The organism is Arthrobacter sp. Soil761 (genome assembly GCF_001428325.1).
Lineage (GTDB): Bacteria > Actinomycetota > Actinomycetes > Actinomycetales > Micrococcaceae > Arthrobacter.
This window is the reverse complement of sequence record NZ_LMSF01000010.1, coordinates 1-56,681: the sequence shown is the minus strand read 5'-3', so window position 1 is coordinate 56,681 and position 56,681 is coordinate 1. Positions and strand designations below refer to the sequence as shown.

The 56,681-nt window shown below is 66.9% G+C and carries 55 protein-coding genes and 2 pseudogenes; 40 read left to right on the top strand and 17 right to left on the bottom strand.

Features of this window, described 5'->3' with window-relative positions; genetic code table 11:
* Positions 1-159 precede the first annotated feature (159 nt).
* The 4 genes from ASG79_RS07890 to ASG79_RS07875 form a co-directional block, all read right to left on the bottom strand.
* Positions 160-780, bottom strand: coding sequence for a hypothetical protein (locus ASG79_RS07890; RefSeq protein WP_196804799.1), 621 nt, complete (start codon positions 778-780; stop codon positions 160-162).
* A gap of 2 nt (positions 781-782) precedes the next feature.
* Entirely contained in the window at positions 783-1,187 is a 405-nt protein-coding gene (locus ASG79_RS07885; protein ID WP_056389952.1) for a DUF4383 domain-containing protein, read from the bottom strand.
* 170 nt (positions 1,188-1,357) lie between these two features.
* Positions 1,358-1,903, bottom strand: coding sequence for a hypothetical protein (locus tag ASG79_RS07880; RefSeq protein WP_018771666.1), 546 nt, complete (start codon positions 1,901-1,903; stop codon positions 1,358-1,360).
* Positions 1,904-2,048: 145 nt separating this feature from the next.
* Positions 2,049-2,522, bottom strand: a complete 474-nt coding sequence (locus tag ASG79_RS07875; RefSeq protein WP_018771667.1) for an Lrp/AsnC family transcriptional regulator — start codon at positions 2,520-2,522, stop codon at positions 2,049-2,051.
* Between the two features lie 192 nt (positions 2,523-2,714).
* On the opposite strand from ASG79_RS07875, the gene pdhA reads away from it, so the two are divergent.
* From pdhA to ASG79_RS07860, 3 genes are read left to right on the top strand one after another with little or no spacing between them, the layout of a single operon-like run.
* Positions 2,715-3,884, top strand: a complete 1,170-nt coding sequence (gene pdhA, locus ASG79_RS07870) for a pyruvate dehydrogenase (acetyl-transferring) E1 component subunit alpha (protein WP_056389949.1) — start codon at positions 2,715-2,717, stop codon at positions 3,882-3,884.
* Positions 3,884-4,894, top strand: coding sequence for an alpha-ketoacid dehydrogenase subunit beta (locus tag ASG79_RS07865; RefSeq protein ID WP_056389946.1), 1,011 nt, complete (start codon positions 3,884-3,886; stop codon positions 4,892-4,894). The genes pdhA and ASG79_RS07865 overlap by 1 nt, the downstream gene beginning before the upstream one ends.
* The gene (locus tag ASG79_RS07860; RefSeq protein WP_056389943.1) at positions 4,891-6,312 is read left to right on the top strand and encodes a dihydrolipoamide acetyltransferase family protein; all 1,422 of its coding nucleotides are present in this window, start codon (positions 4,891-4,893) and stop codon (positions 6,310-6,312) included. Before ASG79_RS07865 ends, ASG79_RS07860 begins: the two co-directional genes overlap by 4 nt.
* 8 nt (positions 6,313-6,320) lie before the next feature.
* On the opposite strand, the gene ASG79_RS07855 is transcribed toward ASG79_RS07860, so the two are convergent.
* Complete coding sequence (locus ASG79_RS07855) at positions 6,321-7,001, bottom strand: TetR/AcrR family transcriptional regulator (RefSeq protein WP_082581696.1); 681 nt, start codon at positions 6,999-7,001, stop codon at positions 6,321-6,323.
* A gap of 144 nt (positions 7,002-7,145) precedes the next feature.
* Here ASG79_RS07855 and ASG79_RS07850 point away from each other — a divergent pair, with 144 nt between their 5' ends.
* From ASG79_RS07850 to ASG79_RS07820, 7 genes are read left to right on the top strand one after another with little or no spacing between them, the layout of a single operon-like run.
* A complete protein-coding gene (locus ASG79_RS07850) occupies positions 7,146-8,753 on the top strand; it encodes a carboxyl transferase domain-containing protein (RefSeq protein ID WP_056389937.1) in 1,608 nt (535 codons plus the stop codon).
* A gap of 7 nt (positions 8,754-8,760) precedes the next feature.
* Positions 8,761-10,986 carry an acetyl/propionyl/methylcrotonyl-CoA carboxylase subunit alpha gene (locus ASG79_RS07845; protein ID WP_056389934.1) on the top strand — a complete coding sequence of 742 codons (2,226 nt, stop codon included), beginning with the start codon at positions 8,761-8,763 and terminating at the stop codon, positions 10,984-10,986.
* A gap of 2 nt (positions 10,987-10,988) precedes the next feature.
* Positions 10,989-12,152 (top strand): acyl-CoA dehydrogenase family protein, encoded by a 1,164-nt coding sequence (locus ASG79_RS07840; RefSeq protein ID WP_018771673.1) that lies wholly within the window; start codon positions 10,989-10,991, stop codon positions 12,150-12,152.
* 35 nt (positions 12,153-12,187) lie between these two features.
* Positions 12,188-12,991 (top strand): CoA transferase subunit A, encoded by an 804-nt coding sequence (locus ASG79_RS07835; RefSeq protein ID WP_018771674.1) that lies wholly within the window; start codon positions 12,188-12,190, stop codon positions 12,989-12,991.
* Positions 12,988-13,770 carry a CoA transferase subunit B gene (locus ASG79_RS07830; protein WP_056389931.1) on the top strand — a complete coding sequence of 261 codons (783 nt, stop codon included), beginning with the start codon at positions 12,988-12,990 and terminating at the stop codon, positions 13,768-13,770. Before ASG79_RS07835 ends, ASG79_RS07830 begins: the two co-directional genes overlap by 4 nt.
* Positions 13,767-14,324, top strand: coding sequence for a MaoC family dehydratase (locus tag ASG79_RS07825; RefSeq protein WP_056389925.1), 558 nt, complete (start codon positions 13,767-13,769; stop codon positions 14,322-14,324). Before ASG79_RS07830 ends, ASG79_RS07825 begins: the two co-directional genes overlap by 4 nt.
* Complete coding sequence (locus tag ASG79_RS07820; protein ID WP_018771677.1) at positions 14,321-15,154, top strand: HpcH/HpaI aldolase/citrate lyase family protein; 834 nt, start codon at positions 14,321-14,323, stop codon at positions 15,152-15,154. The genes ASG79_RS07825 and ASG79_RS07820 overlap by 4 nt, the downstream gene beginning before the upstream one ends.
* An 18-nt stretch (positions 15,155-15,172) precedes the next feature.
* Here the strand turns inward: ASG79_RS07820 and ASG79_RS07815 are convergent, their stop codons facing one another.
* A complete protein-coding gene (locus ASG79_RS07815; RefSeq protein ID WP_056389921.1) occupies positions 15,173-16,642 on the bottom strand; it encodes a lipase maturation factor family protein in 1,470 nt (489 codons plus the stop codon).
* Between the two features lie 102 nt (positions 16,643-16,744).
* Here ASG79_RS07815 and dxr point away from each other — a divergent pair, with 102 nt between their 5' ends.
* The 9 genes from dxr to ASG79_RS07775 all read left to right on the top strand — a co-directional run bounded on the left by dxr (position 16,745) and on the right by ASG79_RS07775 (position 24,060).
* Positions 16,745-17,929 (top strand): 1-deoxy-D-xylulose-5-phosphate reductoisomerase, encoded by a 1,185-nt coding sequence (gene dxr / locus ASG79_RS07810; protein ID WP_056389919.1) that lies wholly within the window; start codon positions 16,745-16,747, stop codon positions 17,927-17,929.
* 17 nt (positions 17,930-17,946) lie between these two features.
* Complete coding sequence (locus tag ASG79_RS07805; protein ID WP_056389916.1) at positions 17,947-19,278, top strand: M50 family metallopeptidase; 1,332 nt, start codon at positions 17,947-17,949, stop codon at positions 19,276-19,278.
* 77 nt (positions 19,279-19,355) lie between these two features.
* The gene (locus ASG79_RS07800) at positions 19,356-20,060 is read left to right on the top strand and encodes a hypothetical protein (RefSeq protein WP_056389912.1); all 705 of its coding nucleotides are present in this window, start codon (positions 19,356-19,358) and stop codon (positions 20,058-20,060) included.
* Positions 20,061-20,123: 63 nt separating this feature from the next.
* Positions 20,124-20,723 carry a hypothetical protein gene (locus tag ASG79_RS07795; protein WP_056389909.1) on the top strand — a complete coding sequence of 200 codons (600 nt, stop codon included), beginning with the start codon at positions 20,124-20,126 and terminating at the stop codon, positions 20,721-20,723.
* A gap of 173 nt (positions 20,724-20,896) precedes the next feature.
* Positions 20,897-21,190: a YciI family protein gene (locus ASG79_RS07790; RefSeq protein ID WP_018771944.1), complete on the top strand. Its 294-nt coding sequence runs from the start codon at positions 20,897-20,899 to the stop codon at positions 21,188-21,190.
* Positions 21,191-21,225: 35 nt separating this feature from the next.
* A complete protein-coding gene (gene ispG / locus ASG79_RS07785; RefSeq protein ID WP_018771945.1) occupies positions 21,226-22,392 on the top strand; it encodes a flavodoxin-dependent (E)-4-hydroxy-3-methylbut-2-enyl-diphosphate synthase in 1,167 nt (388 codons plus the stop codon).
* Positions 22,355-23,245 carry a GNAT family N-acetyltransferase gene (locus ASG79_RS07780; RefSeq protein ID WP_056389905.1) on the top strand — a complete coding sequence of 297 codons (891 nt, stop codon included), beginning with the start codon at positions 22,355-22,357 and terminating at the stop codon, positions 23,243-23,245. The genes ispG and ASG79_RS07780 overlap by 38 nt, the downstream gene beginning before the upstream one ends.
* Positions 23,246-23,348: 103 nt before the next feature.
* The gene (locus ASG79_RS24075; protein WP_156400186.1) at positions 23,349-23,489 is read left to right on the top strand and encodes a hypothetical protein; all 141 of its coding nucleotides are present in this window, start codon (positions 23,349-23,351) and stop codon (positions 23,487-23,489) included.
* Between the two features lie 4 nt (positions 23,490-23,493).
* A complete protein-coding gene (locus ASG79_RS07775) occupies positions 23,494-24,060 on the top strand; it encodes a hypothetical protein (protein ID WP_082581695.1) in 567 nt (188 codons plus the stop codon).
* Between the two features lie 33 nt (positions 24,061-24,093).
* Here ASG79_RS07775 and ASG79_RS07770 read toward each other — a convergent pair whose 3' ends face one another.
* The 3 genes from ASG79_RS07770 to ASG79_RS07760 form a co-directional block, all read right to left on the bottom strand.
* On the bottom strand, positions 24,094-24,636 hold the full coding sequence (locus ASG79_RS07770; RefSeq protein WP_377204786.1) for a TetR family transcriptional regulator: 543 nt from the start codon (positions 24,634-24,636) through the stop codon (positions 24,094-24,096).
* Positions 24,637-24,728: 92 nt separating this feature from the next.
* Positions 24,729-25,472: an ABC transporter permease gene (locus tag ASG79_RS07765; protein ID WP_082581698.1), complete on the bottom strand. Its 744-nt coding sequence runs from the start codon at positions 25,470-25,472 to the stop codon at positions 24,729-24,731.
* Positions 25,473-25,483: 11 nt separating this feature from the next.
* A complete protein-coding gene (locus tag ASG79_RS07760; RefSeq protein ID WP_056389894.1) occupies positions 25,484-26,317 on the bottom strand; it encodes an ABC transporter ATP-binding protein in 834 nt (277 codons plus the stop codon).
* Positions 26,318-26,716: 399 nt separating this feature from the next.
* Between ASG79_RS07760 and ASG79_RS07755 the strand changes: the two genes are divergently transcribed.
* The 3 genes from ASG79_RS07755 to ASG79_RS07745 are packed head-to-tail and all read left to right on the top strand — an operon-like array spanning position 26,717 to position 30,767.
* Positions 26,717-28,528 carry a proline--tRNA ligase gene (locus ASG79_RS07755; protein ID WP_056389891.1) on the top strand — a complete coding sequence of 604 codons (1,812 nt, stop codon included), beginning with the start codon at positions 26,717-26,719 and terminating at the stop codon, positions 28,526-28,528.
* Positions 28,525-29,319, top strand: a complete 795-nt coding sequence (locus ASG79_RS07750) for a sulfite exporter TauE/SafE family protein (protein WP_056389888.1) — start codon at positions 28,525-28,527, stop codon at positions 29,317-29,319. The genes ASG79_RS07755 and ASG79_RS07750 overlap by 4 nt, the downstream gene beginning before the upstream one ends.
* A gap of 56 nt (positions 29,320-29,375) precedes the next feature.
* Positions 29,376-30,767, top strand: a complete 1,392-nt coding sequence (locus ASG79_RS07745; protein WP_056389885.1) for a pyridoxal phosphate-dependent decarboxylase family protein — start codon at positions 29,376-29,378, stop codon at positions 30,765-30,767.
* A gap of 57 nt (positions 30,768-30,824) precedes the next feature.
* Here ASG79_RS07745 and ASG79_RS07740 read toward each other — a convergent pair whose 3' ends face one another.
* The 3 genes from ASG79_RS07740 to ASG79_RS07730 all read right to left on the bottom strand — a co-directional run bounded on the left by ASG79_RS07740 (position 30,825) and on the right by ASG79_RS07730 (position 34,017).
* On the bottom strand, positions 30,825-31,865 hold the full coding sequence (locus tag ASG79_RS07740) for an aminoglycoside phosphotransferase family protein (protein ID WP_056389958.1): 1,041 nt from the start codon (positions 31,863-31,865) through the stop codon (positions 30,825-30,827).
* A gap of 67 nt (positions 31,866-31,932) precedes the next feature.
* A complete protein-coding gene (locus ASG79_RS07735; RefSeq protein ID WP_018771956.1) occupies positions 31,933-32,700 on the bottom strand; it encodes a VIT family protein in 768 nt (255 codons plus the stop codon).
* A 99-nt stretch (positions 32,701-32,799) separates the two neighbouring features.
* Complete coding sequence (locus tag ASG79_RS07730; protein WP_235509760.1) at positions 32,800-34,017, bottom strand: DUF4439 domain-containing protein; 1,218 nt, start codon at positions 34,015-34,017, stop codon at positions 32,800-32,802.
* A gap of 104 nt (positions 34,018-34,121) precedes the next feature.
* Here ASG79_RS07730 and rimP point away from each other — a divergent pair, with 104 nt between their 5' ends.
* The 5 genes from rimP to rbfA all read left to right on the top strand — a co-directional run bounded on the left by rimP (position 34,122) and on the right by rbfA (position 40,122).
* On the top strand, positions 34,122-34,733 hold the full coding sequence (gene rimP / locus ASG79_RS07725) for a ribosome maturation factor RimP (RefSeq protein ID WP_056389881.1): 612 nt from the start codon (positions 34,122-34,124) through the stop codon (positions 34,731-34,733).
* Positions 34,733-35,713, top strand: a complete 981-nt coding sequence (gene nusA / locus ASG79_RS07720; RefSeq protein WP_018771959.1) for a transcription termination factor NusA — start codon at positions 34,733-34,735, stop codon at positions 35,711-35,713. Before rimP ends, nusA begins: the two co-directional genes overlap by 1 nt.
* Before the next feature lie 164 nt (positions 35,714-35,877).
* Positions 35,878-36,240, top strand: coding sequence for a YlxR family protein (locus ASG79_RS07715; RefSeq protein ID WP_166673076.1), 363 nt, complete (start codon positions 35,878-35,880; stop codon positions 36,238-36,240).
* 152 nt (positions 36,241-36,392) lie between these two features.
* Positions 36,393-39,308 (top strand): translation initiation factor IF-2, encoded by a 2,916-nt coding sequence (gene infB, locus ASG79_RS07710; RefSeq protein WP_056389874.1) that lies wholly within the window; start codon positions 36,393-36,395, stop codon positions 39,306-39,308.
* 304 nt (positions 39,309-39,612) lie between these two features.
* On the top strand, positions 39,613-40,122 hold the full coding sequence (gene rbfA, locus ASG79_RS07705) for a 30S ribosome-binding factor RbfA (protein ID WP_018771961.1): 510 nt from the start codon (positions 39,613-39,615) through the stop codon (positions 40,120-40,122).
* 74 nt (positions 40,123-40,196) lie between these two features.
* On the opposite strand, the gene ASG79_RS07700 is transcribed toward rbfA, so the two are convergent.
* Positions 40,197-41,342 (bottom strand): ScyD/ScyE family protein, encoded by a 1,146-nt coding sequence (locus tag ASG79_RS07700; protein ID WP_056389871.1) that lies wholly within the window; start codon positions 41,340-41,342, stop codon positions 40,197-40,199.
* Between the two features lie 174 nt (positions 41,343-41,516).
* Here ASG79_RS07700 and ASG79_RS07695 point away from each other — a divergent pair, with 174 nt between their 5' ends.
* Complete coding sequence (locus tag ASG79_RS07695; protein ID WP_056389869.1) at positions 41,517-42,020, top strand: nucleoside deaminase; 504 nt, start codon at positions 41,517-41,519, stop codon at positions 42,018-42,020.
* A 2-nt stretch (positions 42,021-42,022) separates the two neighbouring features.
* Complete coding sequence (gene trxA / locus ASG79_RS07690) at positions 42,023-42,460, top strand: thioredoxin (protein WP_018771964.1); 438 nt, start codon at positions 42,023-42,025, stop codon at positions 42,458-42,460.
* Between the two features lie 50 nt (positions 42,461-42,510).
* Here trxA and ASG79_RS07685 read toward each other — a convergent pair whose 3' ends face one another.
* On the bottom strand, positions 42,511-43,668 hold the full coding sequence (locus ASG79_RS07685; protein WP_186447781.1) for a pyridoxal phosphate-dependent aminotransferase: 1,158 nt from the start codon (positions 43,666-43,668) through the stop codon (positions 42,511-42,513).
* 101 nt (positions 43,669-43,769) lie between these two features.
* On the opposite strand from ASG79_RS07685, the gene truB reads away from it, so the two are divergent.
* The 10 genes from truB to ASG79_RS07635 all read left to right on the top strand — a co-directional run bounded on the left by truB (position 43,770) and on the right by ASG79_RS07635 (position 53,796).
* The gene (gene truB, locus ASG79_RS07680; RefSeq protein ID WP_082581697.1) at positions 43,770-44,705 is read left to right on the top strand and encodes a tRNA pseudouridine(55) synthase TruB; all 936 of its coding nucleotides are present in this window, start codon (positions 43,770-43,772) and stop codon (positions 44,703-44,705) included.
* A gap of 3 nt (positions 44,706-44,708) precedes the next feature.
* On the top strand, positions 44,709-45,062 hold the full coding sequence (locus ASG79_RS07675) for a hypothetical protein (RefSeq protein WP_018771967.1): 354 nt from the start codon (positions 44,709-44,711) through the stop codon (positions 45,060-45,062).
* 19 nt (positions 45,063-45,081) lie between these two features.
* The gene (locus tag ASG79_RS07670; RefSeq protein WP_056389955.1) at positions 45,082-45,549 is read left to right on the top strand and encodes a hypothetical protein; all 468 of its coding nucleotides are present in this window, start codon (positions 45,082-45,084) and stop codon (positions 45,547-45,549) included.
* A gap of 96 nt (positions 45,550-45,645) precedes the next feature.
* Positions 45,646-46,629: a bifunctional riboflavin kinase/FAD synthetase gene (locus tag ASG79_RS07665; RefSeq protein ID WP_018771969.1), complete on the top strand. Its 984-nt coding sequence runs from the start codon at positions 45,646-45,648 to the stop codon at positions 46,627-46,629.
* A 65-nt stretch (positions 46,630-46,694) separates the two neighbouring features.
* Complete coding sequence (gene kynA / locus ASG79_RS07660; RefSeq protein WP_018771970.1) at positions 46,695-47,549, top strand: tryptophan 2,3-dioxygenase; 855 nt, start codon at positions 46,695-46,697, stop codon at positions 47,547-47,549.
* Entirely contained in the window at positions 47,546-48,805 is a 1,260-nt protein-coding gene (locus ASG79_RS07655; protein ID WP_056389859.1) for a kynureninase, read from the top strand. The genes kynA and ASG79_RS07655 overlap by 4 nt, the downstream gene beginning before the upstream one ends.
* A 184-nt stretch (positions 48,806-48,989) precedes the next feature.
* The gene (gene rpsO / locus ASG79_RS07650; RefSeq protein ID WP_013600532.1) at positions 48,990-49,259 is read left to right on the top strand and encodes a 30S ribosomal protein S15; all 270 of its coding nucleotides are present in this window, start codon (positions 48,990-48,992) and stop codon (positions 49,257-49,259) included.
* 240 nt (positions 49,260-49,499) lie between these two features.
* Positions 49,500-51,758, top strand: a complete 2,259-nt coding sequence (locus ASG79_RS07645; RefSeq protein ID WP_018771972.1) for a polyribonucleotide nucleotidyltransferase — start codon at positions 49,500-49,502, stop codon at positions 51,756-51,758.
* A gap of 88 nt (positions 51,759-51,846) precedes the next feature.
* On the top strand, positions 51,847-53,190 hold the full coding sequence (locus ASG79_RS07640) for a M16 family metallopeptidase (protein WP_018772253.1): 1,344 nt from the start codon (positions 51,847-51,849) through the stop codon (positions 53,188-53,190).
* Between the two features lie 63 nt (positions 53,191-53,253).
* Positions 53,254-53,796 carry a DUF1579 family protein gene (locus ASG79_RS07635; RefSeq protein WP_315898341.1) on the top strand — a complete coding sequence of 181 codons (543 nt, stop codon included), beginning with the start codon at positions 53,254-53,256 and terminating at the stop codon, positions 53,794-53,796.
* Positions 53,797-53,804: 8 nt separating this feature from the next.
* Here the strand turns inward: ASG79_RS07635 and ASG79_RS07630 are convergent, their stop codons facing one another.
* Positions 53,805-54,086, bottom strand: coding sequence for a hypothetical protein (locus ASG79_RS07630; protein WP_018772255.1), 282 nt, complete (start codon positions 54,084-54,086; stop codon positions 53,805-53,807).
* Positions 54,087-54,431: 345 nt separating this feature from the next.
* On the opposite strand from ASG79_RS07630, the gene ASG79_RS07625 reads away from it, so the two are divergent.
* Positions 54,432-55,349 carry a helix-turn-helix transcriptional regulator gene (locus ASG79_RS07625; protein WP_223994641.1) on the top strand — a complete coding sequence of 306 codons (918 nt, stop codon included), beginning with the start codon at positions 54,432-54,434 and terminating at the stop codon, positions 55,347-55,349.
* A 56-nt stretch (positions 55,350-55,405) separates the two neighbouring features.
* Here the strand turns inward: ASG79_RS07625 and ASG79_RS24070 are convergent.
* Together ASG79_RS24070 and ASG79_RS24065 are read right to left on the bottom strand one after the other, a co-directional pair.
* A pseudogene (locus ASG79_RS24070) lies at positions 55,406-56,069 on the bottom strand (HNH endonuclease signature motif containing protein); the annotation flags it as partial.
* A gap of 1 nt (position 56,070) precedes the next feature.
* Positions 56,071-56,681 (bottom strand): annotated as a pseudogene (locus ASG79_RS24065) (DUF222 domain-containing protein); the annotation flags it as partial.

Genomic DNA, 56,681 nt, shown 5'->3' with positions numbered 1-56,681 from the left:
CACGCTGAACCTCAGACAACGAACTACGTGCATGCATAAAACTGCTCCCCGGAAGTCGGAACTGAATTTCTCAGTCCAACTTCCGGGGAGCAGTTCAATACCGCGGCCTGGAGGCTCTTTGCGTTTGCCGCCCCCGCGCGCTTTACCGGAAGGGGGGATTCAGTGCTGGTGGTGGCCGCCCGGCGCCGGGTTCCCGTGCCCGCCGTGCGGGACGGCGTACTGGCCGGCCGTCGAGGCGGCGAGGCCCGGCGTCGCAATCCCTGCCACCAGGACGGCGCCGGCGAAAGCTCCCAGCAACAGCCGGCCCGGCCGCCCTCCGGCCCCTGCGGACGGAACCCGCGGTTCGCGGTGCTGCCGTTCGCGCTGGAGCCACCCGAGCGACGCGAGGATCATCAGCGTGAGCAGCAACGCCGAAAGGTGGGTCAGGCTGAGGCCTGAGGCCGGGCCGGCAACGGGAGGTGATGCCATCGCGGCCAGGTGGACGGCGGCTGCACCGGCCAGCACATACCGCGACTTCCGGCCGCCCGGCAGCCGGTCCCTTGCCAGGAACACCACGGCAGCGGCGAGCAGCATCAGCCCCCAGGCCCCGGCCGCAACACCTGCGGCAACCGCTGGGGTGGCCGCAGGTCCCGCTGCTGCCGAAAAGATACTGGACGAAATGGCGAGGTTGACCGATCCCGCACCAAAGCCCGCAAACCCGGTGACGAGTCGAACAGCACTGCCCGCCTGCAGGCCTGGTTGGTCCGGCGCCATCGGCCGGACCGGTACCGGGACCGCCACGGCTAAGCCCTTGCGGTGGCCGGGGACTTGTCCAGCGACAGGCCCACGCCGAGGAGGAGTACGGCGCTGGCGAGGTGCAGGACGTTGTCGGCGCCGTTCAGGGCGATGATGTTCAGCGGCGAGTTGAGCAGGAACAGACCCACGATGCCCACCAGGAGGTAGACGGCGCCTACCGTGGCGTTCACGGTTCGGGCGGTGGCCGTTCCGCGAAGCCCGGCGAAGAGCAGCGCGGCGCCGATGGCCAGGTGGATGACGTTGTGCAGCGGATTGACTTCGAAGATGATGAGGTTCGCGCCTTCGGTGGCGGCGAAACCGACGCCGGACGTGACAGCGAAGCCCAGGAGGCCCACCAGCAGGTAGACGGCTCCGAAAACGGTGGCGACGAGGCGGTTGGGTGAGTTGCGCATGGCCGGTTCCTTCCGATAGGGCGGGCAGCAGTTCCCGCCGGATAAACAGGCCCCTGGTCGGGACCCTCGGAAGCGATTCGGATCATGGCCGCGCATGGATGGGTAAAAAGATCAGTACCCTTTCCACTTTCCCGATCGGTGCCGCGCTGCCCGGGGCGCCGGCCGTCCGGCTAGGCTGCCGGCCGCAGTTTGATGTTGGTCATCAGCAGCCGGTCCGTGCCTTCGAAGCGGTAGGCGAGGTCCACCTTCTTGCCGGTGCAGCTGATCTGGCCCACTACCTCGGCCGACTTCATCCCGTTGTCGGTGGCCACCTTGAGCTCGTTGTAGGCGGGCTGGCAGGAACTGTCCATCTCCAGGCTCTTCACCCCTGAGATGAAGGCCTCCTTGGAAAGCTGCTTCTGCAGGGCCGGGTCAAGGTATTCGTCATAGGCGCGGGAGGTGTCGCCGGCGATGACTTTCCTGGTGAAGCCGTCCGCCAGGCCCCTGGCCTGGTTGGTGGCGCTTCCCACCACGTTCACCAGGATGACGACGCCGAGGATCACCAGGAGCAGCACCCCGCCGATGCTGCCAAGGATGATCCACAGCCTCCGCCGGCTCCGCTGCCGGGGCGGTTCCCCCGGGAGGCCGAACGGGGCGGGCTGCTCCGGCAGTGCTGGAAACTGCTGTGGCGTGTAGCCCGCCCGGCCCTGCCGGTACGGATCCTGGGGACTGCTCAAAAGGGAGGCCTCTCGTCTGACAGGCGCTGTGGCGCCGGCGTACTGGCCCGGGCCTCTCCCGGCCCGGCATATGACGGAATCCAGCCTATAACCCTGCCCCCCGCCGTCGTGCGTGCAGCGCCGCGCGAAAGGTCCGGTGCCTGCGCTAGGCGCCCTCCGTGCCGCGGTCCAGCAGGGGCTGCACCCGGAAGGGGATCAACTCACCCATCGCCAGGGCGGTGTCAGCCCGCTCCACGCCATCACAGGCCAGGATCTTGCCGTTGATACGGAAGAGATCCTCTGCGTCCCTGGCCACCACGCGCAGCAGCAGGTCCGCTGATCCTGTCAGCCCGTAACCTTCCAGCACCTCGGGGATGGCGGCAATGTCCTCCGCCAGCTGCCCGAGCCTCTGCTGTTGCACGTGGACGGAGATGAAAGCCATGAGCGGATACCCCAGGGCCACGGGATTGATGCGCCGTTCAAAGGACAGGAAGACGTGCTTCTTTTCCAGCTGGGCCATGCGCGCCTGGACGGTATTGCGGGACAGACCCAGCTTCTGCGCGAGGGCCACCACGGTGCGGCGGGGATCCTGCGCGAGTGCCGACAACAGGCGGGTGTCAGTGCCATCCAAAGCTCGCATAATGCGCAACGCTAGCACGGTGCCAGCTCTCCAGACAGGGCATCCTGCTCAATAAGCGCCGCAGTGGTTGTACCCGTTGGGCATTGTGAGTAGGGTCACAGTATCTGGGGCAATGACGCCCGGAAGGCCGGTGGCGGCAGGGCCAAAAGTCCGCAAACCACGGGTCAACGACGTACGAAGGTTGCGGCAATCGTGTCTACAGACGAAACGGGCCCTGGCGGCGCAAAAACCCCCGAAAGCACGAAAACCCCCGGCGAAGCCGGACCGGATCTCCTCCAGCTGATCACCCCGTCAGGTGAGCGCATCAGCCACCCGGAGTTTGATTTCTGGGTCCGGGACATTACCGACGATCAGTTGTGCTCCCTCTTCGAGGACATGACCGTCATCCGCCGGATCGATGTGGAGGCCACGGCCCTGCAGCGGCAGGGTGAACTGGCCCTGTGGCCCCCGCTCCTGGGCCAGGAGGCAGCCCAGATAGGGTCCGGAAGGGCATTGCGGGCGGACGACTTCGTGTTCTCCAGCTACCGCGAGAACGGAGTGGCGTACTGCCGCGGTGTTGACCTGACCGACCTCCTCCGGGTGTGGCGGGGGAACGCCTCCGGCGGCTGGGACCCGTACAGCATCAACATGGCAACGCCGCAGATCATCATCGGCGCCCAGACCCTGCACGCCACGGGCTACGCTATGGGGATCCAGAATGACGGCGCCGACGCCGTGGCCGTTACCTACTTCGGGGACGGTGCCACCAGTGAGGGCGACCTGAACGAGGCCATGGTGTTCGCCGCCAGCTTCCAGGCCCCGGTGGTGTTTTTCTGCACCAACAACCACTGGGCCATCTCCGAGCCCGTACGGCTGCAGACCCACATCCAGCTCGCGGACCGGGCCACGGGTTTCGGCATCCCAAGCCTGCGGGTGGACGGAAACGATGTCCTGGCGGTCATGGCTGCCACCCGGCTGGCACTGGACCGGGCCCGTCGCGGCGGCGGTCCCACCTTCATCGAGGCCGTCAGCTACCGCATGGGCCCGCACACCACCGCCGACGATCCCACCCGCTACCGGGACGCCAATGAACTGGAGGACTGGGCCGCCAAGGACCCCATCTCCCGGCTGGCCGGCCTCCTGGACCGGAAGGGAATCCTGACCGCGGAGCTGCAGCAGCAGGTCAAGGACAAAGCCGATGCCGTTGCATCGGAGATGCGCCGAGGATGCACCACCATGCCGGACCCCCAGCCCATGGACATCTTCAAGCACGTCTACAGCACGCCCAATTCCTGGCTGGAACGCCAGCAGGAGCATTACGCCCGTTACCTGGCGTCCTTCGGTGACCCCGACGGAGCCGTTTCCAAGGAAGGTGCACGCTGATGACCCAGTTGACCTTTGCCCGTGCCATCAATGCAGGGCTGCGCAAGTCGCTGGAAAACGACTCCAAGGTGGTCCTCCTCGGCGAGGACATCGGCGCCCTGGGCGGCGTCTTCCGGGTGACGGACGGCCTGCAAAAAGACTTCGGCAAGCACCGGGTGGTGGACACCCCGCTCGCGGAGTCCGCCATCGTGGGCACCGCCGTAGGCCTGGCCTACCGCGGCTACCGGCCCGTGGTGGAGATCCAGTTCGACGGCTTCATCTACCCGGCGTTCGACCAAATCGTCAGCCAGGTGGCAAAACTCCACTACCGCACCCGCGGGGCGGTCAGGATGCCCATCACCATCAGGGTGCCGTTCGGCGGCGGCATCGGCTCGCCGGAACACCACTCCGAATCCCCGGAAGCCTACTTCACGCACACCTCAGGGCTTCGGGTGGTGACCGTGGCCAACCCGCAGGACGCATACACCGTGATCCAGCAGGCCATCGCCTGCGACGACCCCGTGCTGTACTTCGAACCCAAGCGCCGCTACCACGACAAAGGCGAAGTGGATGAGTCCATGGACCCGCGTTCCGCCCTGCCCATGGACAAGGCCCGCGTCCTGACCGACGGCAGCGACGTCACGCTGGTGGCCTATGGGCCCCTGGTCAAGACGGCCCTGGATGCCGCCTCCGCCGCGGCGGACGAAGGCATCTCCATTGAAGTCATCGACCTGCGCTCGCTGGCGCCCGTGGACTATGAGCCCGTGGTGGCGTCCGTGCGGAAGACCGGGCGCCTGGTGGTGACGCACGAGGCCGCACAATCCGGCGGGCTGGGCGCGGAAGTGGCGGCCAGCATTACGGAGCGCTGCTTCTACCATCTGGAGGCCGCTCCGGTGAGGGTGACCGGGTTCGACATTCCCTACCCGTACTCCAAGCTGGAAATGCACCACCTGCCGGGCCTGGACCGCATCCTCGATGGCGTGGACCGCGCCCTGGGCCGCCCCAATTCCCTGAGCGGGCTGGAAGGATGAGCGCCACCATGATCAAGGAATTCCGGCTCCCCGACCTGGGTGAAGGACTCACGGAGTCCGAAATCCTCAGCTGGAAAGTGGCCGTTGGCGACACCGTCAGCCTGAACCAGGTCATCGCCGAAGTGGAAACCGCCAAGGCCGTGGTGGAGCTCCCGTCGCCGTTTGCCGGCGTCATCAAGGAACTCCACGAACAGCCGGGTTCCGTGGTGGAGGTGGGCAAGCCGATCGTCTCCTTCGAGGTGGCGGACGACGCCGGTGCGTCACCTGCGCAGGCGCCCGGCGCCTTTTCGCCGGGGATGGGGGAGGCAGCACCCCCGGAAGCTCCAAGCGCAGCGGAGACGCCGAAACGGGAACCCAACCTGGTGGGGTACGGCGCCGTCGTCGAAGGTTCCGGCCGGCCAACGCGGCGGCCGCGGAACTTCGCCCCGGTGGAGGCTTCCGGGAACCTGGCGCCGGTGGTTGAGCCCGCCCGGCCTGCCGATGTCCAGGTTGGCCATGTCCAGGTTGGCCATGTCCAGCCTGCCGAGCGACCCCGGTCCACGCCTCCCGTCCGCAAACTGGCCAAAGACCTGGGAGTTGACCTCGCGCAGGTGCACGGCACAGGTCCCGGCGGGCTGATCACGCGGGAGGACGTCCAGGACTTTGCAGGGCACGAGGGCGAGCCTGCTGCGCCGCCGGCCGGACCCGTGCCGGTAGCCGATGGAACCCGGCCGGGGGAGCGGGAGACCCGGACTCCCATCAAGGGCGTGCGCAAGCTCACCGCGGCGGCGATGGTGCAGAGCGCCTTCACCGCTCCGCACGCCACCGAATTCCTCACCGTGGATGTCACGCCCAGCCTTGAGTTGCTGGCGAAACTCAAGAACAGCAGGGAGTTCTCCGGAATCAGGCTCACCCCGTTGACGCTCGCTGCCAAGGCCGTCCTGGTGGCCGTGCGGCGGAACCCGGCGCTGAATTCCCGCTGGGACCAGGACAATCAGGAGATCGTCACCTTCAACTACGTGAACCTGGGCATTGCCGCCGCCACACCCCGCGGACTGATGGTCCCCAACATCAAGGACGCCGACGCCATGGCGCTCCCGCAGCTTGCCCAGGCGCTGACAGCGCTCGCGGAAACCGCCAGGGCTGGCAAGACCCAGCCCGCTGACCTGTCCGACGGTACCATCTCCATTACCAACATCGGCGTATTTGGCATCGACGCGGGTACCCCCATCCTCAACCCGGGGGAGGCGGCGATCCTGGGCCTGGGTGCGGTGCGGACCATGCCGTGGGAGTACAAGGGCGAGGTGGCACTGCGGCAGGTGCTCACGCTGAGCCTGTCCTTTGACCACCGCCTGGTGGACGGCGAACAGGGGTCCCGGTTCCTGGCCGACGTCGGAGCGATCCTTGCCGAGCCGGGAATGGTCCTCACGATGGTCTGACCGGGGGACTAGGCGCCCCGTTCGGCTGTAGGTGCGCTGTCCACCATCAGGGCTGCCAGTGCCATCCGTTCAAGCAGGGGGCGGGCAACCCCGGCCGCCAATCCGGTGCCGTGACGCCGGACGGAGTGCGGCGTGGAGTTGATCAGGCCGAATGTCGCGTGGGCCCGCATGCGCAGTTCAGCCGCACCGATGCCGGGGTGCACCTTGCCCAGGATGTCCACCCAGACCTCCACGTAGCTGCGCTGCAGGGTACGCACCGCGGACTGGTCCTGCTCCGACAAGTTGCTGAAGTCACGGTCCTGCACCCGGATTACGTCCGGTTTTCCGAGCGCGAAATCCACCTGGAATTCCACCAGTTGCCGCAGGGCAGCCAGGGGATTGGGCGTGCTCTGCGCCACCCGCCGCCCGCCGTCCAGCAATTCCTGGCTCACGGTGACCAGGAGGTCGGCCAGGACGGCCTGCTTGCCGGGAAAGTGGCGGTAGACCGCTGGGCCGCTGACGCCTGCCGCCGCGCCGAGGTCCTCCAGCGAAACGCGGTTGAAGCCATTCAGCGCGAACAGCGAGGCCGCGGCGGACAGCAAAGCCTGCCGCCGGTTCTCCTTGGCCTTGCCGCGCTGGGTTGTGGGAGCGGACTGGGTTGTGGGAACGGGCTGGGTGGCAGGGGCCGGCTGCACTGTATTGCTGCGCACTTTTCCTCCTTGGACCCCGCAGATTCTAGCAAGACAGCAGTGTGTTGGACATCACAGTTAATCGAGACTAACCTGAATTTCAGTTATTAGTCACTAACCGAGTTGGCTTGGGCCGGCTTGGCCCACCCTTAGGACGGACCGTCGATGGAGACCCTGGCCACCCGGCTTGATCCCGCAAGCGAGTCCTTCCGCGCCAACCGGGAAGCGCAGTTGTCGCTCGCCGGCGAACTGCGGAAGAGGCTGGCGGATGCAGCGTTGGGCGGGCCCCGGAAGTCGCGCGAGCGGCACGTGGCCCGCGGCAAGCTCCTGCCGCGGGACCGCATCGACCAGTTGCTGGACGAGGGCAGCCCGTTCCTGGAGATCGCACCGCTGGCCGCCAACGGCATGTACGGCGATGATGCACCCGGTGCCGGAGTCATCGCCGGCATCGGCCTGGTGCACGGCCGGCAGGTCCTGGTCATCTCCAACGACGCCACCGTCAAGGGCGGCACGTACTACCCCATGACCGTGAAGAAGCACCTCCGCGCCCAGGAGGTCGCGCTGGAGAACGGCCTGCCCTGCATCTACCTGGTGGATTCGGGCGGGGCCTTCCTGCCCAAGCAGGACGAGGTCTTCCCGGACAGGGACCACTTTGGCCGGATCTTCTACAACCAGGCGCGTCTCTCAGCCGCCAAAATTCCACAGATCGCTGCCGTGATGGGGTCCTGCACGGCCGGCGGCGCCTATGTCCCCGCCATGAGCGACGAAACCGTCATCGTCCGGAACCAGGGCACCATCTTCCTGGGCGGACCGCCGCTGGTGAAGGCGGCCATCGGGGAAATCGTGACGGCCGAGGAACTCGGTGGGGGCGAGGTGCACTCCCGGGTCTCGGGTGTGACGGACCACCTCGCCGAAAATGACGAGCATGCCCTGCAGATCGTCAGGGACATCGTCTCCACCCTGCCGCCTCCCGCGGCGCCCGCCTGGCAGGTGGAGGCCGCCGTCGAACCCGCCGTGGACCCGGACGGGCTCTATGGTGCGGTGCCCACGGACGTCAATGCTCCCTACGACGTCCACGAGGTGATTGCCCGGCTGGTGGACGGCAGCAGGTTCCACGAGTTCAAGAAGGACTACGGCACCACGCTGGTCACAGGTTTCGCCCGGATCCACGGGCACCCGGTGGGAATCGTGGCCAACAACGGCGTCCTGTTCAGCGAGTCGTCGCTCAAGGGCGCGCACTTCATTGAACTGTGCGACCAGCGCGGTATCCCCCTGCTGTTCCTGCAGAACATCTCCGGCTTCATGGTGGGCAGGGACGCCGAGCAGGGCGGCATCGCCAAGAACGGCGCCAAGATGGTGACGGCCGTTGCCACCGCGCGGGTCCCCAAGCTGACCGTGGTGATCGGCGGCTCCTTTGGTGCCGGCAACTACTCCATGTGCGGCCGTGCCTACTCGCCGAGGTTCCTGTGGATGTGGCCTGCTGCCCGGATCTCGGTGATGGGCGGCAACCAGGCCGCCAGCGTGCTGGCCACCGTTAAGCGGGACCAGTATGAAGCGGCGGGGGAGGACTGGCCGGCCGATGACGAGGAAGCGTTCAAAGCGCCCATCCGGCAGCAGTACGAGGACCAGGGCAGCCCCTACTACTCCACTGCACGGCTGTGGGACGACGCCGTCATCGATCCCGCCGATACCCGAACCGTCCTGGGCCTGGCGCTCGACGTCGTCTCCCGCACCCCCCTGCCGGAGACCTCCTTCGGCCTCTTCCGGATGTGAGCCAGCAATGACCATGCAAACCAACACAGCCACTACCGGGGAAGTCCCCACCGCAACGGCCGACGGCAAGCCCCTCTTCGGCACCGTGCTGGTGGCCAACCGCGGCGAAATCGCCTGCCGCGTCATTCGGACGCTGCGGCAGCTGGGCATCCGTTCGGTCGCCGTCTACAGCGATGCCGACGCCGGCGCCCGGCACGTGCGCGAAGCCGATGCCTCCGTGCGGATCGGCCCCGCCGTTGCAACCGAAAGCTACCTGAACGCGGACGCCATCGTGGACGCGTGCCGGCAGTCCGGGGCGGAAGCGGTACACCCCGGCTACGGTTTCCTGAGCGAGAACGTGGACTTCGCCAGGGCCCTGGAAAAGGCCGGCATCACGTTCATTGGCCCGGGCGTTGAAGCGCTGAACGTCATGGGTGACAAGATCCGCGCCAAGAACCACGTGGCGGGGTACGGCGTGCCCGTCGTCCCCGGCATTGCCAAGCCCGGCATGACGGACAGCGAACTGATGGAGGCTGCTGCCGCCGTCGGCTTTCCGCTCCTCATCAAGCCGTCCGCGGGCGGCGGCGGCAAGGGGATGCACGCCGTCGAAAACCAGGCGGACCTGCCCGCCGCCCTGGCCACGGCCCGGCGCGTCGCCGCCGCCGCATTCGGCGACGACACCCTGTTCCTGGAGCGCCTGGTGACCACCCCGAGGCACATCGAGGTGCAGGTGCTGGCGGACAGCCACGGCAACGTCATCCACCTCGGCGAGCGCGAATGCTCCCTCCAGCGGCGGCACCAGAAAGTCATCGAGGAAGCCCCGTCGCCCCTGCTCGAGGGCCTGCCCAACGGCCCCGAAGTGCGCGACCGGATTGGCGAGGCCGCCTGCAACGCGGCCCGCAGCGTGAACTACGTGGGCGCCGGGACCGTGGAGTTCCTGGTCTCCGATGACGCGCCGGACGAGTTCTTCTTCATGGAGATGAACACCAGGCTGCAGGTGGAACACCCCGTCACCGAAATGGTCACGGGCATCGACTTGGTGGAATGGCAGGTGCGGATCGCAGCGGGCGGGGAGCTGACCGTCCGCCAGGCGGACGTGGAGCTTTCCGGCCACGCCGTGGAGGCAAGGGTCTACGCTGAGGTGCCCGAAAAGAACTTTCTCCCGTCCACCGGGACCGTGCTGATGCTCGACGAACTGCCCGCCGGCACCCAGGGGCGGGTACGGGTGGACTCCTCGCTGGTGGAAGGCCTGGAACTGTCGGCGCACTACGACCCCATGGTGTCCAAGGTGATCGCCTGGGCCGGGGACCGTGCCGCCGCCCTGGCCGCCCTGGATGGTGCCCTGGCCGGCTACACGGCACTGGGCATCGAGACCAACGTCGAGTACCTGCGGCTCCTGGTCAACGACTCCGACGTCAAGGCAGGGCACCTGGACACCGGGCTGATCGAACGGAAGCTGCCCGGACTGGAATTCCGGCGCATCGGGAACCCCGAACTGGTGGCCGCCGCGCTGTTCGTCCTGTCGCTGGAAGCACAGAACACCCCCGGCCCCAGCCCCGGGCGCGGGCCGTGGCAGGGCAGGAACGGCTGGCGGCTCGGCGCAGCGGCACCACGCCGGATCAGCCTGGGAACGCCCGACGGCGGCGTGGCCACCGTGCAGGTCGGCGGCAGTCCCAATGGGGGAGCCGGAGCCGTGGTCGCCGTCAACGGCGGTCCGCAGCATCCGGCCGCCCTGCAGTGGTCCAGCCGGCAAGGCCTCGAACTTGACCTCGATGGCCAGCACCACGGCTACCGGCTGGCTGCGGACTCCACAGGGGCTGCCGTCCAACCGTGGGATAACGCGGTGCCCGACGGCCCCACACAGCTCTACCTCGGCAACGACGGCTGGTCCTGCCGCCTGGACGTACTGACCCGGGAGGCGCGGCTGGAACGCGTGCTGGCCGCCATCCAGCGGCAGGAAGGGGCGGCCGACCCGGAGGTGCGCTCGCCGATGCCCGGGACCGTCGTGGCCGTCCCGGTGGCCGACGGGGACGCCGTCCAGGCCGGGGAAGTCCTGGTTTCCGTGGAGGCCATGAAGATGGAGCACCACCTGGTGGCCCCGCTGGCCGGGACGGTCCACCTGGCCACCCGTACCGGTGACCTGGTGAAGGCCGACCAGGTGCTGGCCACCATCCATCCCGCTGCCACCGGCGTAAAAACAGACAGCACAGAGACAGCAACAGACGCAGCTGCAATCCAAGGCGAAGGAGCCTGACCATGACCGGTTTTGAACTGACCGAGGAATACCGGGACCTCAGCGACACCGTGCGCGATTTCGCGGACAACGTGGTGGCCCCGGTCTCCGCCAAGCACGACGAAGAGCACAGCTTCCCGTACGAAGTGGTGAAGCAGATGGCCGAGATGGGCCTTTTCGGGCTGCCGTTCCCCGAGGAATACGGCGGCATGGGCGGGGACTACTTCGCACTGGCCCTCGCGCTGGAACAGCTCGGCCGGGTGGACCAGTCCGTCGCCATCACGCTGGAGGCCGGGGTGTCCCTCGGGGCCATGCCCGTCTACCGCTTCGGCACGGACGCGCAGAAACAGCAGTGGCTGCCCATGCTGGCGTCCGGCCAGGCGCTCGCAGGCTTTGGACTTACCGAGCCCGAGGCCGGGTCGGACGCGGGCGGGACCAAGACCCACGCCCGGCGCGAAGACGGCAACTGGGTCATCAACGGCACCAAGGAGTTCATCACCAACTCCGGAACGGACATCACCCGGCTGGTCACCGTCACTGCCGTAACCGGGCAGCAGGAACGCGGGGACGGCACCGTCAAAAAAGACATCTCCACCATCCTGGTGCCCACCGACACTCCCGGCTTCAAGGCGGAAAAGCCGTACAACAAGGTGGGCTGGAACGCATCGGACACGCACCCCCTGACGCTGAAGGATGTCCGCGTCCCGGAAGCGAACCTGCTGGGCGTGGAAGGCCGCGGCTACGCCAACTTCCTGTCCATCCTGGACGAGGGCCGGATCGCCATTGCGGCGCTGGCCACCGGCGCAGCCCAGGGTTGTGTGGACCTCTCGGTCAAATATGCGAGGGAACGCAGCGCCTTCGGGCAGAACATCGGCAAGTACCAGGCCATTTCGTTCAAGATCGCCCGCATGGAAGCCCGGGCCCACACCGCCCGCCTGGCGTACTACGACGCGGCCTTCCGGATGCTTGCCGGCAAGCCGTTCAAGACCCAGGCGGCCATCGCTAAGATGGTCGCAGGCGAGGCGGCCATGGACAACGCGCGGGATGCCACCCAGGTATTCGGCGGCTATGGCTTCATCAACGAGTTCACCGTGGCGCGCCACTACCGCGATTCCAAGATCCTTGAAGTCGGGGAGGGCACCACGGAGGTCCAGTTGATGCTGATCGCCCGCGAACTGGGTCTGTAGGACCTGGGACCGTAGCCGGCCTGAGAGGATCACTGATGATTGACAAGGTTGTTGCCAGCGCCGACGCGGCGGTTGCGGATATCCCGGACGGCGCCTCGCTGGCGGTGGGCGGGTTCGGCCTTTGCGGAATTCCGGTTGCCCTGATCGACGCCCTGCACCGGGCGGGCACCTCCGGTCTGGAGACCGTCAGCAACAACTGTGGGGTGGACGACTGGGGCCTGGGCATCCTGCTCCGGGACGGGCGTATCCGCCGCACCATCAGCTCCTATGTGGGCGAGAACAAGGAATTTGCGCGCCAATACCTGGCCGGTGAGCTCGAGGTGGTGCTCACACCCCAGGGCACGCTTGCTGAAAAGCTGCGGGCCGGTGGTGCGGGCATTCCGGCCTTCTACACCAAGGCGGGGGTGGGCACGCAGGTGTCCGACGGCGGCCTGCCGCAGAAGTACGACGCCAACGGCGGCATCGCGGTTGCCTCCGCGCCCAAGGAAGTGCGGTCATTCGGCGGCGTGGACTACGTCCTGGAAGAGTCCCTCACGCCGGACTTCGGGCTGGTGCACGCCTGGAAGGGCGACCGCCACGGCAACCTGGTGTTCCATGCCACCGCCATGAACTTCAACCCCCTGTGCGCCATGGCCGGCCGGATCACCATCGCCGAGGTGGAGGAACTCGTGGAGCCCGGCGAACTGGACCCCGAACACATCCACACTCCTGGCATCTTCGTCCAGCGCGTGGTCCTGGCCCGGGACGGGGAGAAGCGGATCGAAAAGCGGACCGTTGCCCTGACGGCGCCGGGCCCAGGAGGAAGAACACCAGGCAGCCACCAGCAGGCAGGAGCATGACCATGGATCCGAACAGCCCTGAAGCGCCGCGCCCCGAAGCCGTCCGCGCGGAATACCGGCGGGCCGGTTCCCAGCAGCATGCCGGGCCCGGCGACTCCACGTCCCCCGCCAAAACGAAGGGCTGGACGCGCAACGAACTCGCCGCGCGGGTGGCCAGGGAGCTTCGCAACGGCCAGTACGTGAACCTGGGCATCGGGATGCCCACCCTGATCCCCAACTACATCCCCGCCGGGGTGGAGGTGGTGCTGCACTCGGAGAACGGCATCCTCGGCGTCGGCCCCTACCCTGCGGACGACGCGGTGGATCCGGACCTGATCAACGCCGGCAAGGAAACCGTGACGGTCAACAGGGGAGCGGCGTTCTTCGACTCCGCGACATCCTTTGGCATGATCCGCGGCGGCCACGTGGACCTCGCCGTCCTCGGCGCCATGGAAGTGGCGGAGAACGGCGACCTCGCCAACTGGATGATCCCCGGCAAGATGGTCAAGGGCATGGGCGGTGCCATGGACCTGGTGTTCGGGGCCAAGAGGGTGATCGTGATGATGGAGCATGTGGACCGGAACGGGAATCCGAAGATCGTCAAACAATGCACCCTGCCCCTCACCGGCAAGGGCTGTGTGGACCGGATCATCACGGACCTCGCCGTCATTGACATCGTGAAGGACGGCGGCCCCTCACGCCTGGTGCTGCGCGAACTGGCCCCCAACGTATCGCTCGAGGACGTGGTGGCCGCCACCGGCGCCGACCTGTTCGAGGAAGACCAGGAACTGACCGTATGACGGATGGCAACGGTCCGGTTTCCAGGCAAAAGGACGACCGCGGCCGGCGGGTCGTCGAGCAGCGCGGGCTGTACTTCGACGAGCTGGAGGAGGGCGTGCTGTACGCCCACCGGCCCGGACGCACCGTGACCGAAGCCGACAACGTCCTCTTCACCACGCTGACCATGAACACCCAGGCCCTGCACCTGGACGCTGCCTGGAGCGCCGGGCAGCCCTTCGGCCAGCGGCTCATGAACTCGATGTTCACCCTGGCCACCATGGTGGGCCAGTCCGTCACCCAGCTCACCCAGGGAACCATCATCGCCCAGCTGGGCCTGACCGACGTCTCCTTCCCGCACCCGCTCTACCACGGAGACACGCTCTACACGGAGACAGCCGTCACCGGAAAGCGGCTTTCCTCCTCACGGCCCGGCCAGGGCATCGTGACCATGGAGCACACCGGGCGCAACCAGAACGGAACAGTCGTGGCCCGGGCCACCCGCAGCTGCCTCATGTGGACGCGCGACGCCCACGCCAAGACGCAGGACGCCGGACAGGGGACAATGCCGGTATGACTTTCGTAATGGGCCCCGCACTGCTTTTCTGCCCCGCCGACAGGCCGGAGCGCTACCAGAAAGCCGCCGCCCGGGCAGACGCCGTGATCCTGGACCTTGAAGACGCGGTGGCGCCGGCTGACAAGCAGCGCGCCCGAGGCGCCATCCTGGCCCAGCTGGGAACCACCGGTGTGGAACCTGAGCTCGAACCCAGCTGCACCATTGTCAGGGTGAATCCCGTGGGGACTGAGGACTTCGAAAAGGACCTGCACTGCCTGGCCCACACCCCCTACCGCACGGTGATGCTGGCCAAGGCCGAATCCGCCGAACAGCTCAAAGCGCTGGAGGGCTACCAGGTGATTGCCCTGTGCGAAACGGCGCTTGGCGTGCTCAATGCGCCTGCCATCGCCGCCGCCCCTAACGTGGTGGGCCTGATGTGGGGCGCCGAGGACCTGCTGGCCACCCTGGGTGGAACGTCCAGCCGGAAGGACGACGGCGCCTACCGGGCGGTTGCGCTGCACGCCCGCTCCGCCGTCCTGCTGGCAGCCCGCGCCTACGGCAAGGAAGCGGTGGATGCGGTCTACACCAACATCCCCGACCTTGACGGACTGGCAGCCGAGGCTGCCGACGCCGTGGCCTCGGGCTTCAGTTCGAAGGCCTGCATCCACCCCAGCCAGGCCGCCGTGGTCCGCAAGGCCTACGCACCTTCGGAAGACGAGGTGGCCGCCGCGGTTGCCCTCCTGGATGCCGCAGCATCAGCCGGATCGGGAGTGTTCCAGTACCAGGGGAAAATGATCGACGGGCCAATCCTCAAGCACGCCCAGGAGATCGTGCGCCGCGCCGCTGTGTAGGCATAGCGGGACGTTCGGCTAGCGTTGGCGTCCCGGGGACCTGCGCAGGGACGTTGGCGGGATGGGCTCGTAGAGCAGCGTCCGCACCCACCGGTTCCCCGTCTCCCGGAACTCCTTCCGCGTGGCGAAGCGGTAATGGTAACTGCGCACGCGCACCCAGTGCGGCGCGGCGCCGTCGAACGGGTCATGCCGCAGCAGCCGCAGCATCTGCCGGTCCGCCGCCAGCAGCTTGGCCAGGAACGCGTAGAACCATTCCTCGTGCACGCTGCGCAGCGGCAGGAACCACATCAGCCAGTCCAGCCGCAGGTGGTACGGGGCCCACTGCCGCGGAATCCGGCGGACATCCCCGGGCTTGCCCTTGAAACCGTACTCGCGCCATTCCGGGTCGTCGTCGGGATCGTCGTCCAGCGTGCCTTCCACCACAATCTCGATGCGCTGCCTGGTCACGGTGCCGAACGCGCCGTAGGCGTTGACCAGCTGCCACCGGTTGAAGCTGGCATTCATCAGCTGCCGGCGGGAGAAGAGGTTCCGCAGCGGCCAGTAGCTCAGGGCCAGCAGCAGGGCGGATGCTGCCAGGGTGATGGCCAGCCACCACAGCGGGGTCTCCTGCCGGCCTCCCGTGGCGGCGTCCCAGTCTGCCGGGATTGCCGGTATGACGGCGTGCGCCACGGGATCGCTGACGGCTGCAAACGCCAGCACGATTGCCATCCAGTTCAGCCAGGCGAAGTTGCCGCTGGCCACCAGCCACAGCTGGGTCACGACGACGACCCCCGCCGCCACGCCGGCCACCGGCTGCGGGGCGAACAGCAGGAACGGCACCACCAGCTGGGCGATGTGGTTGCCCACCACTTCGATACGGTGCAGCGGCTTGGGCAGGAGATGGGCCTGCCGGCTCAATGGCCCGGGCATGGGCTGGGTCTCGTGGTGGTAGTACAGGGCCGTCAGGTCCCGCCATTCCCGGCCACCGCGGATCTTGATCATTCCCGCCCCGAACTCCAGCCGGAACACCAGCCACACAATCAGGATCAGGATGGTCCGGGGCGGCTCCGTCTGGTTGGAGCCCAGGAACGCCACGGTGAAGCCCGCTTCCAGGAGCAGCATTTCCCAGCCGAACCCATAGAACGTCTGGCCCACGTTCACGATCGACATGTACAGCAGCCACAGGGCCAGGAAGGCGACCATCGGGACCCACGGCGGCCCGGCCTGCGGTATCCCCGCCACGAGCAGCGCCGACACCACCAGCCCGCCGGCACAGACACCGCGAAGCAGCCTGTCCGAGTACCGCCAGCGGAACAGCGTTGGCCGGCGCAGGCGGGTGAATGCCGCCAGGAACTCCGGCACCGGGAGGAGGCCGCGCTCGCCGAGCAGGGCGGGAAACTGGTTCAGCGTGGAGAGGAAGGCAACGAAATACAATGCGGCGACACCCCGCTGCAGCACCTGCCGGGCAAATTCGTACTCCGGCGCATCAAACCACGTGAGCCAGTCCACGCAATCCACGTTACGCCCGGCCGTCCGCGGGTCAAGGCGATTAAGGCCCGTCTGCAGGCCAGGGGCGCAGGCAGGCCGGGAAGGGTGCGGGATACTTAAGCAATGCAGCCACGCAGAGTCGTCCTCCTAGGATCCACCGGTTCCATCGGCACCCAGGCGATTGACGTCGTCGACGGCGCCCCGCACCTGTTCGAGGTGGTGGCACTCAGTGCCGGGGGCGGCAACCTGGAACTCCTGGCCCGGCAGGCTGTCCACACCGGGGCCGCGGCCGTGGGGATCGCCTCCGGAGACCCCGGACGGCTGGAAGGCCTGATCCGCGACGCCGCCGCAGCGGCAGGCCGTCCGGAATACCGCCCGGAGATCGTGGCCGGCCCCGACGCCTCCGCCCGGATCGCCGCCGTCGAGGCTGACGTGGTGCTCAACGGAATCACCGGTTCCATCGGCCTGGCACCCACCCTGGCGGCCCTTAAGTCCGGAGCCACCCTGGCCCTTGCCAACAAGGAGTCGCTGATCGTGGGCGGCAGCCTGGTCAAGGCCGCGGCAAGGGACGGCCAGATCGTGCCGGTGGACTCGGAACATTCCGCGATTGCCCAATGCCTGCGTTCAGGCACCGCCGGCGAAGTGGACAAGCTCATCCTCACCGCCTCCGGCGGACCGTTCCGGGGCAGGAGCCGGGACGAGCTCCACGACGTCACCCCGCAGCAGGCACTGGCCCACCCCACCTGGGACATGGGCATGATGGTCACCACCAACTCCGCCACGCTGGTCAACAAGGGCCTGGAGGTCATCGAGGCCCACCTGTTGTTCGATATCCCGTTGGACCGGATCGACGTGGTAGTCCACCCCCAGTCCATCGTCCACTCAATGGTCCAGTTCGTCGACGGCTCCACCATCGCCCAGGCCTCGCCGCCTGACATGCGGCTGCCCATCGCCCTGGGGCTTGGCTGGCCTGCGCGCGTGCCCAAGGCCGCCAGCCCGTGCGACTGGACCCAGGCCGCTACCTGGACCTTCGAGCCGCTGGACGCCGAGGCCTTCCCCGCCGTCGGCCTTGCCAAGGACGCCGCCCGGCAGGGAAGCACCTTCCCTGCCGTGTTCAATGCGGCCAATGAAGAGGCAGTGACGGCGTTCCACGACGGCCGGATCCGGTTTACCGACATCGTCGATACCGTGGACAGTGTGCTCAGCGAACACTCAGGTTCCTCCGGGCTGACGGTGGATTCAGTGCTGGATGCTGAAAGCTGGGCACGTGCCCGGGCCCACGAACGTTTAGCAGTCAGAAGTCTCTAGGAAGCAGCACCACCTCCATGACCCCTGTCCTACTTTTCATCCTCGGCGTCGTCTTCGTCGCCCTGGGTATTGCTGTGTCCATCGCGCTCCACGAGGTGGGGCACCTGGTGCCGGCCAAGCTCTTCAAAGTCCGCGTGACAAAGTACATGATCGGCTTCGGGCCAACGCTGTGGTCCCGCCGGAGGGGCGAAACCGAGTACGGCGTGAAGGCCGTTCCGCTGGGCGGCTACGTCTCCATGATCGGCATGTACCCGCCGAACAAGGACGACGGCTCGGTCCGCCCCTCCAGCACGGGCATGTTCCAGACACTTGCCACCGAGGCCCGCTCCATGGCCCACGAGGAAGTGGGGCCGGGCGACGAACACCGGGTCTTCTACCGCCTGCCGGTCTGGAAAAAAGTGATTGTGATGCTGGGCGGCCCGGCCATGAACATGATCCTTGGCGTGCTGCTCACCGCCGTGCTGCTGATGGGCTTCGGCATTGCCACCGCCACCACGACCGTTTCGGACGTCTCCAAATGCCAGGTGGCCGCGGGCCAAACCGTCGATCCCGACTCTGCGGACTGCCGGCTGACGCCCGCCGCGGCGGCCGGGTTGAAGCCAAACGACACGATTACTTCCTTCGACGGCAAACCCGTCACCAGCTGGGAGCAGTTGACGGAGTGGATCCGCGCCTCTGCCGGCAGGGAAGTAGCCATCACCGTGCAGCGGGACGGCAATCCCGTGTCCACCACAGTGACCCCCGTCCTGTCGGCGCGGCCCGTGATGGGAAGCGACGGACGGCAGGCCACCGATGCTGCCGGCAACCTCCAGTACCAGGACGTGGGATTCCTCGGCATCGGTGCGCAAACGGCGTTGGTGGCCCAGCCGGCGTCGTCCGTCCTGCCCATGGCGGGGGAGAACATCCGCCAGGTGGCCGGCGTTGTCTTCAATCTGCCGGCCCGTGTGGTGGGAGTGGCGAAGGCAGCCTTCAGCGAAGAGCCCCGCGACCCCAACGGCCCCATCAGCGTGGTGGGCGTCGGCAGGGTGGCGGGCGAGGTGGCGGCCATGGAGGCCGTACCGCTGCAGTCCCGGGTGGCTACGCTTGTTGGCCTGCTGGCCGGACTGAACTTTGCGCTTGCCGTGTTCAACCTGATTCCGCTCCTGCCGCTCGACGGCGGCCATGTTGCCGGGGCCCTGTATGAGGGCATTCGGCGCCGGGTGGCAAAGCTCCGCGGACGGCCGGATCCCGGAGCGTTCGACATCGCCAAGCTGCTTCCAGTCACGTACGTGGTTGCAGCGCTGCTGATGGGGATGAGCGCGCTGCTGATCTACGCAGACATCGTCAAGCCCGTCAATCTCTTCGGATAGTCATTCAGTTTCGGCTGACTTCGAAAAATCAGCCAAATGCGATTGATCATACGGGATCAACCGCCTATGGTTGATGAATGTTCGTCATGACCATCGACCAACGCGGAAGCACCGGCGACCATGACCGGGTTCCGTCCTTCCTTGCACAGGTTGCCCGCCTCGAACTCCCGGGGCCGGCGCACCCGGTGTTCGAACGTTCCGTCGGGGACGAGGTGCAGGGGGTGGTGCGGGAGGCTTCCGCCGTGGTGGAGATAGCACTGCACGCGCTCCGCGAAGGGCGCTGGTACGTGGGCATCGGCGTCGGCAGCGTTTCGCTGCCGCCCGATGCCAGTCCGCGGGAAGGGACCGGGACTGCTTTTGTTGCCGCCCGCAGGGCGGTTGAACACGCCAAAAGCGCCGGTTCCCAGGTGCCGTTGTCGGTGGTGCCCGGCATCATGGCGGGGGAGGCCGGCAGGGGCGTTCCTGCGGGGGAGGGGGTCCGGGCGTGTGCCAACGCGGAAGCAGTGCTCCGGTTGCTCGGCCGGCTTGTCCAGGACCGCACGGAAGCCCAGTGGCGGGTGGTGGATGCCCTGCGCCGCCTGGGTGCTGGTGGCCAGGGCCCGGGCCGGCATGGAAGCCAGAAGCAGGTGGCCCGTGAACTTGGAATCTCGGAGCAATCGGTGAGCCGAACCGTGCTTCGGTCCGGCTGGCAGGAAGAATGGGCAGCCAGGCCGGCAGCCTCCATGCTTCTTGGTTACGCCGACTCGCAGATTACCCAGGCACTCAACGACGGCCAGGCATAGGAGTGTCCAGCATCTGAAGGAGCCGGACGGCCGGATCGAAGACAACCCCAATGAAGGAGACAGGTGACCGCACTTTGGGTGGCAGTGGCGCTGGTGGTGGCTGGCTTTGCCGGCTGGCCGGTCACTGCGCTGGTGTTCAAGCTGGCCCGGACCATCGACGACAAAGCCGATGCTGCCAAGGCCGCGGAGGAAGCCCGCAGGACGGAACAGGACCCCTCTGCCGACGTCACCGTGGACGATCCTTCCCCCATCGCCAGCCGCGGGGAACCGGGCAGGGCCACATCCCCGGACGCGGTCACGGCCCCTGATGGGCCGGTTGATGCTGCCGGCAGGCCGGCCGGCCAGGCAGTGGACGGTGAGCTGACCGCCCCTGCCGCCGGGCCGGCGTCGGGCGGGCCGGCTGCCGGACCCGCGCTGCCCAGCCAACGCATCCTGCGCGGCGGCGCCATCATCGGCGTGCTGGAGCGGCTGGGGGTGTGCCTCGCCATCCTCACCGGCCAACCCGTGGCCATCGCCTACATCGTCGCCATCAAGGGCCTGGGCAGGTTCGCCGAACTGAAGGAGACGCCGGTGGCCGCCGAGCGCTTCATCATCGGGACCCTCACCTCCATGCTCTGGGCGGCCGGGACCGCGGCCGCGGTGAAGGTCCTCTTCCTGCAGTGAAACTCCCGCACCGGCAGTGAAACTCCCGCCTGGCAGTGAGACTCCCGCCTGGCAGTGAAACTCCTGCACTGGCAGTGAAACTCCTGCTCCGGCGGGCCTGCTCCGGTGCGGGGCACTTTTGCTCCAGGGGGAACGGTACGGTACCAAGCCGGCCATGGCGATAGGGTAGCGGTATGACAGTTTTTGCCGTTGAGTACGTTTATGCCGCCAACTCCACCGACACCCGCAACGAGGTCCGGCCCGCACACCGGGAATGGACCGGCGGCCTGGCGCAGGACGGCGTCATCGTGGCCAGCGGCCCCTACGGTGACGGCGCGGGCGCCCTGCTGATCTTCAAGGCAACCGATGAAGGCGCCCTCAACTCGATCCTTAAGCAGGATCCTTTCGCCGCGGCCGGAGTGGTCGCCGGAACCCGCATCACCGAATGGTCTCCGGTAACCGGCATGCTGGCCGGGATCGCCGCGTAGCCGCCTTTTCACCCCTTTCAACTCAAGGAGTCCACGTGACCTCGGTCAGCCTGGGAATGCCGTCAGCACCACCGCCCGTCCTTGCCCCCCGCCGCAAGACGCGCCAGATCAAAGTCGGCTCGGTAGGCGTGGGATCTGATTTCCCCATCAGCGTGCAGTCGATGACCACCACGCCCACCACGGACATCAACGCCACGCTGCAGCAGATCGCCGAACTCACGGCGTCCGGCTGCGACATTGTCCGCGTCGCCTGCCCGTCCGCCGACGATGCCGAGGCGCTGCCCATCATCGCCCGGAAGTCCCAGATCCCGGTCATCGCGGACATCCACTTCCAGCCCAAGTACGTCTTTGCGGCCATCGAAGCAGGCTGCGCAGCCGTGCGCGTGAATCCTGGAAACATCCGCAAGTTCGATGACCAGGTCAAGGAGATTGCCGCCGCCGCCAAGGACCACGGCACCTCCATCCGCATCGGCGTCAATGCCGGGTCCCTGGAGCCGGGCATCCTCAAGAAGTACGGCAAGGCCACCCCCGAAGCGCTGGTTGAATCAGCCGTCTGGGAAGCCTCCCTTTTCGAGGAGCACGGCTTCCACGACTTCAAGATTTCCGTGAAGCACAACGACCCCGTGATCATGGTGGCAGCCTACGAAATGCTCGCCGAAAAGGGTGACTGGCCCCTGCACCTTGGCGTCACGGAGGCTGGTCCAGCGTTCCAGGGCACCATCAAGTCCGCAACGGCCTTCGGCGCGCTCCTTTCCCGGGGGATCGGTGACACCATCCGCGTGTCCCTCTCCGCGCCCCCGGTGGAGGAAATCAAGGTGGGCAACCAGATCCTCCAATCGCTGAACCTGCGGCCCCGCAAGCTGGAAATCGTGTCCTGTCCTTCCTGCGGCCGTGCCCAGGTTGACGTGTACACTCTGGCTGAACAGGTCACCGCCGGGCTCGAAGGGATGGAAATTCCCCTCCGCGTGGCGGTCATGGGCTGCGTCGTGAACGGCCCCGGCGAAGCGCGCGAGGCTGACCTTGGCGTGGCTTCGGGCAACGGCAAGGGCCAGATCTTCGTTAAGGGCGAGGTCATCAAGACTGTTCCCGAGAGCGCAATTGTTGAGACACTGATCGAAGAGGCTATGCGTATCGCGGAAGAGATGGGGGAGGCCGATGGCGAAGATGCTGTCAAGGGTAGCCCCGTGGTTAGCGTCTCGTAGGGAGACTCCAGACCCTGCGGGGCTTTCTGTCCGCACGCTTGATGGCCAGGACACTCCCGCGCTGAAACTGCTGGCCCAGCAGGACCCTGTGGCCAACGTGTTCATCCTGGCCCACCTGCGGGCCACGGGGACTGCGGCGCCCACCAGCGGGGGCGCCGGTGTGATCGGGGTTTTCGACGACGGCATCCTGACGGGTGCCTGCTGGGCCGGAGCCAACCTGGTTCCGGTCCAGCTTGATCCCGCCCTGGCCCCCCTTGTAGCGGACGCCGCAAACAGTTCCGGCCGCCGGTATGCGTCTGCCTTTGGGCCGGCCCCCGCAGTGCTGGCACTCAACGCCGAGCTCGCTGTGCTGGGCCACCGTGCACACGAGGTCAGGGCTGACCAGCCGCTGATGATCATCGACGGACCGCCCCTTGTCCAGCCCAACCGCGGCCTGGACCAAGGGAACCTCGCCGACTTCGACCGCATCCTTCCCGCCTGCGCCGCCATGTTCGAGGAAGAGGTGGGGTACTCGCCCTACCTCGGCGGCAGGGAATTCTACAGCCGCCGCGTGGAGGGCCTCATCAGGCAGGGACATTCCCTGGTCCACCTCAACAACGCCCGTGAGGTGGTGTTCAAAGCCGAGCTCGGGGCAGTCACCGACGACGTCACCCAGGTCCAGGGCGTCTGGATGAATCCGATCTTCCGCGGCCGGGGGCTGAGCGCGGGCTACATGTCGGCAGTGGTGGAAAAGGCCCGGCAGATCGCCCCCGTGACCAGCCTCTACGTGAACGGCTTCAACACCCGGGCGCGGTCCACCTACGAACGTGTGGGGTTCCGCCAGGTGGGGACGTTCGCTACAGTTCTTTTCTAGCCGGGCAGCGGTCCGCGTTCATTTGAATATTGGGGGAAAAATTGAAGACGTCCGTGCTGGGAACTTTCGGGGCATCGGCCCTTCTGGCCATAGCGGTTTCGGCATGTGGCGGTCCGGCCGCCCCGCAGTCAGCGGACTCTTCACCGGCCACGGTTGCAGCCCCTCAAACACCGACCGCGTCGCCAACCCCGACGCCGACGCCCACCCCGACACCAACGCCAACAGCCACGGGTTACACCAGTGACCAGTTGGCTGCCATCGTGGGGCAGGTCCGGGATGCTGCCGACCGCAGGCTTTCCGTCCTGCCGAAGGCCGACATCGCTGCGGCGATCGAGCAAACCAAGGCCATGATCTCCTCCGTCGACGTCCAGCCGGCGGAGTGCAAGGAACTCGCTGCGGCGGGCACGGTGCCGTCCGTGGAGGATGCAACCATGGCGATAGGCATGAGTACTGACACCGCCACCGGCGCGGTCACGGCCCTGTCGCTGGTGGCCGGCCTGGATAAAGGCGTCCTGGCCCAGGTTACGGACCCGTCCGAGCAGCTGGCGAAGTGCTCCTCCATGACCATGACGGTGTCAGGCATGGACGTTGCCGTCACCATTACTCCGGTAACGGGTGTCACCGGGCTGCCGGGCGCGGTCGCCTACCGCACGGACAGTGCGTTGCCTGATGGCCGCACGCAGTCCATGGTCAGGGCGCAGGTGGTCCACCGCGGCGTACTGATCGCCTCGGTGGCGTCCGGCGGCGAGACCGAGGCAGACGCGGTCCGTCGGGCAGGTGCGCTCCTGGACTCGGCTGCCGCCCTGGTCAAGTAGAACCCGGCCTCCGGGACACGTCCGTCGACCTCCTCAGGACAGGGGCCCGGTGAGGTACCGCTGGACAGCCGGCGCGACCAGCCGCACCACGTCCTCGGGGGCTGCGGACGCGAGCGGCTCCAGCCGGACCACGTAGCGCACCATCATCAGGCCCACCACCTGGGTGGCCACCAGGCTTCCGCGCAGCGCCACCTCTTCAGGCGTCCCGGGAACAGCTGCCATGATCCTGGTGATCACCCTGCGGGTCACCGTTTCCCGCAGGAGTGCCGTTTTGGCCTTGGACCCGATCGTCCCGCGAAGGAAGGCCAGCAGGCCGGCCTGCGCGGGGCTCTCCCACAGGCGGAGCACCGTGCGGACGATCAGTTCCGCCCGCTGGGCGGGGTCCGAGTCCGCCATGCCCGCCAGCACCTGTTCCGGGTCGGCCGGCAGCTCCACGCTGAGGGCAAAGAGTTCATCCTTGCCCATGAAGAAGTGGTGGACCATTCCCGGATCCACCCCTGCGGCGCGGGCCACCTGCCGCAGGCTGGTTCCCTCGAAGCCGTGCTCGGCGAAGAGCTTCCGGGCAGCGTCGAGGATGTGCTCCCGGGACTCCGTGGCGCCGCCCCGGCGGCCCCTGCGGACCGGAAACGCATCAGGGCCCTCCGGGCCGGTTGAAGGACGGGACAGCTTCACGGAGTCCGCCGCCGCAGCGTGAAGGCGGCGAGGACCAGGACACCAAAGGAGATGGCCGCCATGGTGCCCGCGTCCTGCCACAGCCGCCCGGTCGCCTCCGCGTGGGACGCCACCTCCTGGAGGGCATCCACGGAAAAAGTCAGGGGCAGCACATTGGAGATCGCTTCCAGCACATCATTCATCCGGTCGCGCGCCACGAACAGCCCACACAACAGGATCTGCGGCACCACCACCACTGGCATGAACTGGACCGCCTGGAACTCGGTCCTGGCGAACGCCGAACAGAACAGGCCAAGGGCCACCCCCAGGACGGCGTTGATCACAGCGATCAGCACCACGTAACCCGGTGCCCCCGCGATGTCGAGCCCGAAAATCCAGTACGCCACAGCCGTGGCCACCAGGGACTGCAGGGCGGCCATCAGGGAAAAGGCCACACCGTAGCCGAACAGCAGGTCGGCCTTGTGGACGGGCGTCGTCAGCAGCCGCTCCAGGGTTCCGGAGGTGCGCTCCCGAAGCATGGTGATCGAGGTGACCAGGAACATCACCACGAACGGAAAAATGGCCAGCATCATCAGGCCAACGCGGTCGAACGTGCGTGGCGCGCCTGGCGGGACTGACTCATTTTCGTAGAGGAAGTACACCGCCGTGAGCAGCAGTGCCGGGACCACCAGGATCATGGCGATGCTGCGGTGGTCATGGCGGAGCTGGCTGAGCACCCTGCGTGCCGTCGCGAGCATCATCCGGACGTCCATCACCGCACGCTCCTGCCCTGTTGCATCCTTGCCCCTTCGCCGCTCCTGCCGGCATGGCGCTTCGGCGGGATCCCGGCGTCGTAATTTTCCTGCTCCCTGATGATGGCCAGGAAGGCCTGCTCCAGGTTGGCGCTGTGCCCCTGCCTGGCCAGCTCCTCCGGCGTGAGCTGGGCCAAAAGCCGCCCCTCGCGCAACAGCAGCAGCGTTTCGCAGCGGCTTGCCTCCTCCATGACGTGGCTGGATATGAGGAGTGTTGTTCCTGACTCCGCCATGGCCCGGAAACGGTCCCAAAGGTCCGCGCGCAGCACGGGATCCAGGCCCACCGTGGGCTCATCCAGTACCAGCAGCCGTGGCTTCGCCACCAGGGCGCAGGCCAGGGATACCCGGTTGACCTGGCCGCCGGACAGGTCGGCCGTCTTGCGGCGGAACAGGGCGCCAAGTCCGACGGCGTCAATCGCCTCCGCCACGTCGGCTTTGCCTTTCCGGTGCATGGCGCCGAAATAGCGCACGTTCGCTTCGACCGTGAGGTCGGGGTAGATGCTGGGTGACTGGGTAACGTAGCCCACCTGCCGCCGCAGGGACGGGCTTCCGGCGGGCAGCCCCAGCACCTCGAGGGTTCCGGCGGCAATGCGCTGCGCTCCCACGATGGTCCGCATCAGGGTGGTCTTGCCGCTCCCGGAGGGCCCCAGCAGGCCGGTGATCCGTCCCGCCGGGATGGTGAAGTCCACACTGTGGAGCACGGCTTGCCGCCGCAGTTTGACAGAGAGCGACGCGGCCACGACCGCACCGGCCGCGCCACCGCGGTCCAACGTAGTGGATGCTGCATGGGACATTGTTGCCTCCGGGCGCGTCCGCAGGTGGCGCCGCACAACGGCTAATTCATCACCTGATGAATTAAAGCTAGGCCTGGCCCTGACAGCCGTCAACAGGTTCATAAAGTAAAAACACTTGTCAAACGTGTGCGCGATCACATAGGTTCAACCTAGCTGCGCTGGAAGTGGGGTGGGCGGTCTCACCAGTCCTCACCAGTACTTAGGCGATAACGGCGTTGGGCCACGCCCGGATGCGATGACCAGCCTCATTGGGGGGCCAGGGGCTTTGTATTGCCGGGCGTGGCCCTACTGTGTCCGGGGTCCGCAGTCCGTGCCGCTTGTTGAGTGCCGGTAGATTAGTACCCAGACGAATTGTCCGGCCCTGCTGACCCAGCACTTCCCCAGAAACGGATACCACCCGTGGTCATACGACTGTCCCAGCTTTTCCTGCGCACGCTGCGCGAAGACCCCGTCGATGCCGAGGTTGCCAGCCACAAACTCCTGGTCCGCGCCGGCTACATCCGCCGGGCGGCCCCCGGCATCTACACCTGGCTTCCGCTGGGGCTGAGCGTGCTGCGCAAGGTCGAGGAAATCATCCGTGAGGAAATGGCTGCCATCGGCGCCCAGGAAGTCCACTTCCCGGCCCTGCTGCCCCGCGAGCCGTACGAGGCCACCAACCGCTGGACCGAATACGGTGAAGGCCTGTTCCGGCTCCAGGACCGCAAGGGTGCGGACTACCTGTTGGCCCCCACCCATGAGGAGATGTTCACGCTCCTGGTCAAGGACCTGTACTCGTCGTACAAGGACCTCCCGTTGAGCCTGTACCAGATCCAGAACAAGTACCGTGACGAGGCACGCCCGCGGGCAGGGCTCCTCCGCGGCCGTGAGTTCATCATGAAGGACTCCTACTCCTTCGACGTCGACGACGCCGGCCTGGACGCCAGCTACGCAGCCCACCGGGGCGCCTACCTGAAGATCTTCGAGCGCCTGGGCCTCGAGGTGGTTCCGGTGGCAGCCACCGCCGGTGCCATGGGCGGGTCCAAGAGCGAGGAATTCCTGTTCCCCACCGAGATCGGCGAGGATACCTTCGTCCGCTCGGCCGGCGGTTATGCAGCCAACGTGGAAGCCGTCACCACCGTGGTCCCCGACGATATCGACTTCAGCAACGCCCCGGCCGCAGAGGTCCTGGACACCCCGGACACCCCCACCATCGAGACGCTGGTTGCCGCGGCGAACCAGATTGTCCCGCGCGAAGAGGCCGACGGCGGCGCCTGGACTGCGGCGGACACGCTCAAGAACGTGGTCCTCGCCGTCACGCTGCCCACCGGTGAGCGGCAGCTGGTGGTCATCGGCGTCCCCGGCGACCGCGCCGTGGACCTCAAGCGCGTGGAGGCGAACATTGGCGCCTTCCTGCCGATCGCGGGCGAGATCGGACTCGAGCAGGCCGGCGAGGAGGACCTCAAGAAGCAGCCGCTGATCGTCAAGGGCTACCTGGGCCCCGGACTTTCGCTGGACCAGCCGCTCCTCGGATCCGACAGTGCCACCAAGCTGCTGTACCTGGTGGACCCGCGCGTGGTCAGCGGAACAACGTGGATTACCGGCGCCAACGAGGCGGGCAAGCACGTCTTCGGCCTGGTGGCCGGACGCGACTTCGGCTGGGACGGCGTCATTGAGTGCACCGAAGTACGCGCGGGCGACCCCTCACCCGATGGCTCGGGCCCCCTGGAGACCGCCCGCGGCATTGAGATGGGCCACATCTTCCAGCTCGGCCGCAAGTACGCCGAAGCCCTGGACCTCAAGGTGCTGGACCAGAACGGCAAGCAGGTGGTGGTCACCATGGGCTCCTACGGCGTTGGCGTGACCCGCGCCGTTGCCGCTTTGGCCGAGGCCAACCACGATGACCGCGGACTCGTCTGGCCCCGCACCGTAGCCCCGGCCGACGTGCATGTGGTGGCAGTGGGTCGTGGCGAGGAGGTCTTCCAGGCTGCCGAAAAGCTTTCGGCAGAGCTTGAGGACGCCGGCCTGTCCGTCATCTACGACGACCGCCCCAAGGTTTCGCCGGGCGTGAAGTTTGGCGACGCTGAGCTGGTTGGTGTGCCCACCATCCTGGCCGTGGGCCGCGGCCTGGTGGACGGCGTGGTGGAAATCAAGGACCGCCGCAGCGGGGAAGCCGAGAACATCGAGGTGGACAAGGCCGTGGACTACGTGGTTAACGCCGTTCGAAACCAGTGATTTCCGGCTTCGAATCGATCCAGCCCGCCACCATCATCCTGATCGTGGTGGCTGGATTCGCAGCCGGGTGGGTTGACGCGGTGGTGGGCGGCGGGGGGCTTATCCAGCTTCCCGCGCTGCTCCTGGTGCCCGGGATCGCACCCGTCCAGGCGCTGGCCACCAACAAGATGGGCTCCATCTTCGGAACCGCCACCAGCGCCGCCACCTACTACCGGCGGGTGGGCCCGGACCTCCGGACCGCCATCCCCATGGCAGTGATAGCCCTGGCGGGCAGTTTCGGCGGGGCGAGCCTTGCTGCCACCCTGCCGGCCGGGGTATTCAAGCCCATCATCGTGGTGGCGCTGGTCGCCGTCGCGCTGTTTACCGCCCTGAAACCCGGGGTCGGTGAGCTGACAGCGCTGCGCCACGACGGCCACAAGCATTACGTCGTTGCCTGCCTCATCGGGGCAGTGATCGGCTTTTACGACGGCCTCATTGGCCCGGGGACGGGATCCTTCCTGGTCATCGCCCTGGTATCCGCCATGGGTTACGCGTTCCTCGAGGCCAGCGCCAAGGCCAAGATCGTGAACATGGCCACCAACGCCGGCGCACTGCTGTTCTTCCTGCCGCACGGATCCATCCTGTGGGGCATCGGCCTGCTGCTCGGGGGAGCCAACATGGCCGGCGGCTACCTTGGCGCACGCACCGCAGTGCAGCAGGGGAGCAAGTTTGTCCGCATTGTCTTCCTGGTGGTTGTTGCGGCCCTGATCATCAAGCTCGGCTACGACGTCTGGCAGGAAAACTTCGCCTGACCGGTCCCTAAAAACTGCTCCTCGTGGCGTGGACCGGCCCGGCGTAGCATGCAGGTATGGCACACGGCGATGACGGGTACACCCCGGCACTGGCGGCCGCAGCGGGGCATGCGCAGGCCTGGCTGGACAGCCTTTCCCACCGCCCCGTGGGACCCAGCCTGCACGCCTCCGAGCTCGCCGCAGTGTTTGGCGGGCCCCTGCCGCCGGCGGGCATGCCCGCCGATGAGGTAGTCAATTTCCTGGCCAACGCAGCGGGGCCGGGGCTCATGGCCATGCCCTCGGGCCGGTTCTTCGGCTGGGTTATCGGCGGGACACTGCCCGCGGCCCTGGCGTCGGACTGGCTGGTCAGTGCCTGGGACCAGAACGCCGGGCTCCGCTATGCAACCCCGGCCACCGCGGCGATTGAGGAAGCCGCCGGGCAGTGGGTCCTGGAGTTGCTGGGCCTGCCTTCGACTGCCGACGTCGGATTCGTCACGGGCGCCACCATGGCAAATTTCACCGGGATGGCGGCCGCCCGCTGGCGGTTGCTCGCCGATGCGGGCTGGGACCTGGACCGGGACGGACTCTTCGGCGCACCCCGGATCCGCTGCTTCGTGGGACGGGAACGGCACGACACCGTGGACCTTGGCCTGCGCTACCTGGGCCTGGGACAGCCAGCGCAGGTCCCCGCCGACGGGCAGGGCCGCCTGGTCCCCGCAGCACTGGACGCCGCCCTTGCCGCCGGCACCGGCCCCGCCCTGGTGTGCCTCCAGGCAGGCAACCTGCACTCCGGCGCCTTCGACCCCTTCACCGAGGCCATCGCCGTTGCCCGCAAACATGGCGCCTGGGTGCACGTTGATGGCGCCTTCGGGCTGTGGGCCGCGGCCGCGCCGGAACTGCGGCACCTCATGCGCGGCTGTGAGGAAGCGGACTCGTGGGGGACGGATGCCCACAAAACCCTGAATGTGCCGTACGACTGCGGCATTGCCATCGTCAGGGACCCGTCAGCCCTGCGGGCCGCCATGGGCCTGCACGCCAGCTATCTCGTCCACGATGCGGAAGGCCCGGGCGACCCGTTCGAGAAGGTCCCGGAACTGTCCCGGCGGGCCCGCGGAGTGCCGGTATGGGCGGCCCTGAAAAGCCTGGGCCGGGACGGCGTGGCAGCCCAGGTGGGCGGACTGGCCTCTGCTGCCACCGCAATCGCCGAAGGCATGGCGGCTTTGGACGGCGTGGAGGTGCTCAACGACGTCGGCTACACCCAGGTGTGCCTGGCTTTTGGCGACGACGACACCACCCGCGCAGTCACAGCCCGCATCATCGAGGAGGGAAGGGTGTGGATGTCCGGCTCACGGTGGCGGGACCGCGACATCCTTCGGGTTTCGGTGAGCAACTGGCATACGTCGGACGACGAGGTGGCCATAGCCGTGGATGCTGTCCGCTCAGCCCTGGCTGCTGTTCGGAACTCCTGACGGTTTTTCGATCGTTCTTCACCGGACGGTGCGGCCCTCTCGGGGTGCGGAGTGCCCTTAGCCGCCCTGGCCGGGTTCCGGCAGCGCATGGGGATGCGGGAGGCCTTCCAAGGTGTTTCCGGCAAGGGTGCTGGCAACCCAGAGGGACCGGGCCAGGTCGCCAGGATGGCGGTGCGACGCGTACCAAAGGGCATTGTCCACCTCCCTGGCGATACCCCATTGCCGGGCTACATCGGGGTCAAGTCCGGCGGCCGTGCTGAAGTCGTTGCAGCGGCTGAGCAGCGCCGGCCCGGCCTGGACTGCCGGCAGGTCTCCAAGGCGGTTCCACAGCAGCGGCGCCACCGCGAACTCCGGCTCGCCGATCATCGGCTGGGGGTCGATCGCCGCGTAACCTGCCGGTGCCGGCGGCCCGTCCGTGCCCGGGCGCGCCAGGATGTTCAGGAAATGGAGGTCGGTGTGGACCAGCAGATCGTGCGCGGACCGGCGTCCCACCGCGCCGCGCGTCTGGCACACCTCCAGGGCTGCCTCCAACAGCCACCTGGGAAACGGCCGGCCCAGCTGCTCCCAGTCCGCTGGAAGGTCGTCACTCCACTGTTCCGCCCTGGCCGCGATGTGACCGAATTCCCGCCACTCAGGGCGGTGGTCAGGGACAATCCCCAGCTGCCGCACCAGCCCGCCCCACACCTGCGCGGCGTCCTCCATCGCCAGGTCCGCCAGCGTCCTGCCGGCGTCGAGGCGTTCCAGGAGCATGGCGCAAGACCCTGCATCAGAGGCCAGCAGCGCAACTGCGCCCCGGCCGTCCCAAAGCGCAAGGGCATGCCGCTCCACCGTTGCCTCGTCGTGGGGAAAAGCGATCTTGAGCGCTGCCGGGGAGCCATCGTGCCGGCGCACCGGCACCACCAAGCCGCCGTGGCCGTTCCACGGCAGGGTCGCAGGCGGCAGGTCAACCGCCAGTTGCCACTGCTCCAAGCGGTCCCGCAGCAGGACCGGAAGGCTGACAAGCCATCCCCTTCCCTCGCTGCTGCGGGCGTAGCGGGCCGAAAGGCCGGGCGGAATGGGGACCGCCGCCGCGGAGCCGCTCACCATGGGGTTGGTCATCCCGTTGTCAGGAATCATGGGATCGGGAATCACGGCGTCAGGAATCACAGCGTCAGGCACCGCGGGGTCAGACAACACCGGAGGCCCCGAGCAGGTTGCCGATCAGGAATGTTGCAGCGAGCGCCAAGGCACCGCCCACCACCACGCGGACGGCGGCGCGTGTTTTTGAACCGCCGCCGATCCAGGCGCCAACTGCCCCCGTCAAGGCCAAAGCCAGCAGGACCGAAATAAAAGTCAGCAGGACCCGGATCTCCGGCGGTGGAAGCAGGATGGCCAGCATGGGCAGGATGGCCCCGACGGTGAACGCGATGGCGGAAGCGAAAGCCGCATGCCAGGGGCTGACGATGTCCGCCTCATCAATGTTGAGCTCGGCGGACAGGTGCGCGGCCAGCACATCGTGGGCGGTAAGCTCCCGGGCAACCTTGGCCGCTGTTTCAGGCGTGAGACCCTTGGCCTGGTAGATGGCGGTCAGCTCGGCCAGTTCCGCTTCCGGTTCTTCCGCCAGCTCGCGGCGTTCCTTCTCGATCAGGGCCCGCTGGCTGTCGCTTTGGCTGCTGACCGACACATATTCGCCCAAGGCCATAGACACTGCACCGCCCACCACTCCGGCGACGCCTGCCGTGAGGATGGGTCCTATCTCGGCGGTGGCCCCGGCCACGCCCACCACAATGGCAGCGACGGAGACAATGCCGTCATTGGCGCCCAGGACGCCAGCCCTGAGCCAGTTCAGCCGGTGCGCAATATCGTTGCCGTGTGGTTCGGTCTCGAGGTGGCTGTTGAGCCCGGGGCTCGCTGCCGTCCCTCCCGGGTCGTCGGCCGGTTGGTCCGCGTTCATCCCATCAGCAAACCACCCATGCCCGCCCATCGCCACCCTGTAGGCGGCTTTCTTCGGGCACGCGACAGAACGAAACGGGCACGCTGAGACCGCACGGGTTCAGGATGCGGTTGGCGACGTCGTGGGGCCGGCGCTGGCAGGAAGCCTGGCACCGGCAGGGAGGGCGGGCAGTTGGTCGACGTCCAGGGCCAGGCCGGGAACAGGTCCGGGGTCTGCGCCCCACCGCATGGCCCGTCCGGCGGCAGACTGCAGCGCTGACATTGCCCACTGCCGGTTCTGGCCCTGGGATACCGCCACGACGTCGCCGTAGGCCGCCAGCGTGGCCGCCTCAAGCTTGCCCAAACCGGCGGCCGGTGCTGCCAGGAAGCCAGGATCAAGGACGTACCCGGGCTGTTGCGGCACGGGCGCGCCGCAGGCAGACAGCAGGCGTTCCTCCGCGGCCGCGGCCTGTTCCTTATGCCGGACCAGGAATTCCGACGCCGGTCCCTCCTCCGCGGGCGCCAGCCGGGGGAGTGCCGCCTGGTAGCCGTAGGTGGCCTGGTGCTCCGCGGTGATGGCAGCGGCCAGTGCCTGGCGTATCCCCGCAGCAGTGCCGGGCCCGGTGGTCTCCGGGACGGTGGCCGGCGCCGAAGGCGAGGGGCAGGGCGCTGGGGTTCTCGCTGCCCCGGAAGTCTGTCCCTCAGTTACTCCCGTACCCTCTGTTCCTGACTGTCCCTGCGTTCCTGCGTGTCCCTGCGGCGCGGGCATCCCCGTTGCGGCAGCAAGACGCCCGGCCGCGAGGAGCTGTGCCGTGCCGGTGCCCGCCAGAAGCCGCGCCATGCCGCCGTCGGCCGTTTCCGCGTCCTTGACGCGCGCGGCGCCGCTGTCAGCCAGGGCCTGGACAAATTCGGCGGCAGTTGGGAGGCCGGCACTGGGAAGATTGGCACTGGGAAGATCGGCACTGGGAAGATTGGCAACGGGATGATCGCCACTGGGGAGGCCGGAAGTGGAAGGTGGTGGGGGCGACGCCGGCGCGGACTCCAGGGCAGGGCCCAGCAGTGCCCTTGCCTGGATGGTCAGCAAGGTCACAACCGGCTCCAGCACGGTGGCGTCCGCGGCACCGGCGGAGGCGAGCTGCATTCCCGCAGTACGCAGGTCCACTGCCTTGCTGAACGCCGCCGCCCGGGCCCGCTCCGAGAAGGAAGGCTGGGCAGGTGCGGGCTTTTCCGCGGGAACCAGGGCAAAACCAAGGCTCAGGACAACCAGCGCGGCAAGGGCGAAGACGGCAAAACGGAGCGGGCGCATGCGGGGGCTGGGGTCCTGGGGGCGGTCTTTCACAACAGACCATGGTGTCACGCTGAAGGGGAACCCGGGTGCACCAATGGCCGGTAAAATAGCTACGCTAGTAAAACCACATCATCTATAGGGAGGCGGCCGGCATCGTGAGCAATGCAGAAGCCACGGCTTCACCAGACCATACCGGTACGGGAAGCGGATCCGCGCCGGCCCACAACCCCGAAGCTGCCCGGCTCCGGGCCCTCCTGGAACCCGCAGTACAGGCCAACCGCCTGTACCTGGAGGATGTGGCCATCATCCCCGGCTCGCACCGGGTGGTCCACGTCGTGGTGGACCTGCCGCAGGAGGAAAGCGGTGGCGTCAGCCTTGACGTCATTGCGGACATCTCCAAAGTGCTCTCGGATGTACTGGACAACGATCCCAACGACGACGGCCGTCCGTACGACCTCGAAGTGTCCTCGCCCGGCGTGGGGCGCCCCCTGACGGAACCCCGCCACTGGCACCGGGCCCGCGGCCGGATGGTCAAGGTGAACGTGATCCAGGGCGACAACATCACCGGCCGCATCCAGTCCGTGGACGATGGGGGAGTCACCCTGGTCCCGGAGGTCGCCGTCAAGAAGGGCATGAAGCCCCGGCAGGGCGAACCCGTAAAACTTCCTTTCGACAGGATCCGCAACGGAAAAGTCGAGATCGAATTCAGCCACCTCCCCGAGGACGGTCTGGAACCTGAACACAATGGACCTTCTGAGGAGGCCTGATGGATATTGACATGAGCGCACTGAGACTTTTGGAGCGTGAGCGTGAAATCCCGCTGGACCTCCTGATCCCCACCATCGAGCAGGCGCTCCTGGTGGCCTACCACAAGTCTCCCGGCGCCTTCGAGAAAGCGCGCGCCGAGCTGGACCGCAAGAGCGGCCACGTCACAATTTGGGCCGTGGAGATTGACGACGACGGCGCCCCCATCGGTGAATTCGAGCACACCCCGGAAGGGTTCGGCCGAATCGCCGCCAGCACTGCGCGCCAGATCATCCTGCAGCGCCTCCGCGATGTCGAGGACGATAACGTCCTGGGCGAATTCAAGGGCCGCGAAGGCGAACTGGTGTCCGGTACCATCCAGCAGGGCAACAACCCGCACATGATCCAGGTAAACCTCGGCTCCATCGAAGCCCTGCTGCCGCCGCCCGAGCAGGTTCCCGGTGAGAAGTACATCCACGGCAACCGCCTCCGCGCGTTGGTCATCGACGTGCACCGCGGGACCAAGGGTCCGTCGGTCACGCTGTCCCGGTCCCACCCGGGCCTGGTCCGCAAGCTCTTCGAACTCGAAGTACCCGAGATCGCCGACCACTCCGTGGAAATCGTTGCCCTGGCCCGCGAAGCCGGCCACCGCACCAAGATCGCCGTCAAGGCGAACACCCCGGGGATCAACGCCAAGGGTGCCTGCATCGGCGAGATGGGCTCACGCGTCCGCGCGGTCATGACCGAGTTGAACGATGAAAAGATCGACATCGTTGACTTCAGCGAGAACCCGGCCACCTTCATCGCCAGCGCACTCTCGCCGTCGCGCGTGAATTCCGTCACCATCACGGACGAAGCCACGCGCTCCGCCCGGGTTGTCGTTCCCGACTACCAGCTGTCGCTGGCCATCGGCAAGGAAGGCCAGAACGCCCGGCTGGCGGCGAAGCTGACCGGCTGGCGCATCGACATCGTCTCCGACGCCGCGGTTTCCCGCGACAAGTAACGTCCAGGCACCGGTGGCTGGCGCGACGCGGCAGCCACCCGGTTTCTGGCAGAACGGCCCGAAGGGGCTAGAATAGATAGGACCGCGCCTAACGGCCGGTAGCCGTGTGCCTTGGGCGTGCTCGTTTCCGTAACTGCGGAACCGGTAAACCTTCGGCCAGCAGAATGAACGTCAGGACGATGACCGTGGCAGAAGTGCTTTCCACCGGAAGTCAACCTGAACGTACCTGCATCGGGTGCCGGAAGAAAGGCCCGCGGTCGCAGTTGCTCCGGCTCGTCGCCGAAGGCAGCGGGTCAACCGCTGTCCTGGTGGATGAACGACGCCGGATGTCTGGCCGGGGTGCATGGCTGCACCCCAGCCAATCGTGCCTGGCTCTGGCGATCAAGCGGCGAGCATTCGGACGTGCCCTTCCGGGCGCAACCGGAACAGCCGCCGTCGAACACTGGATCATGTCAGGTCCGAACGTTGACGCCGCCCCGGTGGCTGCAACACCAACCGTCCAACCTGAAAGCGGGTCAGAAATCTGATGGAAACCCGATGAGTTCCCAGCGATGAGTGCGTAACGATGACAACTTTGTTGCGCTCTGCAATGGGCCCCTTCGCATCAACAGCGGCTGGGGTCCGCAGTAAGAAGTAGACGGTTCGTGCCTGGCTCGGTGCGGACCGAGACAGGAGAAATGTGGCCAAGGTCCGCGTACATGAGCTCGCCAAAGAGCTCGGTATAACTTCCAAAGATGCAGTGACAAAACTGCAGGAACTGGGCGAATTCGTTCGCTCCGCCTCGTCAACCATTGAGGCCCCCGTTGTGCGGAAACTGCGCAACGCCTTCCCCGACGCCGCTGCCAAGTCAGCGGCCCCGGCCGCAGCGCCCGCCGCTGCACCCAAGGCACCTGCCCCCGTGGCAGAATCACGCCCTTCAGCACCGGCTCCCGGCCCCGCTGCGCCCAAGGCTCCGGCCCCCAAGGCACAGGCACCGGCTCCCGCTGCCCCCACCGCACCTGCACAGGCAGAAGCGCCGGCTGCGCCGGCCGCCACGCCTGCCGCCCCCGCGGCTCCGTCCTCGAGTGCTCCGTCCACCGGCGCCAAGCCCGGTGCACGCCCGGCACCCAAGGCCGAAACCCCGGCTCCCTCCACCCGTCCGGGTGGATCCACGCCGGGCGGGTCCGGCCCGCGTCCCGGCGGTCCCCGTCCGGGCAACAACCCCTTCGCCACCTCGCAGGGCATGCCCCGCGGCCGCGGCGGAGACGGTGAACGCGCCCCCCGTCCGGGCAACAACCCCTTCGCCACTTCGCAGGGTATGCCCCGCCCCGGTGGCAGCCGTACCGACGGCGACCGCCCCGGTGGTCCCCGTCCCGCAGCAGGTGCAGGCGGACCTCGTCCGGGTGGGCCGCGTCCCGCAGCGGGTGCCGGTGGCCCCCGTCCTGCAGCAGGCGCAGGCGGACCCCGTCCGGGCGCTCCCCGTCCCGGCGGTCCCCGTCCTACTCCCGGCATGATGCCCAACCGCACTGAGCGTCCCGCACCCGCAGGTGCCGGCCGTCCGGGCGGCGGCGGCCGCGGTCCCGGACGGCCTGGTGGCGCTCCCGGTACCGGTGGTCCCGGTGCCGGCGGCGGTGCTCCCGCCGGCGGTGGCTTCGGCAAGGGCGGCCGCGGCCGCGGCGGCACCCAGGGTGCCTTCGGCAAGGGCGGCGCAGGCCGTGGCAAGCAGCGCAAGTCGAAGCGTGCAAAGCGCCAGGAACTTGAGCAGATGAGTGCCCCGTCGCTGGGTGGCGTGAGCGTACCCCGCGGCGACGGCAACACCGTCATCCGGCTCCGCCGTGGATCGTCCATCACGGACTTTGCCGACAAGATCGAGGCAAACCCCGCCGCCCTGGTGACGGTGCTGTTCCACCTTGGTGAAATGGCCACCGCCACCCAGTCGCTGGACGAGGACACCTTCGCCCTGCTCGGCGAGGAACTGGGCTACAAGCTCCAGGTCGTTTCCCCTGAGGACGAGGAGCGCGAGCTGCTCTCCAGCTTCGACATCGACTTTGATGCCGAACTCGAAGCCGAAGGCGACGAGGAACTGGAAGCACGTCCCCCGGTTGTCACCGTCATGGGCCACGTCGACCACGGTAAGACCCGGCTGCTCGATGCCATCCGCAAGTCCGACGTCATGGCGGGCGAGCACGGCGGCATCACCCAGCACATCGGTGCCTACCAGGTCACGCACAACCACGACGGCAACGACCGCAAGATCACGTTCATCGATACCCCGGGCCACGAGGCGTTCACCGCCATGCGTGCCCGTGGTGCGAAGGTCACCGACATCGCCATCCTGGTGGTCGCAGCGGACGACGGCGTGATGCCGCAGACCGTTGAAGCCCTCAACCACGCCCAGGCGGCCAACGTGCCGATCGTCGTGGCAGTGAACAAGATCGACAAGGAAGGCGCCAACCCGGAGAAGGTCCGCGGCCAGCTGACCGAGTACGGCCTGGTTCCCGAGGAATACGGTGGCGACACCATGTTCGTGGAGGTCTCTGCCCGCCAGAACCTCAACATCGACGAGCTGCTCGAGGCGGTCCTGCTCACCGCGGACGCTGCCCTGGACATGCGCGCCAACCCGAACAAGGACGCCCGCGGCATCGCGATCGAAGCCAACCTGGATAAGGGCCGCGGTGCTGTTGCAACCGTCCTGGTCCAGTCCGGTACCTTGCGCGTCGGCGACACCATCGTGGCAGGCACGGCCCACGGCCGCGTCCGTGCGATGTTCGACGACGACGGCAGCGCCCTGACCGAGGCCGGTCCGTCCCGCCCTGTCCAGGTGCTGGGTCTGTCCAACGTGCCGCGCGCCGGCGACACCTTCTTCGTGACTGCTGACGAGCGCACTGCCCGCCAGATCGCCGAGAAGCGTGAAGCAGCCGACCGCAACGCCGCCCTGGCCAAGCGCCGCAAGCGCATCAGCCTGGAAGACTTCGACCAGGCCGTCGCCGAAGGCAAGATCGACACCCTCAACCTCATCCTCAAGGGTGACGTGTCCGGTGCCGTGGAAGCCCTCGAAGACGCGCTGCTCAAGATCGACGTCGGCGAAGGCGTGCAGCTGCGCGTCATCCACCGCGGTGTGGGTGCCATCACCCAGAACGACGTCAACCTGGCAACGGTCGACTCCGCCGTCATCATCGGCTTCAACGTCAAGCCCGCCGAGCGGGTTGCCGAACTGGCAGACCGTGAAGGCGTGGACATGCGCTTCTACTCCGTCATCTACGCAGCAATCGATGACATCGAGGCAGCGCTCAAGGGCATGCTCAAGCCGGAATACGAAGAAGTCCAGCTCGGCACCGCCGAGGTCCGCGAAGTCTTCCGCTCCTCCAAGTTCGGAAACATCGCCGGCTCGATCGTCCGCTCGGGCATCATCCGACGCAACGCCAAGGCACGCGTCAGCCGCGACGGCAAGATCATCGGTGACAACCTCACCGTTGAGTCGCTCAAGCGCTTCAAGGACGACGCCACCGAGGTCCGCACGGACTTCGAATGTGGTATCGGCCTTGGGTCGTACAACGACATCACCGAAGGCGACATCATCGAGACCTTCGAGATGCGCGAGAAGCCGCGCGTCTAACTCTTGTTAGTCCGTGGCCGGGGCCGTTGGATTTTTCCGGCGGCCCCGCCCCTTCGCTGGGCGGCTTGGGATCTTCGATCCCGCGCCGCCCAGCTTCGGCAGCGGAAATGGCCTTCCCAACACTCGCAAGCTCGCGTCGGGACCCTCGGCTATTTCCTTAGAAGCCACTCCCGGGCCGCCGGAAAAAATCCAACGGGTGCGTCATCGGCTCGCTTGGGTGCGTGGCATCCAGACCCTGGGCGCGTTGGCTGACGTTTGCGCCGCCGTCGTACGTCCCAAATTTTTCTTCTTTTAGGAGTTGTTCATGGCTGATCCGGCACGTGCTGCCAAATTGGCGCAGCGGATTAAGGTTGTTGTTGCTGAGGCCCTGGGCCGGAAGGTCAAGGATCCCCGGCTTGAGGGCATTACCGTTACCGATGCCCGCGTGACCAATGATCTGCAGCATGCCACCGTCTACTACACCGTCTTCGGGGACCAGGCTGTCCAGGCCGACGCTGCCAAGGGCCTTGAGAAGGCCAAGGGTGTGCTCCGGCAGGAGGTGGGCCGGAACATCACCGTCCGGCTGACCCCCACCCTCGAGTTCGTGGCCGACCAGATTCCGGTCAACGCCTCCAACCTGGAGGAACTGCTCCGGGAGGCCAAGAAGCGGGATGCCGAGGTTGCCGCCCTTGCCGCCAACGCCCGGCACGCCGGCGACGCGGATCCGTACAAGTCCGACGCGGTCGCCGACGTTGACATCGACGAGGACGACTTCGACGAAGAGGACCTGGACCTCAGCGACGACGAAGACCTCGACGAGGACGCCAACAAGTAGGCAGCGGACTTCCGCAAACACAGCAGCAGGACCCGGAGGCACCTCCGGGTCCTGCTGCTGTGTTTGGCTGCCGCCTATCGAAGATCAACTTCGATAACCCTGCCGGCAGGCATGGGAGCGGGAGCGTTAGGCATCGACGGATCGGGTTGCGCCGGCAGCGCATCCACGGTGGCGAAGACATCTCCGTCCTTGAACTCAACATCCGCGGGCAGGTTCACCTCCAGGAAACGCGAGCGATCCGCGTCGCAGTTGAACTTCAGGATTTCCCCGCCGAACAGCGATGCCACGTAAATGTCCCCGTTGTCGGCCACGGCCAGACCGGTAGGACTCAGGATATGGTCCGCCCAAACAGTCGTGTCACCGTTCCACGGATTCACCTTGAATATGGCACCGCGAGCACCCAGTTCCGGTCCCTCCGGGCCACCAGGCAGTGACGTGACGTACAACCAGCCGTCCGGACCGATTTCAACATCGGTGGGAACCGGTTCGAACGCGTACTTCTCGCCAACAACGCAGTCAGGAACCGTCATCGTGTGGCCTTCCATGTCAAGTGGAATCTGCAGGCCAGCGGGGACCTTGGCCGGCCTTGGCGGCAGGACCGTCAGTGTGGAAATGGCGCCCGATTTGAGATTTACCTTGAGGATCGCGTTCATGCCGGCGTCAGCCACGTAGGCGGTGCTGTCCTTGACTGCCAAGGCGTACGGGTGGGAATCCACCGTGCCCGTGTATCGGGCGGGTGGGAAGGCCGGCCAGTCTGCCAGGCACTTGTCGCTGACGTCTGGCTCGAAGCCGTAGTGCTGGTCCCCGTCGGGATTGTGCTTCCGTTCGTATTCCGCGAAGTTGGCAATAGTGTCCACATCGCCTCTGGAGTCAATGGACTTCAAGTAGCCCTGGAGCTTGGCCGGATCACCCTGCCCGGCTCCGATGCTTTCCAGGAAGTACGTGGTGCTATCGCGGATTTCCACGCCGGCGACTTCCCAACCCTTCTTGGCGGTGTAGACGTCTTCTGTCGATCCGTCGTGCTCCACACGGGTAAGGACGCCGGCGAAGTCCTGGCTGACACGGACTGATTCGCCCTTGCCAACGGCAAGGTGGAGTGGGGTGAGGAGTCCTGTACCCAGGACTTCAAAGTCCGGGTCGTGAGTGGAGGCAAACGCCGGTGATGCCTGGACCATCATGGCGGCTGCCATGCAGGCGATAAAGGTGAGTTTTCTTTTCATGGGGTACTCCGGGGTGCGAGGCCCTTGCGGGCTGGATGTGGCGCCTCCGTAGAGGCGAAATATATCCCCCGGGCGTCAGCGTAGGCTCCTACCAGCGGGTAGGCGCTGGGGGCCTGCCCCCTTCCTGGCCCCCTTTCCGTCCCCCTATGGGGTGCACATGGCTAGGATCGTGCTATGACCTCCGCAGAACACGGCAACCGGGGCTTACGGCACCCTGCATTTGCCCAGTACCTTGAACAGGCCGTGGAGTTGGCCACACAAAATGTTGGTGAAGGCGGCGGCCCCTTCGGAGCTGTGGTGGTAACACCCGAAGGGCGCGTGCATGCCGGCGTCAACAGGGTGACCCGGGACAACGATCCCACTGCCCACGCGGAAGTGGTGGCCATCCGGGCAGCGGCCGCGGCTGCGGCGGACTTCGACCTCACCGGCTCTGTCCTTTACGCAAGCTGCGAGCCGTGCCCCATGTGCCTGGCGTCTGCCTTGTGGGCCAGGATCGGCCACGTCTACTTCGCCGCGGACCGCCACGGCGCCGCTGCGGCAGGCTTCGACGACGCCCTCTTCTACGACTACTTCAGCGGCGCGGCCCCGGAGCTGATGCCCGTCACCAGGAGTGACATCCCGACGTCGGACGTCCCCTTCCAGGCGTGGCGCGCCTTTGACAGCAGGAAGGAATACTAGCCATGGAATCCGCCCTACTCCGCTGCCCCGCCTGCGGTAAGACCAACCGGGTGCCGGCCCAGGCCTCCGGACATCCCCGCTGCGGCAACTGCAAGGCGGACCTGCCCTGGATCGTGTCCGCGGGCGACAGCGACTTCGCCGCCGTGGCGGAGCAGTCGCCGGTTCCGGTGCTGGTGGATTTCTGGGCCGCCTGGTGCGGGCCCTGCCGCATGGTAAGCCCCGTCCTGGACCAGCTGGCCCGGGAGCGGCCCGGGAAGATCAAGCTGGTGAAGGTGGATGTGGACGCGTCTCCGGGCCTGTCGCGGCGGTTCGACGTCCAGGCCATTCCAACCCTCATGGTTCTGGTCGACGGAAAGGTCGCAGCCCGCCAGGCCGGCGCCGCACCGGCGGGCGTCCTCCGTTCCTGGCTGGACAAGGCCCTCGCCGGCGCCCGCAGCTAACAGAGCAGGCAGCTTCGCCGGCCGGCCAAGCCAGGTATCAACCCAGGACGTCAGGGCCGGCCGTCCGGAAGCCGGGACAGCCCGTCCAGCAGATCCTGCTTCCGGCCGCACAGCGCGATCCGGACCCACCCTTCGCCGATGGAGCCGAAGGCGGTCCCTGGGGCCAGCGCCACACCGGAATCCGCCAGGAAACGCCGAACCCAGGCCCGCACGTCCCCGCCGGTCACATGGGACATATCGGCCCAAAGGTAGAACGCCCCCTGCGCCGGCAGATAGCGGATCCCTTTTGCGGTGAGGACTGCCGAGGCGGCATCCCGGTTCTCCCGGTAGTGCTGGTGGGCGTGCCGGACGTAGTCCTGCGGCCCGGTCAGGGCAGCCAGCGCCGCGTACTGCGGCGCTGACGCCACGCACGACACGATGGATTCCATCACGTTGTCCATCTGCTGTTTGAGGCCGGGCGGGCAGATGAGCGCGCCGATTCGCAGACCCGTCAGGCCGTACGTCTTGGACAGTGTCAGCGAAGTGAACACGCGTGCATCCGCCGGGGTGCCGCCGTCGAACCTTGCCGGGCTGACGTGGGGAACATCGTAAGTGAACGCCTCGTAGCACTCGTCCGAAACCACCCAAATGTCATGCCGGCGGGCCAGGTCCATCAGTTCCCGGACCACTTCTTCACCCAGCACTGCTCCGAGGGGGTTGGACGGGGAATTGAGCACCAGCACCCGGGTGCGGCTGGTGATGAGGGCCTCCACGTCGGCAACCTGTGGCTGGAAGCTGTGTTCGGGGCGCAGCGGATAGCCCACCGGCACGGCACCGAGCAACCGGCTGGTCATCGCAAAGGTGGGGTAGCCCGGGTTGGGGATCAGGATTTCGTCGCCGGGGGACAGCAGCAGACTCATGGCGAAATGAAGGCCCTGCTGCGCCCCGGACACCACGTAGACGCGGTCAGCACTGACGTCCACCCCTTGTTCTTCCCGGAACCTGGCAGCGAACGCTTCCCGAAGGGCGGGAATCCCGGCGTTGGGTGTGTAGTTGGTTTCATCGCGGTCCAGGCAGGCGATGCCTGCGTCCAGGACATGGCGGGGGAGCGGGAAACCCGGCTCCCCGATACTCAACACAATGGCGCCGGGAGTACGCCACGCGGCCTCGGTGATCTCGCGGATCTGGTTGACGGGCACGTCGCGGACATGGGCGGCAAGCTCAGGCATGGCAGCCATCCTAGCCGTCCCCGTCGGGCTGCCGCGGTGCGTCCGGGACCGGGGTGGTGGCGTGGGCCGGCGGGCCAACCAGCGCCGATATACTGGGAGGCGTGCTTTCTGGACTGGTGATAGTGGACAAGCCGCAGGGATGGACCAGCCATGATGTGGTTGGCCGGATGCGGCGCCTCGCAGGTACCCGGAAAGTAGGGCACGCCGGAACCCTGGATCCCATGGCCACGGGCGTCCTGGTGGTCGGCATCAACAAGGCCACGCGCCTGCTGACCTACATCGTGGGCACCTCAAAGACCTACACCGCCACCATCCGGCTGGGCCAGGCCACCGTCACGGACGACGCGGAAGGGGAGGTCACGGCCACGGCCGGCACTTCCGGTGTCACCGAGCAGGCAATTCACGACGGCGTCGCGGCACTCACAGGCGACATCGAGCAGGTGCCCAGCAGCGTCAGCGCCATCAAAGTGAACGGCGAACGCGCCTACGCGCGCGTCCGGTCCGGCGAGGATGTGAAGCTGGCCGCACGCCCTGTCACCATCCACCGGTTCGAGGTGCACGCCGTCCGGCGGGATCCGGCGGCGGATGTGATTGACCTCGACGTCACCGTTGAATGCTCCTCGGGCACATACATCCGTGCCCTGGCCCGGGACCTTGGCAATGCGCTGGGTGTTGGAGGGCATCTCACTGCCCTCCGCAGGACCCATGTGGGCCCCTATTCGCTGGACCAGGCGCGCACGCTCGAACAGCTCGCCGAAGAGCTCAACGTCCTGGAAATGTCGCAGGCTGCCCGGGCACTGATGCCCAACCGCGAACTCAGCGCCGAGGAAACCACGGAGATCTCCTTCGGGCGGCGGATCGCTGCCGGCGCGGCCCCCGGCGCTCCCGGCGCCGCCACTGTGGAGCATCCGGCCGCCGCCTTCGCTCCCGACGGCAGCCTCGTGGCCCTTCTTGCCGACGCAGGCAGTTACGCCAAGCCGGTGCTCGTCTTCGCCCCCGGCGCCGGGACGGCCGCAACCGCCGCCGCGGAGGCCTGACACGTGGACGCATATTTTTGGATCATCCTCGTGGTCGGCCTGGTGTCCACGCTGGTGTGCCTGGGTGCGGGCATCCTCAAGAAGGCGCCGAACGACGTCACCATCCTCTCCGTCGCAGCCGTGGAAGCGGCCCTGGTGGTGTACCTGGTGGGGTCCATCGTGCGCGTGATCGCCGGCGAACCGATTGCCGGGGAGGCGTGGGAGTTTTGGGGCTACATGGCCACCGCCATGCTCCTGCCGCCGGCGGCAATCTACTGGTCCATTTTGGAGCGCACCCGGTGGAGCAACTTTGTCCTGGCCGCGGTCGGCGTCACGGCACTCGTCATGGCCGCCCGAATGAACCAGATCTGGTACTGAAGTGGAAGAAGCAGCAGGAATGAACGACAAGCAAGCCCCGGCGGCTCCCGGCGAGGCACCCACCCGCAATACCCGCAATACCGGGCCAGGCCGCCTGCTGATTGCCGTGTACGGCGTTTTCGCGATCTCGGCCACGGCCCGGGCCGGATACCAGATCCTCACCAAGTTCTCCGAGGCTCCGCTGGCCTATCTGCTCTCCGCCTTCGCCGCGCTGGTGTACGTGGTGGCCACGGTGTCGCTGGCCAGAGCCGGAACCACCTGGTTCAAGGTCTCCGTTGCCGCGGTGCTGGTTGAACTCGTGGGCGTCCTGGTGGTGGGTACCCTGAGCATCCTGGACTCCGTGCAGTTCCCGCACGAGACCGTGTGGTCCCTGTTTGGCCGCGGCTATGGCTTCATTCCGCTGCTGCTGCCCATCCTGGGACTGGTGTGGCTCTACCGGCGCCGGCCTTCGGTGGCGGCTGAAGCGCGTTCCAAAGCCGCGCAGTGATGTCAAAGGCAGCACAGTGAATCCGGGTAACCTTGAAGAGTTCCGCGGCCGGCATGGTTCCGGAACGTGGCTTGCAGGCAGCTTAAGGCGAGGGTGATGGTTTACATCTGGAACGATCCGTCCGATGTCCCGGCGGATTTCGGCCCATCTGTTGTCACTTTCGGCAACTTCGACGGTGTTCACCGCGGCCACCAGCAGGTGCTGTCCCAGCTGATCCGCTCGGCCCGCCTTTCCCACGCCAAGGCTGTGGCCGTGACCTTCGATCCCCACCCGGCGGTAATTCACCGGCCCGAGGCCGCGCCCGAGCTCATCATGGGCCTGGACGACAAACTGGACGCGCTGGGCGGACTCGGACTGGACGCCATTTTGGTGATCAAGTACTCACTGGATCTGGCCAGCCTCACGGCTGAGGAATTCGTGGAGCAGTACCTGGTGGACTGCCTCCACGCCAGCCACGTGGTGATCGGCCACGACGCCCGCTTTGGACGGGGCAACTCCGGAGACCTGGACACCATGAAGGCGCTGGGCGACAAGTTCGGCTTCGATGTCCAGGTCATCAGCGAGTTCGGCGCCGAGGGCTACCCCCTGCATGACGACGACGGCACGGACCGGCGCTGCTCCTCCACCTGGGTGCGCGAAGCCTTGCAGGAAGGCGATGTTGCCACCGCCGCCTCGGTCCTGGGCCGCCCGCACAGAATGCGCGGCGAAGTGGTTCACGGGGCAGCCCGCGGCCGCGCCCTCGGCTTCCCCACGGCAAACCTTTCCTCGAACGCCACGGGGCTGATCCCCGCGGACGGCATCTATGCGGGCTGGCTGGTGGACCAGGCGGGCACGCGCTGGCCTGCTGCGATCTCAGTGGGGTCCAATCCCACGTTCGAGGGCGTGAGCCGCCAGGTGGAGGCGCACGTCATCGACAGGCCCAAGGAGGCCGTGGAGGACTTCGATCTGTACGGCCAGACAGTGATTGTTGAATTCGTGGCGCGGCTTCGCGGCATGGTGGCCTACCGTGGCCCTGAGGCACTGGTGGAACAAATGCGGCTGGATGTGGCCCAGGCCCACCAGCTCCTTAGCCACCACTGACTGCAGCATCCGCCGGTTGCAAAACGTGGCTGCAACAACGGGGTGACAACAACGAAAGGCAGCACGTGTCCGTCGAAAAGAACACCCGCAAGCTGGATGAGGGGATTGTCCGCGACTTCAGCTCGCGGATGAGCTACGCCTCCTACCTGCAGCTTCCCACGCTGCTCAGCGCGCAGCAGCCGGTCAGCCAGCCCGAGCACCACGATGAACTGCTGTTCATCATCCAGCACCAGACCACGGAGCTGTGGCTGAAGCTGGTCCTGCACGAGCTGCGCAGCGCGGCCGCGTGGCTCCGCGGGGACGACCTCGGTTCCGCGCTCAAGGGCATTGCCCGGGTCAAGCACATCCAGAAGACCCTTACCGAACAATGGTCTGTCCTGGCCACCCTGACACCCACCGAGTACTCGCAGTTCCGGGGCTTCCTGGGCAACTCGTCAGGGTTCCAGTCGGCCCAGTACCGGGCGGTGGAATTCGTCCTGGGGAACAAGAACAGCAAGATGCTGCCCGTCTTCGAATCCGATCCGCAAGCCCACGCCATGCTGGCCGAACTGCTTGCCGCCCCCAGCATCTACGACGAGTTCCTGGCCTACCTCGCGCGGCAGGGCTTCGATGTGCCGGGATCGGTCCTGGACCGGGATGTGACCCAGGCCCATGAGTTCACCCCGGAACTGGTCCCGCTTTTCAAGCACATCTATGAAAACGCGGCGGACAACTGGGCTGCCTACGAGGCGTGCGAGGAACTGGTGGACCTGGAGGACAACTTCCAGCTCTGGCGGTTCCGCCACCTGCGCACCGTGCAGCGGACCATCGGCATGAAGACCGGCACCGGGGGATCCAGCGGTGTGACCTTCCTGCAAAAGGCCCTTGAATTGACGTTCTTCCCGGAATTATTCGCTGTCAGGACGGAGATCGGACAATGAGCATCCATCAGGAAAACCACCTCGATGTGTCTGCCGAAGCGCTCCGCGGGCGCGCCGAAGAGCTGGACCGCCGGGACGCCCTGGCACACTACCGGGACCTTTTCATTGGCACGGACACACCGCTGTCCTACCTGGACGGCAACTCCCTGGGCCGGCCCCTGACGCGCACTGCCGACGACGTCGCCGCCTTCATCCGGGACGAGTGGGGCGGACGCCTCATCCGTGGCTGGGACGAACAGTGGCTCAGCATGCCGCAGGCCATCGGGGACCAGCTCGGACGCGCCGTCCTCGGAGCTGCTCCGGGGCAGACCATAATCGCCGATTCCACCACCGTGGTCCTCTACAAGCTGATCCGCGCGGCCCTGGCCGCCGTACAGGATCCAGACCGCAACGAGCTGGTGCTGGATACGGAAAACTTCCCCACGGACCGCTACCTGGTGGAGGGCATCGCCCTCGAGGAAGGCCTCACCCTGCGCTGGATCGAGCCCGACCCGGCCGCCGGGGTGACCCTTGACCAGGTGCGCCAGGCCACCGGGCCGAGGACCGCCGTCGTCCTCCTCAGCCAGATCGCCTACCGCTCAGGCCACCTCGCGGACCTGCCGGGAATCACCGCGGCAGTGCACGACGCCGGCGCGCTGGTGGTGTGGGACCTGTGCCATTCCGCGGGGTCGGTGGAGATCGACCTGGACGGTGCCGACGTGGACTTCGCAGCCGGCTGCACCTACAAGTACCTCAACGGGGGCCCGGGCTCGCCTGCTTTCGCCTACGTCAATGCCCGGCACCTGCCCTCGTTGAACCAGCCCATCTGGGGCTGGATGGGGCGGAAGGACGCCTTCGAGATGGCCGCCGGCTATGAACCTGCCGGCGGCATCCGGGGCTTCCTCAGCGGAACCCCCGCCATTTTCGGCATGATCGCCATGCGGGGAACCCTGGACCTCATCGAGGAAGCCACCATGGCTGCCATCCGGGAGAAGTCCCTGGCCCTGACCGCATTCGCCGTGGAGGTTTTCGATGCCTGGCTGGCCCCGCTGGGAGCCGAACTGGCGTCGCCGCGGAACCCGGGGGAGCGGGGCGGGCATATCACGGTGGACCATCCCAACTTCACCAAGGCCACCGTGGAAGCGCTCTGGGAAGGGGACGTGATCCCTGACTTCCGCTCTCCCCATGGCATCCGGGTGGGGTTGTCGCCGTTGAGCACCAGTTTTGCGGAAGTGCTCCAGGGCATGGCAGCGATCCGGGCCCGGCTGCAGGGCTGACGGCGCACTGTTTCGACAAGGTTAGGCCGCGCCCGGTAAACTGGACGATGGATCCGGCTGCAGTCCGTGGCGGCTGGTTCCTGTTGTGGTCGGCCTTCTCCGGTTATCCGGTTCAGGACCAACACGGCAGACCCGGCAGTGAATTACTGACCTGGGCCCTCACGGCACATCCCAAGGAGATATTGTGGCACTTGACGCCGCTGTAAAGCAGTCCATCATCAAGGAATACGCAACTGGCGAAGGTGACACCGGTTCACCCGAGGTCCAGGTTGCTGTCCTGACCCAGCGGATCAAGGATCTGACTGAGCACATGAAGGAGCACAAGCACGACTACCACACCCAGCGCGGTCTGCTGGCCATGGTTGGTCGTCGCAAGCGCATGCTGAGCTACCTCAAGAAGACTGACATCGCCCGCTACCGTTCGCTCATCGAGCGTCTCGGCCTGCGCCGCTAGTCACACTTTGGGGCGGCCCTTTCCCTCCGGAACGGGCCGCCTTCTTCAAACAAAAACTAAACAGGAGGATCAACCGCATCACGCATTCGCGGTCCTCGGTAGTGATCCCCGGGAACGGCTTCGTTGACTGAAGCCGGCGGCCCGTGGGTCTCGATCGATGACCGGGTGCAGGGCCAGTAGACAGATGCTGGCTGGGTTGATGCGGCTGGACTTCCGTAAATAGAAACGGAGGTGACTCTCTTGGAGGGTCCCGAAATCCAGTTCTCGGAAGCAGTCATTGACAATGGCCGTTTCGGCAAGCGCGTAATCCGCTTTGAAACCGGCCGCCTCGCCAAGCAGGCAGCCGGCGCAGCAATGGTGTACATCGACGATGACACCGCCCTGCTGTCCGCAACCACCGCCGGCAAGCACCCGCGTGAAGGCTTCGACTTCTTCCCGCTCACGGTCGACGTCGAAGAGCGCATGTACGCTGCCGGCCGTATCCCGGGCTCGTTCTTCCGCCGCGAAGGCCGCCCGTCCACCGAAGCCATCCTGGCCTGCCGCCTGATGGACCGCCCGCTGCGCCCCGCCTTCATCAAGGGCCTGCGCAACGAGGTCCAGATCGTGGTCACCGTCCTGGCCATCAACCCCGATGAGCTGTACGACGTCGTTGCCATCAACGCTTCCTCGATGTCCACCCAGCTGTCCGGCCTCCCGTTCTCCGGCCCCATCGGCGGCGTCCGCGTTGCCCTGGTCAACGACGAAAACGGATCGCAGTGGGTTGCCTTCCCCAAGCACTCGCAGCTGGAAAACTCCGTGTTCAACATGGTGGTTGCCGGCCGCGTTGCCGGTGACGACGTCGCCATCATGATGGTCGAGGCCGAAGCAACCGACAACTCCTGGAACCTCATCAAGGAACAGGGCGCCACCGCCCCCACCGAAGAGGTTGTGGCCGAGGGCCTGGAGGCAGCCAAGCCGTTCATCAAGGCACTCTGCGACGCCCAGGCCGACCTCGCCGCACGCGCTGCAAAGCCCACGGTCGAGTTCCCGGTCTTCCTGGACTACGAAGACGACGCTTACGCCGCCGTCGAATCCGCTGCCGCCGAAAAGCTCGCCGCTGTCTTCCAGATCGCCGACAAGCAGGAACGCGACAACGCCTCCGACGCGCTCAAGGACGAGGTCCTCGCCGGCCTGGCAGGCCAGTTCGAAGGCCGCGAAAAGGAGCTGTCCGCTGCTTTCCGCTCCGTCACCAAGCACGTTGTGCGCCAGCGCATCCTCAAGGACCAGATCCGCATTGACGGCCGCGGCCTGACGGACATCCGCCAGCTCACCGCAGAGGTCGAGGTTCTGCCCCGCGTTCACGGTTCGGCCATCTTCGAGCGCGGCGAGACCCAGATCATGGGTGTCACCACGCTGAACATGCTCAAGATGGAACAGCAGATCGACTCGCTGTCTCCCGTCACCCGCAAGCGCTACATGCACAACTACAACTTCCCGCCGTACTCCACCGGTGAGACCGGCCGCGTGGGCTCACCCAAGCGCCGCGAAATCGGCCACGGTGCCCTGGCAGAGCGCGCCATCGTGCCCGTGCTGCCGTCCCGCGAGGAATTCCCGTACGCCATCCGCCAGGTATCCGAGGCCCTCGGCTCCAACGGCTCCACGTCGATGGGTTCCGTCTGCGCCTCCACCCTGTCCCTGCTGAACGCCGGTGTGCCCCTGAAGGCCGCCGTCGCCGGCATCGCCATGGGCCTGGTGTCCGACCAGGTTGACGGCCAGACCCGCTACGCGGCACTGACCGACATCCTCGGCGCCGAAGACGCCTTCGGTGACATGGACTTCAAGGTTGCCGGTACCGCCGAGTTCGTCACGGCCATCCAGCTGGACACCAAGCTCGACGGCATCCCCGCTTCCGTGCTCGCGGCAGCCCTGAAGCAGGCCCGCGAGGCGCGCCTGCACATCCTCGAGGTCATCAACTCGGCCATCGACACCCCGGACGAGCTCTCCGAGTTCGCACCGCGCGTCATCGCCGTCAAGATCCCCGTGGACAAGATCGGCGAGGTCATCGGCCCCAAGGGCAAGATGATCAACCAGATCCAGGAAGACACCGGCGCCGACATCTCCATCGAGGACGACGGCACGGTCTACATTGGCGCCACGAACGGTCCGTCTGCAGATGCAGCACGCTCCGCCATCAACGCCATCGCCAACCCGCAGGTCCCGGAGATCGGCGAGCGTTACCTGGGCACGGTGGTCAAGACCACCACCTTCGGTGCCTTCGTGTCGCTGACCCCGGGCAAGGACGGCCTGCTGCACATCTCCGAGCTGCGCAAGATCGCCGGCGGCAAGCGGGTAGACAACGTTGACGACGTTGTTTCCGTGGGCCAGAAGATCCAGGTGGAAATCACCAAGATCGATGACCGCGGAAAGCTGTCCCTGTCTCCGGTCGTGGCTGAAGAGGAAGGCGCCGACGACACCGAGCGCGTTCACGCCACGGAGCCTGCTGAAGGCGCTGAGGTCTAACAGCAGGGGCGGGACCGGTGGATGATCCACCGGTCCCGCCGCTGTTACGATGGCAGCCAGATCCGGCTGCCCGTCCTGAAAGGCATCAATGACTGTTGTACCCCTGCCGCTTGAGCAGAACCACGCCGGCGACACCCTGGTCCACGGCTCCGACGGCGGGTCCGAGGTGCGGCGTTCAGTGCTGCCAGGGGGAGTGCGGGTACTGACCGAGGCGATGCCGGGACAGCGGTCTGCCACCATCGGCTTCTGGGTGGGCGTCGGATCCCGTGACGAGGCACCCGGCCAGCACGGGTCCACCCACTTCCTTGAACACCTGCTGTTCAAGGGCACCAAGCGCCGCACGGCCTTGGAGATTGCTTCCGCGTTTGACGAGGTGGGCGGCGAATCGAACGCGGCAACGGCCAAGGAAAGCACCTGCTACTTTGCGCGGGTGCTGGACTCGGACCTTCCCATGGCCATCGACGTCATCGCTGACATGATCACCGGCGCCGTGCTGGATCCTGACGAGATGGAGCAGGAACGGGACGTCATCCTGGAAGAAATTGCCATGGACAGTGATGACCCCACTGATGTGGCGCACGAGCACTTCGTCGCCGCGGTCCTCGGCAGCCATCCGCTGGGACGGCCCATCGGCGGCACTCCCGCCGCCATCAAGGCCGTAGCCCGCGATTCCGTGTGGGAGCACTACCGCAGGTACTACAAGCCGGAAGAGCTGGTCATTACCGCCGCCGGCGGCCTGGACCACGACGTCGTATGCGGACTCGTGGTGGATGCCCTCCAGACCGCGGGCTGGTCGCTTAAGCCGGACGCCGCGCCGGTGCAGCGGCGTTCCACCGAACGTGCCCTGATCACGGGAACGGCGGGCCTGCATGTGGTCAAGCGGGCCGTGGAGCAGGCGAACATCATCATGGGCTGCCCCACGATCGTTGCCACCGATGAACGCCGCTACGTCATGAGTGTCCTGAACGCGGTCCTGGGCGGCGGCATGTCCTCGCGGCTGTTCCAGGAAGTCCGTGAGAAGCGCGGGCTGGTTTACTCCACTTACTCCTTTGCCTCGTCCTACGCCGACGCCGGCTACTTTGGGATGTACGCGGGCTGCACGCCGTCCAAGGTCCGGCAGGTGCTGGACCTGCTGGCTGTGGAGCTCGACAAGCTCGCGGAACACGGGATTTCAGACGACGAACTGCGCAAGGCCGTGGGACAACTGGGCGGCGGAATCGTCCTGGCACTGGAGGACACCGGCTCCCGGATGTCCCGGCTGGGCCGCGCCGAACTGGTGTCCGGCGAGTACCAGGACATTGACGAAACACTGCGGCTGATCAAAGCCGTCACCACGGAACAGGTCCAGGAACTTGCCGCCGAACTCGCCGCCGCGCCCCGGACCGTCACCGTGGTTGGCCCGTTCGACGAGACCGAAACCTTCGGCCTGTAACACCCCGCGCCGCGGAGATGCCGCGAAGACGCTGGCGGCCCGGCTCTGCAGAGTCCATCCTGAGTGGGGAGTGATTCTTCGGCAGGGGAAGGCGGAACGGTGAACGGGCCAGGAGGGGAGCACGGACATCCGGCGTTAACGAACCTGCTGGGTCACTGGCAGGGCTACACACACGTGGCTGCCGGTCCCTGGGGGCCGGAACACCGCGTGAGCGCCCAGGTGTCTTACACGCAGGTTGCCGGGGGCCTCGGCGTGGTGCAGAGCTACCGGCACATTGAACCGGACGGCAGCCACTTCGAAGGCCACGGCATCTTCACGATCGATCCGGTCCACAACGACGTGCTGTGGTACTACGTTGACAGCACCGGCGTGCCGCCCGGCAACGCCGCCCGCTGCACCTGGCGCGACGGCGTCCTCCGTGTTGAACGCCGCAATGCCGGAGGCTGGACGCGCCACTCCATCGAGGTGGCGAACGGTGTCCTGACACACGTCACCGAATTGCGTTCGCCCGGGCGGGACGACGGCGGCGACGCCCCGGAGGCCGGTGTGGACGGCGAGGCTTTGTCCTACAGGCCATTCATGCGCTCGGAATTCCACCGCGCCTGAGGCAGGGGCTACGATGCCGCCTCGATAATGCGCGTTTTCGGCGCACCGGCGAGGGCAGGGGCGTTGGCGGGCGAACGCCATACCTGTGTTCGAAGGTTCGTGAGCAGCTGCTCTGCCTGGGCCAAGTCCGCGAAGTCGAGTTCCACAACAATGTATTGCGGTTCGCCCACGGGCCGGCCTATCCGGTGCGCGAGAACCCCTGACGCGGACCGGCCCACCGGATCCCGGTCGAATGCCGCCTTCCACGTGCTGAAATCGGTGATGCTGTGTTCGATCTGCAGGGTGAACATCCCAGTCTCCTTACTCGTCCCGCCAGGTTGGAGGACGCTCCACGCTGCTAAAGCTAGACGGTCCGGGCTGCGGCGGGTATCCCAGAATTCTGGGTGGCAGCGCCTCCGGGTTGCCCGGGATGGCCGGAGCATACTTGGAACATGACCAAGGGCTGGGCTGGAAACCGGAGCCAGGAGCGCATCCGACTCCTGGCAGGCTCGGACCTGGATCACCAAGCTCTCCGGACAGCGATTCTGGCAGAAGTGGCCACCATGGTGCCTTTCGATGCATTCGTTTGGCCGTTGTGTGATCCCGTCACGACGGTAGGGATGGCGCCGAGGGCCAGGATTCCCTGCCCTCAGGAATTGCCCACACTTATCCGCCTCAAGTACCTCTCCGGGGCCGGCCGCTGGACCGAGCTGATGCATTCGCCGGTGCCGGCGGCATCCCTCCTGAAGGCAACGCAGGGAGAGCCCTCCCGCAGCCCGGTGTGGAGTGGCGTGTTGCAACGCTATGGGGTCCGCGATGTACTGTCCGTCGTGTTTGCCGACAAGTATGGGTGCTGGGCCTGGCTCGATTTGTGGCGGACGGGCGATTCGGTCCCCTTCACGGATGAGGAAACTGCGTACCTGGGCGAGCCCGCAGCGGCAGTGACCGCCGGCCTGCGGAGGTCCGTGGCCAGGCAGTTTCGGACTCGACTGGAACCGGAACCTGGCCCGGACCCGGCCGCCGGGACAGGAGCCGGGCAGCCCGGGTTGCCGGAGCAGGCTGTCCTCACCCTGGACGACGATCTGGCGATAGCTGGTCGAACGGCGTCCGTGGACGACTGGCTGCAGCTGCTTCAGCCTGGTCCGGTCCCTCACGATCATGTGCCTGCTGAGGTGTTGAACGTTGCTGCCCAGCTGGCGGCAAGGGAAGCACTGGTGGACACCCACGCCGCGGAATGCAGGGTGTACGTCGGGGCGGGCCGCTGGGCCTCCCTGCGGGCCAACCGCATGGAGTCGGGAGTGTCCGGACCCACTCCACCGGTGGCCGTGACGATTCAGGCCAGCACGCCTGCCGCGCGGCTTGACATGTTTGCCCGGGCGTTTGGCCTGACACCCCGGCAGGGGGAACTGCTGTGGCTCACTGCAACAGGGGCCGATACGGCAGCCATGGCGGATGCCCAGGGCGTGACACCGTACACGGTCCAGGACCAATTCAAGCAACTCTTCCAGGCTTGCGGAGTCCACAGCCGGGCGTCACTGCTGGCCATTGCCCTGGGAACGGGGGCCCGGGTCTAGCGGTGGGCCGTCGTCTCCTGGAGCCACGCGTTGACGCACATGCCCCTGGGGAAGTCCTACGACAAGAGCACGTCCCAATTCCCCGCCGGGTCTGGCGGCAGGAAGAACGGCATGGCGTAGAAATCGTCCCACAAAGGATCTGTTGGCGGGAGTTGATCCGGCTCAAGCAAGTTCCCGCCAGGCGGCTCCTCGCTTGGCACCTCCAGCCACTCCGGCATGTCAGCCAGCAACTGGCACCATTGCGGCAGCCCAAACGGCAGATCGCGCCGCAATTCAGGCGGTGGTGGTTCCCGTAGCCCCGCTTCGTCCGCTTTCCGGGGTGTGCCCAACCCTCCCGGTGGGTTCAAGACTGCCGCTGCGGATTGCCCGGACACGGTGCTGTTCCTCCGCAGAAGCCCTGGCGGCCGGTGGGTTGGTTGGGGGTCGTGGTGTTCGGGGTTGTAGTGRCGGCCGGTGGGTGAGGTCCAGCCGGGCGGTCCGTTGTTGGTGGCGGGGTCGGGGGTCCAGGCGCGGGCGTGCTTCAAACGGTGATGTTTGGGGCACAGCTGCGCCAGGTTCCGGACGGCTGTTCTGCCGCCGTGTTCCCAGGCGTTGAGGTGGTCGGTGTGGTTGTCGGGGGTGTGGTTGCTGCAGCCGGGGAAGGTGCATTTCCGGTCCCGCATGCGGATCCATTGTTTGATGGTTTCGGGKAGCCGGTAGCGGGTGCGTCCGATCTCCAGGNTGGTTGCTGCAGCCGGGGAAGGTGCATTTCCGGTCCCGCATGCGGATCCATTGTTTGATGGTTTCGGGKAGCCGGTAGCGGGTGCGTCCGATCTCCAGGGGTGCCCCGTCGCGGGGGTCGACCAGGACGCGGTAGAACGACTCCGCCCCGTCCGCGACAAGCGTCCGCGCCATTGAGGCAGGGATGGGGCCAAGGCCGTCGAGCACGGCCGGCTCATCGGTGAGTCCGAGCAGGGCGAAGAACGGGACGGTGACCAGGACATCGGCCCGCGGGGTGGGAACCTTTCCAACACCACCGCTACTCCCGGTAGTTGTTCCCGCAGGATCACCCGTGGCCGTGGCGTTTCCGGTGCCGAGGAGGAGTGATGCTGCGATGTCGGGGCGGAGTTGGGTGAGGGTGCGGGGCTCGTCAGGTCCCTGCAGGCCGCGGGCGGTGGCGGTGGTGCGGTTCCAGATGGCGCAGGCGGTGTCGCCGGGGAGGTAGAGCGAGAGCCAGGCCATGCCGTCGCGGTCGGGGGTGTATTCCATCCGCCGGTCCGCGACGCCTTTGGCGTGGCGTTTKKCGAGGGTTTCGGGGTGGTGGCGTTCCCGCCAGGCGCGGACCTTGGCGCG

Excerpts from the sequence above, each read along its gene's own strand:
- ASG79_RS07885 (WP_056389952.1), bottom strand. The coding sequence starts at position 1,187 with ATGCGCAACTCACCCAACCGCCTCGTCGCCACCGTTTTCGGAGCCGTC.
- ASG79_RS07875 (WP_018771667.1), bottom strand. The coding sequence starts at position 2,522 with ATGCGAGCTTTGGATGGCACTGACACCCGCCTGTTGTCGGCACTCGCG.
- ASG79_RS07865 (WP_056389946.1), top strand. The coding sequence starts at position 3,884 with ATGACCCAGTTGACCTTTGCCCGTGCCATCAATGCAGGGCTGCGCAAG.
- ASG79_RS07860 (WP_056389943.1), top strand. The coding sequence starts at position 4,891 with ATGAGCGCCACCATGATCAAGGAATTCCGGCTCCCCGACCTGGGTGAA.
- ASG79_RS07850 (WP_056389937.1), top strand. The coding sequence starts at position 7,146 with ATGGAGACCCTGGCCACCCGGCTTGATCCCGCAAGCGAGTCCTTCCGC.
- ASG79_RS07845 (WP_056389934.1), top strand. The coding sequence starts at position 8,761 with ATGACCATGCAAACCAACACAGCCACTACCGGGGAAGTCCCCACCGCA.
- ASG79_RS07840 (WP_018771673.1), top strand. The coding sequence starts at position 10,989 with ATGACCGGTTTTGAACTGACCGAGGAATACCGGGACCTCAGCGACACC.
- ASG79_RS07835 (WP_018771674.1), top strand. The coding sequence starts at position 12,188 with ATGATTGACAAGGTTGTTGCCAGCGCCGACGCGGCGGTTGCGGATATC.
- ASG79_RS07830 (WP_056389931.1), top strand. The coding sequence starts at position 12,988 with ATGACCATGGATCCGAACAGCCCTGAAGCGCCGCGCCCCGAAGCCGTC.
- ASG79_RS07825 (WP_056389925.1), top strand. The coding sequence starts at position 13,767 with ATGACGGATGGCAACGGTCCGGTTTCCAGGCAAAAGGACGACCGCGGC.
- ASG79_RS07820 (WP_018771677.1), top strand. The coding sequence starts at position 14,321 with ATGACTTTCGTAATGGGCCCCGCACTGCTTTTCTGCCCCGCCGACAGG.
- dxr (WP_056389919.1), top strand. The coding sequence starts at position 16,745 with ATGCAGCCACGCAGAGTCGTCCTCCTAGGATCCACCGGTTCCATCGGC.
- ASG79_RS07805 (WP_056389916.1), top strand. The coding sequence starts at position 17,947 with ATGACCCCTGTCCTACTTTTCATCCTCGGCGTCGTCTTCGTCGCCCTG.
- ASG79_RS07800 (WP_056389912.1), top strand. The coding sequence starts at position 19,356 with ATGTTCGTCATGACCATCGACCAACGCGGAAGCACCGGCGACCATGAC.
- ASG79_RS07790 (WP_018771944.1), top strand. The coding sequence starts at position 20,897 with ATGACAGTTTTTGCCGTTGAGTACGTTTATGCCGCCAACTCCACCGAC.
- ASG79_RS07780 (WP_056389905.1), top strand. The coding sequence starts at position 22,355 with ATGCTGTCAAGGGTAGCCCCGTGGTTAGCGTCTCGTAGGGAGACTCCA.
- ASG79_RS24075 (WP_156400186.1), top strand. The coding sequence starts at position 23,349 with ATGTGGCGGTCCGGCCGCCCCGCAGTCAGCGGACTCTTCACCGGCCAC.
- ASG79_RS07765 (WP_082581698.1), bottom strand. The coding sequence starts at position 25,472 with ATGATGCTCGCGACGGCACGCAGGGTGCTCAGCCAGCTCCGCCATGAC.
- ASG79_RS07760 (WP_056389894.1), bottom strand. The coding sequence starts at position 26,317 with ATGTCCCATGCAGCATCCACTACGTTGGACCGCGGTGGCGCGGCCGGT.
- ASG79_RS07745 (WP_056389885.1), top strand. The coding sequence starts at position 29,376 with ATGGCACACGGCGATGACGGGTACACCCCGGCACTGGCGGCCGCAGCG.
- ASG79_RS07740 (WP_056389958.1), bottom strand. The coding sequence starts at position 31,865 with ATGACCAACCCCATGGTGAGCGGCTCCGCGGCGGCGGTCCCCATTCCG.
- ASG79_RS07735 (WP_018771956.1), bottom strand. The coding sequence starts at position 32,700 with ATGAACGCGGACCAACCGGCCGACGACCCGGGAGGGACGGCAGCGAGC.
- nusA (WP_018771959.1), top strand. The coding sequence starts at position 34,733 with ATGGATATTGACATGAGCGCACTGAGACTTTTGGAGCGTGAGCGTGAA.
- ASG79_RS07715 (WP_166673076.1), top strand. The coding sequence starts at position 35,878 with ATGAACGTCAGGACGATGACCGTGGCAGAAGTGCTTTCCACCGGAAGT.
- rbfA (WP_018771961.1), top strand. The coding sequence starts at position 39,613 with ATGGCTGATCCGGCACGTGCTGCCAAATTGGCGCAGCGGATTAAGGTT.
- ASG79_RS07700 (WP_056389871.1), bottom strand. The coding sequence starts at position 41,342 with ATGAAAAGAAAACTCACCTTTATCGCCTGCATGGCAGCCGCCATGATG.
- ASG79_RS07695 (WP_056389869.1), top strand. The coding sequence starts at position 41,517 with ATGACCTCCGCAGAACACGGCAACCGGGGCTTACGGCACCCTGCATTT.
- trxA (WP_018771964.1), top strand. The coding sequence starts at position 42,023 with ATGGAATCCGCCCTACTCCGCTGCCCCGCCTGCGGTAAGACCAACCGG.
- ASG79_RS07685 (WP_186447781.1), bottom strand. The coding sequence starts at position 43,668 with ATGCCTGAGCTTGCCGCCCATGTCCGCGACGTGCCCGTCAACCAGATC.
- ASG79_RS07670 (WP_056389955.1), top strand. The coding sequence starts at position 45,082 with ATGAACGACAAGCAAGCCCCGGCGGCTCCCGGCGAGGCACCCACCCGC.
- ASG79_RS07665 (WP_018771969.1), top strand. The coding sequence starts at position 45,646 with ATGGTTTACATCTGGAACGATCCGTCCGATGTCCCGGCGGATTTCGGC.
- ASG79_RS07655 (WP_056389859.1), top strand. The coding sequence starts at position 47,546 with ATGAGCATCCATCAGGAAAACCACCTCGATGTGTCTGCCGAAGCGCTC.
- ASG79_RS07640 (WP_018772253.1), top strand. The coding sequence starts at position 51,847 with ATGACTGTTGTACCCCTGCCGCTTGAGCAGAACCACGCCGGCGACACC.
- ASG79_RS07630 (WP_018772255.1), bottom strand. The coding sequence starts at position 54,086 with ATGTTCACCCTGCAGATCGAACACAGCATCACCGATTTCAGCACGTGG.